The organism is Burkholderia sp. 22313 (assembly GCF_052045245.1).
Lineage (GTDB): Bacteria > Pseudomonadota > Gammaproteobacteria > Burkholderiales > Burkholderiaceae > Burkholderia.
In genome coordinates this window covers 1-56,507 of the sequence record NZ_JBQEON010000020.1, presented here as the reverse complement: position 1 = coordinate 56,507, position 56,507 = coordinate 1, and the positions used below count along the sequence as shown (strand labels likewise).

At 67.3% G+C, this 56,507-nt stretch carries 52 protein-coding genes and 1 tRNA gene; 35 read left to right on the top strand and 18 right to left on the bottom strand.

Translation table 11 applies throughout. The annotated features are described in order from the left end of the window. Positions 1–168: 168 nt before the first annotated feature. The 6 genes from ACTJKF_RS17915 to mnmC form a co-directional block, all read right to left on the bottom strand. Positions 169–1,281 carry an NADH:flavin oxidoreductase/NADH oxidase gene (locus ACTJKF_RS17915; protein WP_440624826.1) on the bottom strand — a complete coding sequence of 371 codons (1,113 nt, stop codon included), beginning with the start codon at positions 1,279–1,281 and terminating at the stop codon, positions 169–171. 202 nt (positions 1,282–1,483) lie between these two features. Beyond that, a complete protein-coding gene (locus tag ACTJKF_RS17910; RefSeq protein ID WP_440624825.1) occupies positions 1,484–2,194 on the bottom strand; it encodes a glutamine amidotransferase in 711 nt (236 codons plus the stop codon). Between the two features lie 28 nt (positions 2,195–2,222). Further along, positions 2,223–2,861: a MarR family winged helix-turn-helix transcriptional regulator gene (locus ACTJKF_RS17905; protein WP_440624824.1), complete on the bottom strand. Its 639-nt coding sequence runs from the start codon at positions 2,859–2,861 to the stop codon at positions 2,223–2,225. 504 nt (positions 2,862–3,365) lie between these two features. Next, the gene (locus tag ACTJKF_RS17900; RefSeq protein ID WP_440624823.1) at positions 3,366–4,481 is read right to left on the bottom strand and encodes a YbdK family carboxylate-amine ligase; all 1,116 of its coding nucleotides are present in this window, start codon (positions 4,479–4,481) and stop codon (positions 3,366–3,368) included. A 14-nt stretch (positions 4,482–4,495) separates the two neighbouring features. Then, positions 4,496–5,710: a cation:proton antiporter gene (locus ACTJKF_RS17895; RefSeq protein WP_440624822.1), complete on the bottom strand. Its 1,215-nt coding sequence runs from the start codon at positions 5,708–5,710 to the stop codon at positions 4,496–4,498. A gap of 675 nt (positions 5,711–6,385) precedes the next feature. Continuing rightward, on the bottom strand, positions 6,386–8,344 hold the full coding sequence (gene mnmC, locus ACTJKF_RS17890; RefSeq protein ID WP_440624821.1) for a bifunctional tRNA (5-methylaminomethyl-2-thiouridine)(34)-methyltransferase MnmD/FAD-dependent 5-carboxymethylaminomethyl-2-thiouridine(34) oxidoreductase MnmC: 1,959 nt from the start codon (positions 8,342–8,344) through the stop codon (positions 6,386–6,388). Between the two features lie 390 nt (positions 8,345–8,734). Between mnmC and ACTJKF_RS17885 the strand changes: the two genes are divergently transcribed. Further along, positions 8,735–9,013, top strand: a complete 279-nt coding sequence (locus ACTJKF_RS17885) for an HU family DNA-binding protein (RefSeq protein WP_006401505.1) — start codon at positions 8,735–8,737, stop codon at positions 9,011–9,013. 130 nt (positions 9,014–9,143) lie between these two features. Here ACTJKF_RS17885 and ACTJKF_RS17880 read toward each other — a convergent pair whose 3' ends face one another. Further along, positions 9,144–10,457: a GTP-binding protein gene (locus ACTJKF_RS17880; RefSeq protein ID WP_440624820.1), complete on the bottom strand. Its 1,314-nt coding sequence runs from the start codon at positions 10,455–10,457 to the stop codon at positions 9,144–9,146. Positions 10,458–10,630: 173 nt separating this feature from the next. After that, positions 10,631–11,080, bottom strand: coding sequence for a lytic transglycosylase domain-containing protein (locus ACTJKF_RS17875; RefSeq protein WP_440624819.1), 450 nt, complete (start codon positions 11,078–11,080; stop codon positions 10,631–10,633). A 396-nt stretch (positions 11,081–11,476) separates the two neighbouring features. On the opposite strand from ACTJKF_RS17875, the gene gspD reads away from it, so the two are divergent. Genes gspD through gspF form a run of 3 tightly spaced genes read left to right on the top strand, consistent with a single transcriptional unit; the run spans position 11,477 to position 16,489 of the window. After that, positions 11,477–13,771, top strand: a complete 2,295-nt coding sequence (gspD, locus tag ACTJKF_RS17870) for a type II secretion system secretin GspD (RefSeq protein WP_440624902.1) — start codon at positions 11,477–11,479, stop codon at positions 13,769–13,771. Next, positions 13,768–15,267 (top strand): type II secretion system ATPase GspE, encoded by a 1,500-nt coding sequence (gene gspE / locus ACTJKF_RS17865; RefSeq protein WP_440624818.1) that lies wholly within the window; start codon positions 13,768–13,770, stop codon positions 15,265–15,267. Before gspD ends, gspE begins: the two co-directional genes overlap by 4 nt. 4 nt (positions 15,268–15,271) lie before the next feature. Beyond that, positions 15,272–16,489: a type II secretion system inner membrane protein GspF gene (gspF, locus tag ACTJKF_RS17860; protein WP_440624817.1), complete on the top strand. Its 1,218-nt coding sequence runs from the start codon at positions 15,272–15,274 to the stop codon at positions 16,487–16,489. 30 nt (positions 16,490–16,519) lie between these two features. On the opposite strand, the gene ACTJKF_RS17855 is transcribed toward gspF, so the two are convergent. Next, positions 16,520–16,930: a hypothetical protein gene (locus tag ACTJKF_RS17855; RefSeq protein WP_440624816.1), complete on the bottom strand. Its 411-nt coding sequence runs from the start codon at positions 16,928–16,930 to the stop codon at positions 16,520–16,522. Positions 16,931–17,108: 178 nt separating this feature from the next. Here ACTJKF_RS17855 and gspG point away from each other — a divergent pair, with 178 nt between their 5' ends. Genes gspG through ACTJKF_RS17815 form a run of 8 tightly spaced genes read left to right on the top strand, consistent with a single transcriptional unit; the run spans position 17,109 to position 23,074 of the window. Continuing rightward, positions 17,109–17,561 carry a type II secretion system major pseudopilin GspG gene (gene gspG, locus ACTJKF_RS17850; protein WP_440624815.1) on the top strand — a complete coding sequence of 151 codons (453 nt, stop codon included), beginning with the start codon at positions 17,109–17,111 and terminating at the stop codon, positions 17,559–17,561. Positions 17,562–17,603: 42 nt separating this feature from the next. After that, a complete protein-coding gene (locus ACTJKF_RS17845) occupies positions 17,604–18,152 on the top strand; it encodes a GspH/FimT family pseudopilin (RefSeq protein ID WP_440624814.1) in 549 nt (182 codons plus the stop codon). After that, positions 18,149–18,556, top strand: a complete 408-nt coding sequence (gene gspI, locus ACTJKF_RS17840; RefSeq protein WP_440624813.1) for a type II secretion system minor pseudopilin GspI — start codon at positions 18,149–18,151, stop codon at positions 18,554–18,556. Before ACTJKF_RS17845 ends, gspI begins: the two co-directional genes overlap by 4 nt. Beyond that, a complete protein-coding gene (locus tag ACTJKF_RS17835; protein WP_440624812.1) occupies positions 18,534–19,238 on the top strand; it encodes a PulJ/GspJ family protein in 705 nt (234 codons plus the stop codon). The genes gspI and ACTJKF_RS17835 overlap by 23 nt, the downstream gene beginning before the upstream one ends. 2 nt (positions 19,239–19,240) lie before the next feature. Further along, entirely contained in the window at positions 19,241–20,353 is a 1,113-nt protein-coding gene (gspK, locus tag ACTJKF_RS17830; protein ID WP_440624811.1) for a type II secretion system minor pseudopilin GspK, read from the top strand. Positions 20,354–20,377: 24 nt separating this feature from the next. After that, positions 20,378–21,751 carry a type II secretion system protein GspL gene (gspL, locus tag ACTJKF_RS17825; RefSeq protein ID WP_440624810.1) on the top strand — a complete coding sequence of 458 codons (1,374 nt, stop codon included), beginning with the start codon at positions 20,378–20,380 and terminating at the stop codon, positions 21,749–21,751. Continuing rightward, positions 21,748–22,254 carry a type II secretion system protein GspM gene (gene gspM, locus ACTJKF_RS17820; RefSeq protein ID WP_440624809.1) on the top strand — a complete coding sequence of 169 codons (507 nt, stop codon included), beginning with the start codon at positions 21,748–21,750 and terminating at the stop codon, positions 22,252–22,254. Before gspL ends, gspM begins: the two co-directional genes overlap by 4 nt. A gap of 31 nt (positions 22,255–22,285) precedes the next feature. Continuing rightward, positions 22,286–23,074 (top strand): type II secretion system protein N, encoded by a 789-nt coding sequence (locus tag ACTJKF_RS17815; RefSeq protein WP_440624808.1) that lies wholly within the window; start codon positions 22,286–22,288, stop codon positions 23,072–23,074. 27 nt (positions 23,075–23,101) lie between these two features. Here the strand turns inward: ACTJKF_RS17815 and ACTJKF_RS17810 are convergent, their stop codons facing one another. After that, positions 23,102–24,643: an efflux transporter outer membrane subunit gene (locus ACTJKF_RS17810; protein WP_440624807.1), complete on the bottom strand. Its 1,542-nt coding sequence runs from the start codon at positions 24,641–24,643 to the stop codon at positions 23,102–23,104. Between the two features lie 283 nt (positions 24,644–24,926). Then, positions 24,927–25,211, bottom strand: coding sequence for a multidrug ABC transporter ATPase (locus tag ACTJKF_RS17805; protein ID WP_440624900.1), 285 nt, complete (start codon positions 25,209–25,211; stop codon positions 24,927–24,929). Between the two features lie 175 nt (positions 25,212–25,386). Here ACTJKF_RS17805 and ACTJKF_RS17800 point away from each other — a divergent pair, with 175 nt between their 5' ends. Then, the gene (locus tag ACTJKF_RS17800; protein WP_440624806.1) at positions 25,387–25,875 is read left to right on the top strand and encodes a MarR family winged helix-turn-helix transcriptional regulator; all 489 of its coding nucleotides are present in this window, start codon (positions 25,387–25,389) and stop codon (positions 25,873–25,875) included. A gap of 175 nt (positions 25,876–26,050) precedes the next feature. After that, positions 26,051–27,613, top strand: coding sequence for a DHA2 family efflux MFS transporter permease subunit (locus ACTJKF_RS17795; RefSeq protein ID WP_440624805.1), 1,563 nt, complete (start codon positions 26,051–26,053; stop codon positions 27,611–27,613). An 82-nt stretch (positions 27,614–27,695) separates the two neighbouring features. Here the strand turns inward: ACTJKF_RS17795 and ACTJKF_RS17790 are convergent, their stop codons facing one another. Next, positions 27,696–28,622, bottom strand: coding sequence for a LysR substrate-binding domain-containing protein (locus ACTJKF_RS17790; protein ID WP_440624804.1), 927 nt, complete (start codon positions 28,620–28,622; stop codon positions 27,696–27,698). Positions 28,623–28,762: 140 nt separating this feature from the next. Between ACTJKF_RS17790 and ACTJKF_RS17785 the strand changes: the two genes are divergently transcribed. The 17 genes from ACTJKF_RS17785 (at position 28,763) to ACTJKF_RS17705 (ending at position 46,667) form a co-directional block, all read left to right on the top strand. Further along, entirely contained in the window at positions 28,763–29,239 is a 477-nt protein-coding gene (locus ACTJKF_RS17785; protein WP_440624803.1) for a CidA/LrgA family protein, read from the top strand. A 13-nt stretch (positions 29,240–29,252) separates the two neighbouring features. Then, entirely contained in the window at positions 29,253–29,975 is a 723-nt protein-coding gene (locus ACTJKF_RS17780; RefSeq protein ID WP_440624802.1) for an LrgB family protein, read from the top strand. Positions 29,976–30,237: 262 nt separating this feature from the next. Further along, a complete protein-coding gene (gene fliL, locus ACTJKF_RS17775; RefSeq protein ID WP_440624801.1) occupies positions 30,238–30,774 on the top strand; it encodes a flagellar basal body-associated protein FliL in 537 nt (178 codons plus the stop codon). Between the two features lie 22 nt (positions 30,775–30,796). Continuing rightward, entirely contained in the window at positions 30,797–31,795 is a 999-nt protein-coding gene (fliM, locus tag ACTJKF_RS17770) for a flagellar motor switch protein FliM (RefSeq protein ID WP_440624800.1), read from the top strand. Then, positions 31,788–32,279, top strand: coding sequence for a flagellar motor switch protein FliN (fliN, locus tag ACTJKF_RS17765; protein ID WP_440624799.1), 492 nt, complete (start codon positions 31,788–31,790; stop codon positions 32,277–32,279). The genes fliM and fliN overlap by 8 nt, the downstream gene beginning before the upstream one ends. Further along, positions 32,276–32,845, top strand: coding sequence for a flagellar biosynthetic protein FliO (gene fliO, locus ACTJKF_RS17760; RefSeq protein WP_440624798.1), 570 nt, complete (start codon positions 32,276–32,278; stop codon positions 32,843–32,845). The genes fliN and fliO overlap by 4 nt, the downstream gene beginning before the upstream one ends. Before the next feature lie 36 nt (positions 32,846–32,881). Continuing rightward, positions 32,882–33,643 (top strand): flagellar type III secretion system pore protein FliP, encoded by a 762-nt coding sequence (gene fliP, locus ACTJKF_RS17755; RefSeq protein ID WP_440624797.1) that lies wholly within the window; start codon positions 32,882–32,884, stop codon positions 33,641–33,643. A 16-nt stretch (positions 33,644–33,659) separates the two neighbouring features. After that, positions 33,660–33,932, top strand: coding sequence for a flagellar biosynthesis protein FliQ (gene fliQ / locus ACTJKF_RS17750; RefSeq protein WP_006750427.1), 273 nt, complete (start codon positions 33,660–33,662; stop codon positions 33,930–33,932). A gap of 28 nt (positions 33,933–33,960) precedes the next feature. Further along, positions 33,961–34,752, top strand: a complete 792-nt coding sequence (fliR, locus tag ACTJKF_RS17745) for a flagellar biosynthetic protein FliR (protein WP_440624796.1) — start codon at positions 33,961–33,963, stop codon at positions 34,750–34,752. Between the two features lie 133 nt (positions 34,753–34,885). Further along, positions 34,886–35,890 (top strand): ABC transporter substrate-binding protein, encoded by a 1,005-nt coding sequence (locus ACTJKF_RS17740; RefSeq protein ID WP_440624795.1) that lies wholly within the window; start codon positions 34,886–34,888, stop codon positions 35,888–35,890. 121 nt (positions 35,891–36,011) lie between these two features. Beyond that, positions 36,012–36,809, top strand: coding sequence for an ABC transporter ATP-binding protein (locus ACTJKF_RS17735; RefSeq protein ID WP_098550200.1), 798 nt, complete (start codon positions 36,012–36,014; stop codon positions 36,807–36,809). Positions 36,810–36,867: 58 nt separating this feature from the next. Then, on the top strand, positions 36,868–37,716 hold the full coding sequence (locus tag ACTJKF_RS17730) for an ABC transporter permease (RefSeq protein ID WP_440624794.1): 849 nt from the start codon (positions 36,868–36,870) through the stop codon (positions 37,714–37,716). A gap of 76 nt (positions 37,717–37,792) precedes the next feature. Further along, a complete protein-coding gene (locus ACTJKF_RS17725; protein ID WP_440624793.1) occupies positions 37,793–39,160 on the top strand; it encodes a sensor histidine kinase in 1,368 nt (455 codons plus the stop codon). Between the two features lie 15 nt (positions 39,161–39,175). Beyond that, positions 39,176–39,853, top strand: a complete 678-nt coding sequence (locus tag ACTJKF_RS17720; protein WP_440624792.1) for a response regulator — start codon at positions 39,176–39,178, stop codon at positions 39,851–39,853. Between the two features lie 282 nt (positions 39,854–40,135). After that, positions 40,136–41,266: a porin gene (locus tag ACTJKF_RS17715; RefSeq protein ID WP_440624791.1), complete on the top strand. Its 1,131-nt coding sequence runs from the start codon at positions 40,136–40,138 to the stop codon at positions 41,264–41,266. A gap of 359 nt (positions 41,267–41,625) precedes the next feature. Continuing rightward, a complete protein-coding gene (locus tag ACTJKF_RS17710) occupies positions 41,626–43,632 on the top strand; it encodes a site-specific DNA-methyltransferase (RefSeq protein ID WP_440624790.1) in 2,007 nt (668 codons plus the stop codon). Further along, complete coding sequence (locus ACTJKF_RS17705; RefSeq protein WP_440624789.1) at positions 43,632–46,667, top strand: type III restriction-modification system endonuclease; 3,036 nt, start codon at positions 43,632–43,634, stop codon at positions 46,665–46,667. Before ACTJKF_RS17710 ends, ACTJKF_RS17705 begins: the two co-directional genes overlap by 1 nt. A 236-nt stretch (positions 46,668–46,903) precedes the next feature. On the opposite strand, the gene ACTJKF_RS17700 is transcribed toward ACTJKF_RS17705, so the two are convergent. The 5 genes from ACTJKF_RS17700 to egtB all read right to left on the bottom strand — a co-directional run bounded on the left by ACTJKF_RS17700 (position 46,904) and on the right by egtB (position 50,615). Then, the gene (locus tag ACTJKF_RS17700; RefSeq protein WP_440624788.1) at positions 46,904–47,281 is read right to left on the bottom strand and encodes a hypothetical protein; all 378 of its coding nucleotides are present in this window, start codon (positions 47,279–47,281) and stop codon (positions 46,904–46,906) included. A gap of 224 nt (positions 47,282–47,505) precedes the next feature. Further along, positions 47,506–47,760: a hypothetical protein gene (locus ACTJKF_RS17695; protein ID WP_440624787.1), complete on the bottom strand. Its 255-nt coding sequence runs from the start codon at positions 47,758–47,760 to the stop codon at positions 47,506–47,508. Positions 47,761–47,816: 56 nt separating this feature from the next. Further along, a complete protein-coding gene (locus ACTJKF_RS17690; protein WP_440624786.1) occupies positions 47,817–48,116 on the bottom strand; it encodes a hypothetical protein in 300 nt (99 codons plus the stop codon). Between the two features lie 272 nt (positions 48,117–48,388). Beyond that, positions 48,389–49,402 (bottom strand): L-histidine N(alpha)-methyltransferase, encoded by a 1,014-nt coding sequence (gene egtD / locus ACTJKF_RS17685; RefSeq protein WP_440624785.1) that lies wholly within the window; start codon positions 49,400–49,402, stop codon positions 48,389–48,391. Beyond that, complete coding sequence (gene egtB / locus ACTJKF_RS17680; protein ID WP_440624784.1) at positions 49,386–50,615, bottom strand: ergothioneine biosynthesis protein EgtB; 1,230 nt, start codon at positions 50,613–50,615, stop codon at positions 49,386–49,388. Before egtB ends, egtD begins: the two co-directional genes overlap by 17 nt. A gap of 559 nt (positions 50,616–51,174) precedes the next feature. Here egtB and ACTJKF_RS17675 point away from each other — a divergent pair. Together ACTJKF_RS17675 and ACTJKF_RS17670 are read left to right on the top strand one after the other, a co-directional pair. Beyond that, entirely contained in the window at positions 51,175–51,651 is a 477-nt protein-coding gene (locus tag ACTJKF_RS17675) for a carboxymuconolactone decarboxylase family protein (RefSeq protein ID WP_440624783.1), read from the top strand. Next, a complete protein-coding gene (locus ACTJKF_RS17670) occupies positions 51,651–52,532 on the top strand; it encodes a sigma-70 family RNA polymerase sigma factor (RefSeq protein WP_440624782.1) in 882 nt (293 codons plus the stop codon). The genes ACTJKF_RS17675 and ACTJKF_RS17670 overlap by 1 nt, the downstream gene beginning before the upstream one ends. Positions 52,533–52,765: 233 nt before the next feature. Here the strand turns inward: ACTJKF_RS17670 and ACTJKF_RS17665 are convergent. Beyond that, a tRNA-Val gene (locus ACTJKF_RS17665) sits at positions 52,766–52,842 on the bottom strand. A gap of 698 nt (positions 52,843–53,540) precedes the next feature. Between ACTJKF_RS17665 and ACTJKF_RS17660 the strand changes: the two genes are divergently transcribed. Next, complete coding sequence (locus tag ACTJKF_RS17660; protein WP_440624781.1) at positions 53,541–53,822, top strand: hypothetical protein; 282 nt, start codon at positions 53,541–53,543, stop codon at positions 53,820–53,822. Positions 53,823–54,243: 421 nt separating this feature from the next. Then, a partial coding sequence (locus ACTJKF_RS17655) for a type VI secretion system Vgr family protein (protein ID WP_440624780.1) occupies positions 54,244–56,507 on the top strand: 2,264 nt, incomplete at its 3' end.

Below are 56,507 nucleotides of genomic sequence, written 5' to 3'. Positions count from 1 at the left end.
TGTGAAGACGGCTTGAATGGAAGACGGCCGCGGTGCGCGACCCTCTCGTCGCGCACAACGAACCTACGGCACCGGTCGGTGCCGCGTCGGGGCATGCGGCGAATCACCCGCATCCTACACGTTCGAGATTGCTTCATTCAACATCGCGCGCACCGGCGCGCATGACGCTCAGCGCTGGCCGAATGCGATGTCGCCGAACAACGCCTTGTGCTCGCGCGGCTGCGAACGCCAGTACTGCGGCGGCGCCGACACCTGCGCGCCGAGCTCGGCGGCCGCGTGCCACGGCCAGCGCGGGTCGTACAGCATCGCGCGCGCCATCGCGACGAAATCGGCGTCGCCCGCCTCGATCAGCCGGTTCGCATGGGCGGGTTCGTCGATCAGGCCGACCGCGATCGTCGGCATCCCGACCGCGCGCTTCACGGCCTGCGCGAACGGCACCTGGTAACCGGGCGACAGCGGAATCTTCTGCAGCGGCGACACGCCGCCGGACGATACGTCGATCCAGTCGCAGCCACGCTGCTTCAGTTCGTGCGCGAACGCGATCGTGTCGTCGAGCTCCCAGCCGCCCTCGACCCAGTCGGTCGCCGACACACGCACGCCGACCGGCCGGTCCTCCGGAAACGCCGCGCGCACGATCTCGAAGATCTCGAGCGGAAAGCGCATCCGGTTCTCGCGCGAGCCGCCGTATTCGTCGGTGCGCTGGTTCGCGAGCGGCGACAGAAACTGGTGCAGCAGGTAGCCGTGCGCCGCATGCACTTCGAGCGCATCGATGCCGAGGCGCGCGGCGCGCCTCGCGCAAGCCGCGAACGCTTCGCGGATCCGGTTCAGGCCGGCCGCGTCGAGTGCGAGCGGCGGCGCCTCGCCATCCTTGTGCGGCAGCGCCGACGGGGCCGCCGGCAACCAGCCGCCATCGGCGACGGACACAAGCTGGCCGCCCTTCCACGGCACCTCGCTCGACGCCTTGCGCCCCGCATGCGACAGCTGCATCGCGACGCGGACCGGCGAGTGCTTGCGAATCGACGCGAGCACGGGCTTGAGCGCCGCTTCGGTCACGTCGTCCCACAGGCCGAGGTCGCCGGCCGTGATGCGGCCGTCCGGTTCGACGGCGGTCGCTTCGATGCAGAGCAGGCCCGCGCCGGACAGCGCGAGATGGCCGAGGTGAATCATGTGCCAGTCGGTCGCCTCGCCGCGCTCGGCCGAGTACTGGCACATCGGGGAAATCACGATCCGGTTCGGAAGGGTCACGCCGCGCAGCGTGAACGGGGTAAACAGCGCAGTCATGGATGCCGCTCGCCAGGAAAGGGAAAGAGCGGACGAGCGTAGCATGCAGGCCTGAAGCCTGCTGAAGGCGGGTTCGGCAGTAAGCGGATGGTCAGCCAGGGCCGGCGTGAAGCCGATCGCGACGGCGCGCCTGTGACATGCAGCGAAGCTGCCAGCCGGCATTGCCCGCCAGCCGGTCATGCGCGGTGCCGCACGCCCGGGATCAAAGCCCGATGCTGTCGAGCCACTCCGCGAACATGCGGCGCGCGGCCGATTCCAGCGCGGGACCGTGCTGCACGGTATCCGCGCGCAGCTGGCACGCGTCAATGCCGGACGTCGATGCGATTTCGCCGGCGTTGCCGATCAGCCAGGGTTCGAAGCGGTCGGTGCGGATTTCAGGATGGCACTGCAGCGCCAGCACATGCCGCCCCCACGTGAACGCCTGGTGGCGGCAGGCCGGCGTCGACGCGAGATGGATCGCGCCGCCCGGCAGGTCGAACGTATCGCCGTGCCAGTGGAGCATCGACGTCGCCGCGCCGTCGAGATGGCGCAGCGGCGACGCGCGGCCCGCGTCGGTGAGCGTCAGTGGCGCCCAGCCGAGCTCCTTCTGTGCAGCCGGATAGACGCGCGCACCGAGCGCGCGGGCGATGAACTGCGCGCCCAGGCAAATGCCGAGGATCGGCAGCCCGGCGTCGATGCGCTGGCGCACGAGCGCCGCAAGCGGCGCGATCGACGGATACTGCGCGTCGTCATACACGCTGAGCGGGCCGCCGAGCATCACGAGCAGCGACGGCTGGCGCGCATCGAGCACCTCGACGCGCGACGATCCGACGTCCACGTAGCGCACCCGCCGCCCGCGCTCCCCGAGCACCTGCTCGAAGCTGCCGAGGTCCTCGAAATGCACGTGGCGGATCGCCACCACTTCCGCGTTCATCATCGGCCTCCCGGTCGATCGACGGACGTCAGCCGGCGAACACCTTCCAGGTCTTCTTCTGCGTCGCCGCGTCGGCTTCTTCGTGCACCGAACAATCGAGACGCAGATCGCTGTCGGCCATCGCCATGTCGAGCGCCGCGCAGTGATGCACGGTCTTCTTCGACTGCTTGCCCGGCTGGAAATGCGCGCACGTGAGGCACATGCGCTGCGGCGGCGTCGCACCGGCCACCTGCAGTTCGCGCAGCGTCTTCAGCAGCGCGCGGTACAGCGCGCCCTGCTCGTCCGCGCCAAGCTTGCCGACCGCTTTCGTCAGGAATTCCGGCCATTGCAGCGCCTTCTTCGCCGCGGTACGGCCGCGGGCCGACAGGCGCACGGCAAGCGCACGGCCGTCGTCCAGCGCGCGACGCTTCTCGACGAGCCCCTTCGTCTCGAGCGTGCTGACCGCATCGCTGGTGGTCGCAGCGGTGAGCTGCGTCTCGCGCGCGATCTCGCCGAGCCGCATCGGGCCCTTGCGTTGCAGCAGCAGCACGAGGATCTCGCCCTGCGTCGGCGTCAGGCCTGCGCCTTCCGCCCAATCCCATGCCTGGCTTCGCATGGCCGTACTCAACCGCAGCAAGCTGTGGGTCACACGCCCCGAAGCCTGATTCCCGTAAACGCCTTCGCTCATAGTCTTTTCGCTTTGCCGCCGCCCGGATTGCCGAGCAGCCGTAGTGTGGAGATCGAATGTCTATCTCAAAACAGACGCTCGTTGAAGAGCGTCGACACGGCCGTCGCGAGGCACACGCGGCGGTCGCGTTCGCGGCGACCGGTGAGACACACGTCGTTCCGGTGTCCGCAAAGCCGACATTCTAAGCGAGAGCGGAAAATCGCACAGCTAAGTTATCCCCCACGTTCTGTGGAAAATCGTTGGATAACCTGATTTTTTCGTTGTGCCGGCAATCGGTGCCGGCCGCGCGGCGCAATGCGCAAGCATTTTCCGGTTCGGATCGGCCACCGTGCGGACCGCACGAGTCCACCGGTTATCCATCCCGCAGAGCATTGACTTTGCAGCGGAATATCGGGTTATCCACAGATTTTCAGGACGACTGGCGACGCAATCGGCCCGAATCGGCGCCGGCCGCCGTTCAGCGAATCGCCGCGCGGTCGAGCCTGTAATCTGCAAAACATTTTTTCATTCACGCCAGCGCAGGCACTGCTGCCGAACCGTCTCGTTCAGCGATTTTTCCTGCTTGAAAACGGTTCTCAACCACGATGCGTCATTCACGCGCGCCTTCGCGAGCGCGCCGATCTCGTCGAGTGCCGCGCGCGAGCCGAGCGCGGCCGCATGCGGCGCGATCCGGTCGAGCGTGTCGAGGATGTCTTCCGCGATCGTGCGGCGCTCACCTGTCTGAGGATTGACGCAGGTGCCCTCGAGCCCGAAGCGGCACGCTTCGAAACGGTTGAATGTGTAGACGAGATAGTCGTCCTCCGACAGCTTCAGCGGCCGGTCGGTCAGCAGGTAGCGTGCAAGCGTCTGGATGTAGCACGCGATCGCGGCCGCGCGGTCGACCGACAGCGGCGTATCCATCACGCGCACCTCGATCGTCCCGTAGCCGGGCTTCGGCCGGATGTCCCAGTAAAAGTCCTTCATCGAGTTGACGACACCCGTGTTGACCATCTTCGTGAAGTACTCCTCGAAGCTGTCCCAGGTCAGCACGAACGGCGCGCGCCCCGACAGCGGGAACGCGAACACCGAATTCAGGCGCGCCGAATGGAAGCCGGTGTCGACGTTCTGCACGAACGGCGACGACGCGGACAGCGCGATGAAATGCGGAATGAAACGCGACATCGAGTGCAGCAGGAACAGCGCGCTGTCCGGATCGGGACAGCCGATGTGCACGTGCTGGCCGAACACGGTGAACTGCTTCGCCAGATAGCCGTATAGCTCCGAGATGTACTGGAAGCGCGGTGCGTCGTAGATCTGCCGGTCGCTCCATTGCTGGAACGCATGCGTGCCGCCGCCGCCCAGCCCGACGTTGAGCTGGTCGGCCGCCTTCACGAGCACGTCGCGGATCGCGCGCAGTTCGGAGACGGCCTGCTCGTGCGAATGGCAGATGCCGGTCGACAGCTCGATCATGCTCTCGGTGATTTCCGGCGTGATGTTGCCGGGGAAGGTCTCGCCCTGGATCAGGCGCATCAGGTCGGATGCCGCTTTCGTCAGATCGTAGTTGTGCGTGTTGACGACCTGGATCTCCAGTTCGACGCCGAACGTGAATGGTTCGGAATTGACGAAGGTTTCGAGTGCCATGGCAGGTTCCGGAATCAGTTTCTGTCGCTGCGTTCGCTGACCGCCGACAGGCAGCGGTAGACGACGAACGGGCTGACGAGCTGCAGGATCACGATCGTGCACATCACGATCGCGCGCAGGTGCGGGTCGAAATTCGGATAGAGCTGGTAGGTGTCGTCGACGAGCAGGTACGACAGCGCGGACATCGGCGTGAGCGCGATGCCGAGCGCGACGCCCTGCTTCATCCCGAGCCCGCTCGGCTTCGCGAACACGACGACACCGGCCAGCTTCGCGACGAGCCGCGTGACGATCAGCGCGATCGCGAGCAGGCCGCCGAGCGCGATGTCGCCCCACGTGAACGACGTGAGCGTCAGCACGAACAGGGTCACCGTCAGCAGCCAGCCGGCTGTGCCGAAATGCTCGGGCCACAGCTGCGGACGCGCTTCGAGATTCTTCACGATGATGCCGGCGAGCAGCAGCGTGAGCAGCGTCGACAGCTTCAGCGCCTGCGCGACCGCGATCGCGAGCATCACGAGCCCGAACAAGGCGACGAACGAATGCTCGTCGCGCATCGTCGCGGTCATGTGGCGGAACAGGTAATTGCACGCACGCGCGACCAGATACGCGACGATGAACGAACCGACGATCAGGTAGACCGGCTGCAGGATCGTCGCGAAAACGTTCCCGTACGCTTCCTGGTGGAGCCAGCTCGTGACGAGCTTGGTCAGCACGATCGCGTACACGGCGTTCAGCGCGGTCAGCGTGATGAGCCGCTGCGACACCTGCCCTTCCGCGCGCAGTTCGGTCTTGAGCTGGATCACCATCGACGGCGACGTCGCAATCGCGATCGCCGACAACACGAGCGCGACCATGCCCGACACGCCGAGCGCGAGCATCACGAACAGCACGAGCACGAACGTCAGCGTCGCTTCCGCGAGGCTCGACGCGATGAGCCACGGATTGCGGCGAATCCACTTCAGGTCGAGACGGCTGCCGAGCTCGAACAGCAGCAGGCCGAGCGCGACGTCGATCAGGAGCCGCGAGGTTTCGTCGGTGCTCGCGTCGATCACGCCGAATCCGAACGAACCGGCGACGAGACCGATGACCGCATAGCCGGTGATGCGCGGCAACCGCCATGCGCGATAGCACAGCTCGCCACACAGACCGGCCGCGAACAACGCGAGGCCGGCCCAGAACACGGCATCCGGCGCAAGCGGCCAGTTGGGCAGGAATGAGAACGCCGACTTCATCGTGGTGACTTCTCCTTTGGAAGCAACCGCCAGCGACACGGGGTCAAGCGTCAGAAATGAGATGCGCGCGCCGGCTGGGTATCGCCCCGAATGTGATTGTTGTGGTCGACGACGGCGGACATGGGATCCGCCTCTTCCGCCGTCCGGCGGAACTGTCGTTCAGGCTGCCGATCTGGATTGTCGGCCTGGTGTGTGAACGGACGGCGCTGTCTCGAAGATTCAGATTCGAAATCGTGCCGACCGTTCCATTGATGCATGTCCGGCGCTTGGCCGAACGAACGCGAAGGAAACCGATTGTGCCACAGCTTTTTCGCTCCGGAACCGATTGAATCGACTCGCAGCCCTGTGAGCCGCTGCAGGTCGTTGGTTTCAAAGGTTTACTTGTATATATACGTAGTAGAAGTTAACAAGGCGCGCACAGTTCTGTGGATAACTTCGGTTTACGTAGCAAGATCAATGCGTTGGCGTTGCCATAACCGGTTGCACAGGCTGTTTGCTCACAGAGGTTTGAGTTGAGCAACTTTCGGGCCGCCTCACAGCTGTGCCGAGTTACCCAGTTTACGTCCACTGTGATTGCACACGCAGTGCGCACGGATTCCGCGCGGTTATCCACAGCGTGGCGTGGATAACCTTGCGCGAAGCAATCGAAGGACTGTGAGGCGCCGCCAGTCGGGGTCAGCCGATCTGGCGGCCGCGCAGCGCGCGGATCAGGAATCGGGCCGGGTCGACGGCATCGGCGAGTTCGCGCTCGAGCGGCAACGGCTCGCCTTCGAGTTGCGACGCGATCAGCTCGGCGCCCAGCGCCGCCCACACGAGACCGCGCGAGCCGTAGCCGAATGCGCCGTAGAGGCCGGCCGTGCGCGGGAGATCGCGCGCCTTCGCGCCGCTCAGCGCGCGTGCATTCGCGACGGCCTGCGCTTCGTCGGCAAGCGGGCCGATCACCGGCACGCGATCGGCGACGACCCAGCGAAACGCGACGCGCCCGCGCAGCGTGTCGACGTCGGACAGCTCGCCGATCAGGCCGGGCAGCAGATGCCGCACGCGCTCGACGTTTTCGAGATGCCCTGCGGTGCGCATCGCCGGATCCACGTCGTCCGGTTCGAACGTCGCGCCGATCAGCAGCGTGCCGTCGTCGAGCGGCACCGCATAGCCGTCGCCGATCGCCGGGCACGGCAGCGCCGCCGTGCTGCCCGGCGGCAGCAGCGTGAGCTGGCCGCGCACCGGTTGCAGCGCGACATGCCGCAGGCCGGCGAGACGCACTGCGTCGCCCGCATTCGCGAGCACGACGACCGGCGCCGCGGCGAGCGTCGCGCCTGCCGCATCGACGGCGCGCCACGTGTCGCCATCACGCTCGAGTCGCGCGACTTCGGTGCCGGCCAGCAGTTTCACGCGTTCGCCGGCCGCCGCGACTTGCGCGGCGCACAGCCCGGCCGGCCAGACGGCACCGCCATGCGGAAACAGCAGGCCGCCATGGGCGACCGGCAAGTTCAGATGCGTGCGAGCGGCGTCCGTATCGAGCAGCGACGCATAGTCGGACGGTGCGCCGAGTGCGTCGAACGCATCGCGCATTCGTGCGAAATCGTCGGCCGATTCCGCGAGATGGATCATCCCGCGCGTGCTGCGCACGAACGCATGGCCGGCACGTTCGAGCGCGCGCCAGCGTGCGAGCGCATGCAGGAAACCCCCGCGCGTGAGGCGGCTCGCGATGTTGTCGTCGCGCGTCATCAGCGGATGAAACACGCCGGCCGGATTGCCCGATGCGTCGCTCGCGATCCGTTCGTGCCGCTCGATCAGCGTGACGTTCCAGCCGCGTGCGGCGAGCCGCTCGACGACCGCGCAGCCGGCAAGCCCCGCGCCGATCACGATCGCGTCGCGCGCGGCAACCGGCAATGCGCGCGGCGGTTCGTGCCGGCGCATCCGCCAGCGCGGCGCATATTCGCCGACGCGCAATGCGGGCTCGCCCGTGCCGTCGTCGACGTCGCGACTCGTGAAACCTGTTTGCTCCAGCGCATGTTTCACGGCGTCGTCGCGCGCATGCGTCGCATACGTCGCCCCTTCTCCAGCGACGTGCGCGAGTGTGCGAATCACGTCGGTCGGCAGCAAATCGCCGTGCCCGGCCGATGCGGCCTGGCCGAGATAGAACGCATCGGCGCGCGCGACGAGCCGCTGCAGCATGTCGCGCGCATCGCCGAATGCGAGCGTGAGCACCACGCGTCCTTCGTCGAATTCGAGCCGATGCAGGCCGGGCACGAGCATCGGCCACGCGTCGACCAGCGCTTCGGCATGTTTCGAAATGGTTGTGTTTGCAACCATATGGGAAACGGCTCGGCGCAAATCGTCGCGCGAGAACGGATGCGGTTCGATCGCGACGAAATGCAGCCGCTCGCCGCGCGCGGGATCGTCGCGCCACGCGGCCCATGTCGCGAGAAATTGGCCGCCGGCGCCGAACCCCGTCGCGACGATCGTGAACGTGCGGCGCCCCTGCCAGCGGGCCGGCAGGCCGTTGCCGGCGAGCATCCGGCTGGCGTGCGAGCCTGCGCGCGACGCGTCGCGACGGAGTTCGCCGTACTCGGGCGAGACGAGAGTGCCGTCGTCGCGGACGGCGAGCGTGGCGGGAACGAGTCGGTCGGGCATGCGAAACAAAAAACGTGTCAGCCAAGCCTGGCAAGGGATTGCGCGGAGGGGTCCGACGGGCCGTTGGCAAAATCCAACGGCGTTGCGCATGGGCGGACCCGGCTGCGTATCCTGCCCGGTTGGCGCAGGTCAAAAAACGGGCAATCGACGATTCATTCGGCGAAATACCGATGAAAATCTTTGAAACCCTTGTCGTTATTGGGTTTGCGCTGCGCTATCATAGCAACGCCGTACCGCGGGGTGGCCGCCGGCCAAGCCGGACGGCACGTCGCGCGGGCCAGGATTCGGCGCTGTGCCGTCGAAGTCTGACTCTCGACGGCACGGTTCGCGCACGTATAATCGGCGCGTTCGCGCTGTTCGTGTCAAACCTAACCTGAAAAAGGAACCTTAATGAACAAACAGGAACTGATCGACGCCGTCGCCGCCCAAACGGGCGCCAGCAAGGCTCAAACCGGCGAAACGCTGGACACGCTGCTCGAAGTCATCAAGAAGGCCGTGTCGAAGGGTGATGCGGTTCAGCTGATCGGCTTCGGCAGCTTCGGTTCGGGCAAGCGCGCAGCACGTACGGGCCGCAACCCGAAGACGGGCGAAACCATCAAGATCCCGGCAGCCAAGACGGTCAAGTTCACGGCTGGCAAGGCGTTCAAGGACGCCGTCAACAAGCGTTAAACCAGCGCCTGTTCAAGAGAAAACCCGCCGTTCGGCGGGTTTTTTGTTGGGTGCGCGCGGCGTTTTCGCCACAGTCCGCACCACTCTTGCAAGATTTAACGGTTGCTTCGCAGGCCGTTTTTACCGTGCGTTACGCGTGGACGATCTGCGCGTCGCCGGGATCGTCGTCGTCGTGCGCGTCGACATCCCACACCGGGAACGGATCGTCGAACGCCGTCCATTGCGCCGCACCGAGCGCGAATTCCGCGTCGGTGAGCAGGCACGCGTCGAGTTTCTCGCGCCATGCGTCGGCATCGAGCCCGATACCGATCAGCACGAGTTCCTGACGGCGATCGCCGACCGAGCGGTCGTCGAGCTCACCTTGCCATTCCGTGCGAATCTCGGCGAGCAGCTCGTCGTCGTCCGGCCATTCCGCGCGATCCTGCGCGGCCCACCAGAGCCCTGCCGGGCCATGACGGCAGACGCCGCCCGCTTGCGACAGCGAACCTGCGATGTCGTTGCGCGTCGCGAGCCAGAAGAAGCCCTTGCTGCGCAGCACGCCCGGCCACTCCTGATGCAGCAACGCCCAGAGCCGAGCCGGATGAAACGGCCGGCGCGCGCGGTAAACGAAATTGCCGATGCCGAATTCGTCGGCTTCGCCGTGCACGTGCGCATGATGCGGATCGTGGCACTCGGGATCGTCGCAATGCGTGTGCGCGTGATCGAGCGACGCGAGCCAGCCCGGCGCGTTCGCGGCTTCGTCGAAATCGAAGCGGCCGGTGTTCAGCACTTCGTCGAGCGGCACGTTGCCGAACGTCGACACGACCTGGTGCGCGCGCGGATTGAGCCGCGCGAGGATGTGCCGCAGGCGCGCGAGCTCATCGGCGGCGACGAGGTCGGCCTTGTTGATCACCAGCACGTCGCAGAATTCGATCTGCTCGATCAGCAGTTCGACGAGCGTGCGATCGTCTTCGTCCGAGGCGGCGATGCCGCGCGTCGCGAGCGCGTCGTCGGAACCGTAGTCGCGCAGGAAATTGTAGGCGTCCACCACGGTGACGAGCGTGTCGAGGCGCGCGACTTTCGACAGCGATGCGCCGTCGTCGTCGACGAACGTGAAGGTTTCGGCGACCGGCATCGGCTCCGCGATGCCGGTCGATTCGATCACGATCGCATCGAAGCGCCCCTCTGCCGCGAGATTGCGGATCTCGACGAGCAGGTCGTCGCGCAGCGTGCAGCAGATGCAGCCGTTCGACATCTCGACGAGGCGCTCCTCGACGTGCGACAGCGCCTGCGCATCGCGCACGAGCGACGCGTCGACGTTGACCGCCGCGAGATCGTTGACGATCACCGCGACCTTCAGGCCCGCGCGGTTCGCGAGGATGTGATTGAGCAGCGTGGTCTTGCCGGCGCCGAGGAAACCGGACAGCACGGTGACGGGCAACGGCTGGTTCATTGCCGGATTCATAACGATTTGCACCAACGGAAAAGATGAAAAAGCGGCCGCGGCGCCTTTGCGGGGCACGATCGGCCCGGAGCCGGTCGCCCGCAGCCGGGCGAAACCGCAGCGTGAGAACCGCATTGTGCATCAAACGCGCGCGGGCCGAGCGGCGCGGCGTCAGCGCGCGATGCGACGCGGCATCACTGGACGGGCGGCAGCAGCTTCCATTGCGCGAGGATCCCGGCGATCTGCCGCGCGTACTTGTCGCGCAGCGACGGCGTTTCGGAATGATAGGCGCCGACGGCCTGCCAGGTGTTGCCGTAGCGGTTCATCTTCTGGCGCAGATGCCACGCGGCGATGTAGACGTTCTTGCACGGCTCCATCAGCGTGTCGCGGCCGATGCCGTAGCGCGACAGCGCGGACAGGTGGATCGAGTTGATCTGCATCAGGCCGTAGTCGACCGAGCCGTTCGTATTCTTGTTCAGCGCGTCGGGCCGGTTGCGCGATTCCTGCCACGCGATCGCGCGCAGGATCAGCGGATTGACCTTCTGGTACCGGGCCGCCTCGTCGAAACAATCCGCGCGAGCGTTTCCGCAGGCGAACCACACGCCGGCGGCGACCAACGCGATCGAAGCGAACCGTCTGTTCATGGTGCGGAAACGTGAAACGCAAAGGGAATGACGCAAGGGTCGGGAAAACCCGCGCCGGTTATTCGTGCGACCAGAAACAAGCCGCCCGTATCATACCGGCAGTCCGTTACGTTGCGACATGCGGGAAGACGGCAACCCGTTTATAGCGTATTTCCGTGTCGAATCATCGCAATATGACAGCGATGGCCGACAAGCCGATGCGAGGCAAAGCCTTACATATCGCATACATCGCGTCGAATACATGTCGTATGTGAGACAGTCCTCGGATCAATGTGATATTTCGGACATGAAAAACTGCTAATGTCGCCCCTTTAGGACCTTGGATCCCAGCACTACCGCCGGAAGCGGCCTGAGCCGGCATCGACCCATTCATCCATGACAAGAAATCGCTTCGTTATGCGGCGCGTCGCGACGACCCTGATCGTCGCCGGCATCATCGTCTCGCAGGCCGCCTACGCTCAGGTCACGCTCAATTTCGTGAATGCGGATATCGACCAGGTCGCCAAGGCGATCGGCGCCGCAACCGGCAAGACCATCATCGTCGACCCTCGCGTGAAGGGGCAGCTCAATCTCGTGGCCGAACGGCCGGTGCCGGAAGACCAGGCACTGAAGACGCTGCAGTCCGCGCTGCGCATGCAGGGCTTCGCGCTCGTGCAGGATCACGGGGTGCTGAAGGTCGTGCCCGAGGCCGACGCGAAGCTGCAGGGCGTGCCGACCTACATCGGCAATACGCCGCAAGCGCGCGGCGACCAGGTCATCACGCAGGTGTTCGAGCTGCACAACGAATCGGCGAACAACCTGCTGCCGGTGCTGCGGCCGTTGATCTCGCCGAACAACACGGTCACCGCCTACCCGGCGAACAACACGATCGTCGTCACCGATTACGCGGATAACGTGCGCCGCATCGCGCAGATCATCGCGGGCGTCGACAGCGCCGCGGGCGCGCAGGTGCAGGTCGTGCCGCTGCGCAACGCGAACGCGATCGATCTCGCCGCGCAACTGCAGAAGATGCTCGACCCGGGTGCGATCGGCAACAGCGATGCGACGCTGAAGGTGTCGGTCACGGCCGACCCGCGCACCAATTCGCTGATGCTGCGTGCCTCGACCGCGTCGCGCCTCGCGGCGGCGAAGCGTCTCGTGCAGCAGCTCGATGCGCCGAGCGGGGTGCCCGGCAACATGCACGTCGTGGCGCTGCGCAACGCCGACGCGGTGAAGCTCGCGAAGACGCTGCGCGGGATGCTCGGCAAGGGCGGCAACGACACCGGCTCGTCCGCGTCGTCCAACGACGCGAACAGCTTCAACCAGAGCGGCGGCTCGTCGTCGAGCGGCAACTTCTCGACCGGCACGTCCGGCACCCCGCCGCTGCCGTCCGGCGGCCTGGGCGGCTCGTCCTCGTCGGCGTATGGCGGCGGCGCATCGGGCAGCGGCAGCCTCGGCAATGCCGGCCTGCTCGGCGGCGACAAGGAAAAGGGCGACGACAACCAGCCGGGCGGGATGATCCAGGCCGACGCGGCGACCAACTCGCTGATCATCACGGCATCCGAGCCGGTCTACCGGAACCTGCGCTCGGTGATCGACCAGCTCGACCGGCGCCGCGCGCAGGTCTACATCGAGGCGCTGATCGTCGAACTGAACTCGACGACGGCCGGCCAGCTCGGCATCCAGTGGCAGGTCGCGAGCGGCGCGCTGCTCGCCGGCACGAACCTCGCGGCCACCGCCGGCACCGTGGCCGGCAACAGCATCATCAACCTGACGACGGGCACCGCGGGCAGCACCGCGGTCGGGCTGCCGGGCAATCTCGCGAACCTGAACCAGGGCCTCAACATCGGCTGGCTGCACAACATGTTCGGCGTGCAGGGGCTCGGCGCGCTGCTGCAGTACTTCGCGGGCGTGAGCGACGCGAACGTGCTGTCGACGCCGAACCTGATCACGCTCGACAACGAAGAGGCGAAGATCGTCGTCGGCGAGAACGTGCCGATCCCGACCGGTTCGTATTCGAACCTGACGAGCGGCACGACGAGCAACGCGTTCAACACCTACGATCGCCGCGACGTCGGCCTGACGCTGCACGTGAAACCGCAGATCACCGACGGCGGGATCCTGAAGCTGCAGTTGTATACCGAAGATTCGGCGGTCGACACCGCGACGTCGAATGCGCAGACGGGCCCGTCGTTCACGAAGCGCTCGATCCAGTCGACGATCCTGGCCGACAACGGCGAAGTCATCGTGCTCGGCGGCCTGATGCAGGACGCGTACAACGTGTCCAACAGCAAGGTGCCGCTGCTTGGCGACATCCCGTGGATCGGCCAGCTGTTCCGCTCCGAAAGCAAGCAGCGCAAGAAGACCAACCTGATGGTGTTCCTGCGCCCGGTGATCATCGCCGACCGCGGCACCGCGCAGGAAGTCACGGCCAACCGCTACGACTACATCCAGGGCGTGACGGGCGCGTACCGGTCGGACAACAACGTGATCCGCGACAAGGACGATCCGGTCGTTCCGCCGATGCCGCTGGGCCCGAGCCAGGGCGGCACGGCGGCCGGCAACCTGTTCGACCTCGACAAGATGCGCCGCCAGCAGATGCAGCGTCAGGTGGCGCCGCCGGTCGAACCGGCGCCGGTGCAGCCGCAGAGCGTGCCGCAGCAGCCGGTGCCGCAACAACCGCTGACCGCCGCGCCGGGAGCCTTGCAGTGAGCAACGTGCTCGCGTCCTCGCCCCAGGACGGCGCGCCGGACGAACGGCAGCCGCCGTCGCCGCTTGCCGCGCGCCTGTTGCCGTACGGCTTTGCGAAGAGCGGCCAGGTGCTGATCGCGCACCAGCTCGACGACACGCTCGAGGTGTGGATCAGCGAACGCACGAGCGATGCGGCGCTGGCCGAGATCGCGCGCAATTTCGGCTCGATCTCCGTGCATCGCGTGCCGGCCGACGCGCTCGCGCAGGCGATCAACCAGGCGTATGCGCGCCAGGACGGCAGCGCGGCGCAGATCGTCGGCGAGGTCGAGGGCGAAGTCGACCTGTCGCGGCTGATGCAGGACATCCCCGAGGTCGAGGATCTGCTCGAGTCGGAAGACGACGCGCCGATCATCCGCATGATCAACGCGCTGCTCACGCAAGCCGCGCGCGAACAGGCGTCGGACATTCACATCGAGCCGTTCGAGAATGCGTCGGTCGTGCGCTTTCGCGTCGACGGCACGCTGCGCGACGTCGTGCGCCCGAAGAAGGCGCTGCACGGCGCACTGATTTCGCGGATCAAGATCATGGCGCAGCTCGACATCGCCGAGAAACGCCTGCCGCAGGACGGCCGCATCACGCTGCGCGTCGGCGGCCGGCCGGTCGACGTGCGCGTGTCGACGCTGCCGACCGGGCACGGCGAGCGCGCGGTGCTGCGCCTGCTGGAAAAGGACGCGCAGCGCCTGAATCTCGAAGCGCTCGGGATGGGCCGCGACACGCTCGGCCAGTTCGACAAGCTGATCGGCCGCCCGCACGGGATCGTGCTGGTGACGGGCCCGACCGGTTCGGGCAAGACGACCACGCTGTATGCGTCGATGTCGCGGCTCGAAACGGCGACGACCAACATCATGACGGTCGAGGATCCGATCGAATACGACCTGTCCGGCATCGGCCAGACGCAGGTGAACGAGCGGATCGGCATGACCTTCGCGCGGGCGCTGCGCTCGATCCTGCGCCAGGACCCGGACGTGATCATGATCGGCGAAATCCGCGACCTCGAAACCGCGCAGATCGCGGTGCAGGCATCGCTGACGGGCCACCTCGTGCTCGCGACGCTCCACACGAACGACGCCGCGTCCGCCGTCACGCGCCTGACCGACATGGGCGTCGAGCCGTACCTGCTCGCGTCGTCGCTGCTCGGCGTGCTCGCGCAGCGTCTGGTGCGCCAGCTCTGCCCCGTGTGCAAGGAAGAACGGCATGAAGACGGCCGTACCGTGTGGCATCCGGTCGGCTGCGCCAAGTGCGGGCATTCGGGCTATGCGGGCCGGCGCGGCGTGTACGAACTGCTGGTGATCGACGACTCGATCCGCTCGCTGATCCACCGCAATGCGGCCGATGCGGAGATTCTCGCCGCGGGCCGCGCGGAAGGAATGCGCACGTTGCGCGACGACGCGGAGCGCTGGCTCGCGGCCGGCGCGACGTCGCTCGAGGAAGTGCTGCGCGTGACGGGAGGCGCATAGCGCGATGCCGGCATTCCGTTTCGAAGCAATCGATCCGGCGGGACGCGCGCAGAAAGGCGTGATCGATGCCGACAGCGCGCGCGCCGCGCGCGGCCAGCTGCGCACGCAGGGGCTCACGCCGCTCGTCGTCGAGCCGGCCGCGAGTGCGAGCCGCGGCGCGCGTTCGCAGCGCCTCGCGTTCGGCCGCAAGCTGTCGCAGCGCGAGCAGGCGATCCTCACGCGCCAGCTCGCGAGCCTGCTGATCGCGGGGCTGCCGCTCGACGAGGCGCTCGGCGTGCTCACCGAGCAGTCCGAACGCGACTACATCCGCGAACTGATGGCCGCGATCCGTGCGGAAGTGCTCGGCGGCCATTCGCTCGCGAATGCGCTGGGCGAGCATCCGCGCGACTTCCCGGAGATCTACCGCGCGCTCGTCGCGGCGGGCGAGCACACCGGCAAGCTCGGCATCGTGCTGTCGCGGCTGGCCGACTACATCGAACAGAGCAACGCGCTGAAGCAGAAGATCCTGCTCGCGTTCACGTATCCGGGCATCGTCACGCTGATTGCATTCGGCATCGTCACGTTCCTGCTGAGCTATGTCGTGCCGCAGGTCGTCAACGTGTTCGCGAGCACCAAGCAGCAGCTGCCGCTGCTGACGATCGTGATGATGGCGCTGTCCGATTTCGTGCGGCACTGGTGGTGGGCGATCCTGATCGCGGTCGCGCTCGTCGTGTGGTTCGTGAAGGCGACGCTGTCGCGCGACGGGCCCAGGCTCGCATTCGACCGCTGGGTGCTGACCGCGCCGCTCGCGGGCAAGCTCGTGCGCGGCTACAACACGGTGCGCTTCGCGAGCACGCTCGGCATCCTGACCGCGGCCGGCGTGCCGATCCTGCGCGCGTTGCAGGCGGCCGGCGAGACGCTGTCGAACCGAGCGATGCGCGCGAACATCGACGATGCGATCGTGCGCGTGCGCGAAGGCTCCGCGCTGTCGCGCGCGCTGAACAACGTGAAGACGTTTCCGCCGGTGCTGGTGCATCTGATCCGTTCCGGCGAAGCGACGGGCGACGTGACGACGATGCTCGACCGCGCGGCGGAAGGCGAGGCGCGCGAACTCGAGCGGCGCACGATGTTCCTGACGAGCCTGCTCGAGCCGCTGCTGATCCTGGCGATGGGCGGGATCGTGCTCGTGATCGTGCTGGCGGTGATGCTGCCGATCATCGAGCTGAACAACATGGTGCAGTAACGGCCTGACGGCCGGTCAGGCCACCACCGTTCAACGCATGTAGATCGCGGGGGACGGCGTGTTCGCGGGGAGCTGGACTTCGGCGCGGGCGCCGTTGCGGTCGACGATGATCGAACGGCTGCGGACTTCGGCGAGCTTCGCGCCGGGCGCGAGCTCCGCGCCGAGCGACACGGCGCGCGGCGGTTCGCCGCCGATGCCGACGATCGCGGCGGCGCCATGATCGAGCGCGAGAATGCCGAACAGGTGGATGTCCTGCACGGGATTCTTGTCGAGCTGTCCGCCGAATAGCGCGGCGGCGTCCTCGGTGCGGATCGGCAACCGCGCGGCGGCGGCGGGCAGCGGCGTTTCGCGGGCCGACAGCGTGACGACCCAGTAGGTGGCCGTCGCGCACAAACCCGCGAAGAGGGCGAGGGAGAGGATCCGGATCGAGAGCGCGTTCATGCGCGCTATTGTACGGATGTATGTGAAATTTGCGTTGGGTGAAAGCCCTCGGCGATGCGCGCCTTACAATGCGTGCTCCGCGCCCCCGGGAAACGGAAGCTTGCCGTCAGGCAAACGTCCGGAATGCGCCGGGCGCATCACTCAATCGACGACATTTTTTGGAAAGAGGTAGTCAGTCATGCAAACGTGGATCACTCGCCGTAATGCGGCCGTGCGCCGTCAGCGCGGTTTCACGCTGATCGAGATCATGGTGGTGGTCGCGATCATCGGGATCCTGGCGGCACTGATCGTGCCGAAGATCATGAGCCGCCCCGACGAGGCGCGCCGTATCGCCGCGAAGCAGGACATCGGCACGATCATGCAGGGGCTCAAGCTGTACCGGCTCGACAACGGCCGCTATCCGACCCAGGAGCAGGGCCTGAACGCGCTGATCCAGAAGCCGACCACCGATCCGATCCCCAACAACTGGAAGGACGGCGGCTATCTCGAACGCCTGCCGAACGATCCGTGGGGCAACGGCTACAAGTACCTGAACCCGGGCGTGCACGGTGAGATCGACGTGTTCAGCTACGGCGCCGACGGCAAGGAAGGCGGCGAAGGCAACGACACCGACATCGGTTCGTGGCAGTAAGCGTGCGCTGACCGGTCGACGCTCTTCACCGTTCTTCCATTCATGCCCGCCCTTCGCACGCCCTTGCGCTCCGCACGCGATTGCCGCGATGCCCGCGACAACCGCGTGCGGAGCGGCGCGATCATGACCGCGCCGCAGGCGCGCGCGCGCGGCTTCACGCTGCTCGAGATGCTGGTCGTGCTCGTGATCGCGGGCCTGCTGGTGTCGCTCGCGTCGCTGTCGCTCACGCGTAATCCGCGCACCGACCTGCGCGAGGAAGCGCAGCGCGTCGCGCTGCTGTTCGAGACGGCGGGCGACGAAGCGCAGGTGCGCGCGCGACCGATCGCGTGGCAGCCGACCGCGCACGGTTTTCGTTTCGACGTGAGCTCGCCCGACGGCTGGCGCACGCTGCGCGACGACCTGCTGCGTCCGCGCGACTGGGACGGCGGCGTCACGGGCGCCGATATCGATTATCCGGGGTCGGACACGCGCGCGAGCCGCGTCGTGTTCGGCACCGAAAGCATCGACACGCCGGTGCGCGTGACGCTGCATTCGGCGGTCGGCAGCGCGACGATCGTCGGCACCGGCAACGGCCGCTACGAGGTGCAATGACGATGCGTCGTCGCCTGCCCTTCCCGGCTTCTTCTTCCCGCGGCTTCACGATGATCGAGGTGCTGGTCGCGCTCGCGATCATCGCGGTCGCGCTTGGCGCGTCGATCCGCGCGGTCGGCACGATGGCGACCAACGCGTCCGATCTCCATCGCCGGCTGCTCGCCGGCTGGAGTGCCGACAACGCGCTCGCGCAGCTGCGCCTCACGCATGCTTGGCCGGAGGTCGGCGAGCAGAGCTTCGATTGCTCGCAAGGCAACGTGCAGCTCGTCTGCACGCAGCGCGTGAGCACGACGCCGAACCCGGTATTCCGGCGCGTGCAGGTTTCGGTGAGCATGCCCGGGCGCGCCGGCGTGCTCGCGCAAATGGTGACGGTGGTCGCGAATGAAACCAGCCGTCCGCTCTGACGCGCCGATGCGGCGCCGGCCCGCGCGTTCCGCCGGCGCGCGCCGCGTGCGCGGTTTCACGCTGATCGAACTGATGATCGCGGTCGCGATCCTCGCGGTCGTCGCGATTCTCGCGTGGCGCGGGCTCGACCAGATCATGCGCGGCCGCGACAAGGTCGCGTCCGAGATGGAAGACGAGCGCGTGTTCGCGCAGATGTTCGACCAGATGCGTATCGATGCGCGGCTCGCCGCGACCGACGACGAAGCCGGCCAGCCGGCGATCGGCGTCGCCGGCAATACGCTGCAGATCGTCCGTGAGCTCGACGTGCCGGGCGCCGCGCCGCGGCTGCAGGTGGTCCGCTACCGGATCGCCGGCGGGCGCGTGGTGCGCTATGCGTCGCCGCCGCTCGACGACGCGAACCGGTTGCGCGACGCGCTGAAGGACAGCAGCGTCGACGGCTGGAGCTGGGTTGCGCTGATGGGCGGCGTCGGCGCGATCGACGCGAAGCTGTACGTGCCGCGCGTCGGCTGGACCACCAATCTGCAGACGGCCAACGACGCGCTGGCGCAGAACAACGATGCGCTGAAGGTGCCGCAGATCGGCAACGCGCCGCCCGCGCGCGCGGTGACGGGGCTGCAGGTCAGCATCGGCGCGACGTCGCTGCGCGTGCCCGTCACCCGCATCTTCCTCGTCGGGGAATGACGATGCGCGCACGCCCTCACCGGTCCCGGTTCGCCGCGCATGCTCAGGCACGCGCACGCCGCGAACGCGGCGCGGCGATCATCACCGCGCTGCTCGTCGTCGCGCTGTCGGCGATCCTCGTGTCGGGGATGCTGTGGCGCCAGCAGGTGCAGATTCGCCGCATCGAGAACCAGCGCGTGATCGCGCAGGCGCAGTGGGTCGCCCGCGGCGCGCTCGACTGGACGCGCATGATCCTGCGCTCCGAAGGCGACACCGCGCCCGGCATCACCTATCTCGGCGGAATCTGGGCCGTGCCGATCGCGAAGACCAAGCTGTCGGACTTCCTCGGCCGGATCGGCGCGCCGAACGACAACGGCGGCGAAGACACCTATATCTCCGGATCGATCGAGGACGCGCAGGCGAAGTACAACCTGCGCAACCTGGTGTCGTCGCCGGCGCCCGGCGTGCTGCAGCTCAACGTGATGCAGCTCCAGGCGTTCCAGCGGCTCCTGGCGACGCTCGGCTACGACGGCGCGTTCGCGAAGCGGATCGCGTTGCAGATGCGCGCGGGCCTGATGCATTCGGCAACGCGGTTCCAGACGCCGACGCTACCTGGCGCCGGCACGGCCGCGACTGCGCCGGTGCCCGGCGGCGACATGGCCGGTAACGTCACCGACGATCCCGGCATGTCCGACGGCGACCGCGGGCCCGCGCCGCTCGTGATGACCGGCGTCGACAGCCTGCTCGACGTCGACGGCGTGACGCCGGAGATGGTCGTGCGGCTGCGCCCGTTCGTCACCGTGCTGCCGACCACGACGCCGGTGAACATGAACACCGCGCCGGCCGAGGTGATCGCCGCGCTGGTGCCGGGGATGAGCGTGTCGTCCGCGCAGGCGCTCGTGTCGCGCCGCGAGACCGTGTTTTTCCGCAACATCGGCGACGTGCAACTCGCGCTGCGCGGCGCCGGCGCGCCGAACGTGACGATCGACGCGAGCCTCGTCGACGTCAATTCGAGTTATTTCATCGTGCATGGCCGGATCCAGCACGATCGCGCGGAGGTCGATCGCACCTCGCTCGTGTATCGTGATCCGACCACGCACTCGACGCGGGTCGTGCGCATCCGCGACCAGCTATAACGACGCCATCCGGGAGAGGAGCTCTTGAGCACGCTGATTGTTTCTTTGCCGCCGCGCGAGCCGGCCGTGCCGTTGCAGGAATGGCAGTGGCCCGAGCTGCCGTTCACGCTCGTGGACAAGGCCGGCCAGGTACAGCGCGCGGGCCGCGCCGCGCTCGCACTGCTGCCGCGCGCGACTGCGACGCTGCTGATCGTCGCCGCGCGCGACGTGCTGCTGCTGGCCGCGACCGTGCCGCCGCTCAAGGGGCCGAAGCTGCGCCAGGCGCTGCCCAATATCGTCGAGGATCAGCTGATCCAGGATCCGCTCGGCTGCCATATCGCGCTCGATCCGGTCGCGCTGCCCGACGGCCGCCGTGTGCTGGCCGTCGTCGATCGCGCGTGGTTCCGCACGATCTGCGACGCGTTCACCGCAGCCGGCCACCGGCACCTGAGCGCGGTGCCCGCGACACGCTGCCTGCCCGCGCCGCGCACGCCGGCGGCGGCGGCTGCGCAGGATGCGCCCGCCGCCGATGACGCGCCGCAAGCCGTCGCCGTCACGGATGCAGCCGAACCGCTCGCGCGCCCGACTGCGGTGGCCGCGGTGCTCGGCCTCGCGACCGCCGTCGAACCGGCGCTCGTCGAGGCCGGCGCGCAGCCGGCCGCGGCCGGTGCGCCGCGTCTCGAACTTGCGATCGCGCGCGGCGCGCTCGGCGAAGGTTTCGCGGCGCCTGCTTCGCGTGCCGGCGGTACGCTCGCCGCGCTGTCGGGTGGCGGCGACGTCGAACTGTACGAACTCGGCGAGCCGGGCGCGGAGCCGCGCCTCGCGTCGCTCGGCCGCGCCGACGGCCCGCTGCTGCCGGGCGCGCAACCGCTGTCGTTCGACGCGTTCGCGCGGCGTGCGCTCGCCGAACGCTTCGATCTGTGCCAGTTCGAATTCGAATCGCAGCCGTGGCGCTTCGACCGCGCGACGGTGAAGCGCCTGCGCGTGCCGATCGCACTCGTCGCGGCCACGCTCGGCGTCGCGGTGATCGGGATGAACCTGCACTGGTGGAAGCTGTCGCGCGAGCGCGATGCGCTGTCCGCGCAGATCACCGAGACGTTGCTGTCGGCGTTCCCGAAGACGACGACGGTGCTCGATCCGCCCGCGCAGATGCAGCGTCAGCTCGACCAGCTGCGCGTCGCGGCGGGCGAGCTGTCGCCAAACGATTTCCTCGCGCTGTCGAGCGGGCTGTCGCGTTCGATGGGCGCGCTGCCGCTGAACGGAATCGCATCGCTCGATTATCACGACCGGCGGCTCGACGTCGGCTTCAAGCCGGAGGTCAAGGTCGACCCCGATTTCCCGCAGCGCCTCGCGCGCAACGGGCTGGCCGGCGAAGTCGACAGCAGCACCGGCAAATGGACGATCCGGAGCCGCTCATGAAGACGGAACAACTGAACCAGGCGGTCGCGCAGTTCTGGGGCGAACGCACGCCGCGCGAGCGGACGCTGCTCGGCTGGGGCGGCGCCGTGCTGGCCGTCGCGATCGCCTACTCGGTGCTGTGGTCGCCCGCGCAGGAAGGTCGTGCGCGGATCCGGCACGAGCTGCCGACGATGCGCCGCGAGCTTGCGCAGATGACCGCGCAGGCCAACGAAGCGAAGTCGCTGACGGCCGCCGCGCAAGGCGTCGCGCCGACCGGCCTCGCGCTGAAGGACGCGCTCGCCGCGTCGCTGTCCGATCACGGGCTGCAGGGGGCGCAGTTGCAGGTCGTCGGCAACGGCGTGCAGATCCAGATGAAGAACGTGCCGTTCCCGGCGTGGACCCAGTGGCTCGACGACGCGCGCCGCCAGTTCAAGGTGCAGGTCGGCGAAGCGCACGTGACCGGGCTGAAGGAAGATGGCCAGGTCGACCTGACGGCCGTGATGCAACCCTCGACGCAGAAATGACGCAGTGACTGAAACCAGCGACGATCGGCCGATGCGGCCAGGGATCGGGCGGCTCGTCGCCGCCTTGCCGTGGGTGGCGGCAGGTGGGCTCGCGACGGCGCTGACGCTCGTGGCACTCGCGCCGGCCGCGTGGATCGCGCCGCAGTTCGCGCGCGCGACGGGCGGCCACGTGAACCTCGTCGATCCGGACGGCTCGCTGTGGCACGGTTCGGGCACGCTGATGCTCGCGCCGGGCGCGGACCAGAGCGCCGCGACGCTGCTGCCGGGCCGGGTCGAGTGGACCACGCGCTTCTGGCCGCTGCTGACCGGGCGCGTGCAGATGCGCATGCGGCAGACCGAGGCGATGCCCGATGCCGTCACGCTCGATGCGACGTGGCGCGGCGCGGTGCTGTCGGCGGGCTCGATGGCGGTGCCCGCGTCGCTGCTCGCCGGGCTCGGCACGCCGTTCAACACGCTCGATCTGCAGGGCAACGTGCGGCTCGGCTGGACCGACTGGCGGATGATCGGCAACAACGCGTTCGGCCAGTTGACGGTGACGATCGATTCGATGAGTTCGCGCGTGTCGCGCGTGAAGCCGCTCGGTTCGTACCGTGCGGTGCTGCAGGCGAAGGGGACGGACGCCGATCTCGACCTGTCGACGACGCAGGGCCCGCTGTTCCTCGACGGGCACGGCAGTTTCGGCCCCGGCCAGGCATCGTTTCGCGGCACCGCGCATGCGGCGCCCGAGCAGCAGGCGAACCTCGCGGGGCTGCTGAACCTGCTCGGCCATCCGATCGGCAACAACGCGGTATCGCTGATCTTCGGCGACGCGACGCGCTGAACGCGCGTCGCCCGCTCCTGTTTCCCGTTATTTCTGCGCGAGCGGCGCGGCCGGCGCCGCCGTGGCGGACGCCGGCACCGGTGCCGGCGCAGCCACATCGCCCGTTTCGCGCGTCATGTCCGACGCATCCCAGCCGCCGCCGAGCGCCTTCACGAGCCCGACCGACGACACCATCCGCTGCCCGGCGATCGTCGCGAGCTTCTGGTGCGCGGTGAACGCGGTGGTCTGCGCGGTCAGCACGTTCAGGTAGGCGACGGTGCCGGCCTTGTACTGGTTCGTGACGATCGCGAGCGCGTGCTCGGCGCTGTCGACGGCCTGCCGCTGCACGTCGATTTCCTGCGCGAGGATGCGTTGCGACGCGAGGTTGTCCTCGACGTCCTGGAACGCGGTGAGCACCGCGAGACGGTACGCGGCGACGTCCTGGTCGTAGGTCGCGCGTGCGGCATCGGTCTGCGCGGCGCGCAGGCCGGCGTCGAACAGCGTCGCCGCGAGCTGCGGGCCGACCGTCCAGAAGCGCGCGGGCAACGTGAACAGTTGCGACCACACCGAGCTCTGGAAGCCGCCGGTGGCCGACAGCGTGAGCGTCGGGAAGAACGCGGCGATCGCCACGCCGATCTGCTCGTTCGCGGCCGCCGCGCGGCGTTCGGCCGCGGCGATGTCGGGCCGGCGTTCGAGCAGCGCGGACGGCACGTCGACCGGCGTGATCGGCGGTTCGGCCGTGAGCGGGTTCGGCGGCAGCGAGAACGTCGACGCCGGTTCGCCGATCAGCGTCGCGATCGCATGCTCGTACTGCGCGCGCGCGACGCCGTTGTCGATCGACGCGGCCTGCGCGCTCTGCAGCTGGGTTTGTGCCTGGATCACGTCCGCGCGCGCGGCGACGCCCTGCGCGTACTGGTTCTGCGTGAGCTTCAGCGATTCGCCGTACGACTTCACGGTATCGTCGAGCAGCCGTTGCAACGCATCGGACGTGCGCAGCTGGAAGTAGGTCTGCGCGAGCAGCGCCTGCTGCGACAGTCGCGCGTTCGCGAGCTCGGCCGCGGCAGCCGCTTCGCCGGCGCGCTGCGCGCTGACGGTGCGGCTCACCTTGCCCCACAGGTCGGGCTCCCAGCTCGCATCGAGGCCGACGCTGTAGCTGTTGCTGATCGACGAACTGCTGCCGAAGCTCGACGAACCCGACGACGAGGACGCGCGCCCGGAGCGCGCGCGCGACCCGGATGCGGTCAGCCCGACGGTCGGGAAATACGCGGCGCGCGCCTCGGTGACGAGCGCGCGGGCCTGCCGGTACGCGGCGGCCGATTGCGCGATGGTCTGGTTCGATGCGTTGAGCTTGCCGATCAGCGCGTCGAGCTGCGGATCGTTGTAGACGCTCCACCACGGGCCGCGGTCGGCCCGGTCGGCCGGCTGCGCGACCTTCCAGCCGGCCGGCGCTTCCTTGAAGGCGGCGGGGATCGACGTGTCGGGCCGGTGATAGTCGGGCCCGACGGCGCAGCCGGCGAGCAGCACGGCCGTCGCAACGGCGACGGCGGCGCTCAGCGGGCGAAGGGCGCGCGGGAGGGAAGCGTACGGCATCGTGGTTTCCTGTCTGGGCGCGACGCTCGGCGGGCGGCGTCGCGCGAATGCGGTCGTGCAGTGCGGTCGATGTGCCGCTGGCGGACAAATGGTAACTGACGGCGGGAAAGCTGCGCAGCCCTAAGGGTACGGTGCGCGGCAGCACGAATGTGTTACCGGCGCGGCCGGCCGGTTTACCGGCCATTACGACCGGCTTGCGGACGAGACAGGCAACGGATGCGATGACACCGGGCCGCGGGGGATGCGGCCGGCGTTCAGTCGGGATGGCGGGCGCGGTGCGGCTTCAGTGGCAGCGCGCGGGCACCGGAATGGGCTGGGCGGCGGCCCGCCATGTCGACGGCTCCGTGGCCGCCGGCTGGCCGGTGCGACGGGCGGCGCCCTTCGCGTTGCGCTGCCGGCGATGATCGAACCAGGCGAACCCGAGCGCCGCGAGCGATCCGCCCGGTACCACCAGCATCGTCACGTACAGTGCGATCTTCCAGCCGCGGTGCGGCCCGGAGAACACATGATGAGCGGTATCGGTCAGGTTGCGGCGCAGCGCGCCGGCGGCATTTTTCAGGAACAGCATCGCGAACATCCTCGGGGGGCCCGGCAGTGCGGGCTAGGCGGTCAGAACATCGTCTCCGGCAGTGCAACATGCACGTCGTAACTGGTTGACTGAAATAATATTGACTAAGCAATCATTTTTCAAGATACTGGGCGCGTTTTGACCTGAAACGCACTGTTGCTGTGTGCGCAATCGCATGAACGGCGGCCTCTACGATCCCGACACCATCGCCCTGGAAACGAGCCTCGGTTATTACCTGACCAAGGCCCGGCAGGCGCTCGTCGAGCGAATGGACCGCGCGCTCGAGCCGTACGACCTCACCGCGCAGCAAATCGGCGTGATCCTGCTGCTGTCACGCGGCTATGCGCGCACGCCGTTCGAGCTGTCGCGCAAGATGTCGTACGACAGCGGTTCGATGACCCGGATGCTCGACCGTCTCGAGCGCAAGGGCCTGGTCGCGCGCTCGCGCAGCGAACAGGACCGCCGGATGATCGAGCTGACGCTGACCGAACGCGGCACCGACGCGGCCCGCGCGCTGCCGTCGCTGATCGCGGCCGCGCTGAACGCGCAACTGGCCGGCTTCTCGGCCGACGAACTCGCGACGCTCACCGGCCTGCTGCAGCGGTTCATCGCCAATGGGCCCGGCGACGCCGGCTGCCCGAAACCGGATGAACCGGATTGCTGAGCGCGGGAGGCCCGATGTCCAGGTTAAGCATTCGCTTATTTATCTGTCTGGGCAGAAGATGACGAGACACATGCTCCGTCTGCCCCCTTCCCTGTTCCACCCGGCCGGGCCGCGCGGTATCGTGCGCCCGTGCGTTGCGGCGGCGCGTTGCGCGCGCCGCGTCTAGGAGATTCCGATGTCCGCCACCCCGGTATCCGCCGCGCCGGCTGCCCCCGCGCCCGCGCCGCTCACCGGCGGCGCGCTCGCGCTGCTCACCGTCGGGCTCGCGCTCGGCACCTTCATGGAAGTGCTCGACACGTCGATCGCGAACGTCGCGGTGCCGACCATCTCGGGCAGCCTCGGCGTCGCGACGAGCCAGGGCACCTGGGTGATCTCGTCGTATTCGGTCGCGTCCGCGATCGCGGTGCCGCTGACCGGCTGGCTCGCGCGGCGGGTCGGCGAAGTGCGCCTGTTCACGCTGTCGGTGCTCGCGTTCACGATCGCGTCGGCGCTGTGCGGCCTCGCGAGCAACTTCGAGACGCTGATCGCGTTCCGGTTGCTGCAGGGCCTCGTGTCGGGCCCGATGGTGCCGTTGTCGCAGACGATCCTGATGCGCAGCTACCCGCCCGCGAAGCGCGGGCTCGCGCTCGGGCTATGGGCGATGACGGTGATCGTCGCGCCGATCTTCGGCCCGTTGCTGGGCGGCTGGATCAGCGACAACTACACGTGGCCGTGGATCTTCTATATCAATTTGCCGATCGGCATCTTTTCCGCGACCTGCGCGTATTTCCTGCTGCGCGGCCGCGAGACCAACACGAGCAAGCAGCGGATCGACGCGATCGGCCTCGCGCTGCTCGTGATCGGCGTGTCGTGCCTGCAGATGATGCTCGACCTCGGCAAGGACCGCGACTGGTTCAACTCGAGCTTCATCGTCGCGCTCGCGCTGATCGCGGTCGTGTCGCTCGCGTTCATGCTCGTCTGGGAGGCGACCGAGAAGGACCCGGTGGTCGACCTGTCGCTGTTCAAGGACCGCAACTTCGCGCTCGGTGCGCTGATCATCTCGTTCGGCTTCATGGCGTTCTTCGGCTCGGTCGTGATCTTCCCGCTGTGGCTGCAGACGGTGATGGGCTACACGGCCGGCAAGGCCGGCCTCGCGACCGCGCCGGTCGGGCTGCTCGCGCTGGTGCTGTCGCCGCTGATCGGGCGCAACATGCACCGGCTCGACCTGCGGATGGTCGCGAGCCTCGCATTCATCGTGTTCGCGGGCGTGTCGATCTGGAATTCGACGTTCACGCTCGACGTGCCGTTCAACCACGTGATCCTGCCGCGGCTCGTGCAGGGGATCGGCGTCGCGTGCTTCTTCGTGCCGATGACGACGATCACGCTGTCGAGCATCTCCGACGACCGGCTCGCGAGCGCATCGGGACTGTCGAACTTCCTGCGCACGCTGTCCGGCGCGATCGGCACCGCGGCCAGTTCGACGTTCTGGGAGAACGATGCGATCTACCACCACGCGCGGCTGGCGGAATCGGTGAGCGTCTACGCGCAGAACACGACCGACTATCAGGGCGCGCTCGCCCAGATCGGGATCGTCGGGCAGACGGCCAACGCCCAGCTCAACCAGATCGTCACGCAGCAGGGCTTCATGATGGCGACCAACGACTTCTTCTACCTGTCCGCGGGCATGTTCGTCGCGCTCGCGGCGCTCGTGTGGATCACGAAGCCGAGGAAGGGGGCCGGGCCGGCGATGGGGCATTGAAATGGGCAAGACTGGCGACGGGAGCGTCCGGCCTGCGCGTTCGCGTTGCGTGGATTGCCGGATTGAACCAAGCCGGCGAAGGTCACTCCCTGGCCCGTAATCCCCCGAACGCCAGATCGTCGCCCGACGCGATCGGCAGCGTCGCCCGCGCAACCTCGAGCCACGCACGCGCCGCGTGCGACAGGTAACCCTTCTTCAGCCAGCCGAGCGCGATCGCCCAGGTGATCTCCGGCTCGACGATCGGCCGGCACGTGAACTGCCGCGCATCGAGCCGCCGGCAGTACGGCTCCGGCAACAGCGCGATGCCGACGCCCGCGTGCACCAGCGCGGCCATGAAATCCCAGTGGCCGCTGCGGCTCACGATCGACGGCGTGAAGCCGACCTGCCGGCACGCGTCCAGCACCGCATCGTGCAGCGCGAGGCTTTCCGCATAGAACACGAACGACTCGCGCGCGAGATCGGCGAGCGGCACGGCCGCGTGATCCTCCCAGCGCGATTCGCGCGGCGCGACGAGCCACAGCGGCGCGCGCACCATCGGCAGCCGCTCGAACGTGCCGGGGTCGACCGGCTCCAGCAGCCCGCCGAGCTCCAGTTCGCCCGACATCAGCGCGGCCTCGATCATCCGCGCGCCCTGCTCGAACAGCTTCAGCTCGATGTTCGGATAGCGCTGCTTGTACGCGGCGATGATCGGCGTGAACAGCGACCCGCCGAGCGGCGGAATGCCGATCGTCAGCTCGCCGCGCCCGAGCGTGCCGAGATCGTTCAGCTCCGACTGCAGCTGCGCCTGCGCGGCGAGCACGTCCTGCCCGCGCTGGAACACGATCCGCCCCGCGTCGGTCAGCACCATCTGCCGGCCGTCGCGCAGCAGCAGCGGCGAGCCGATCTCGTCCTCGAGCGCCTTCACCATCTTGCTGATGGTCGGCTGCGTGACGAACAGCCGGTCGGCGGCCGCGGTGAAGCTCTGCTGACGGACCACCTCGACGAAGTACCGCAACGCGCGCAATTCCATCGATCACTCCCCAGATTGGTGCGGCACACGCACCTGAATTCCGAATTGGAATGACAAGGATAGAGACAAGTCATTTTATTTATGGTTAGGGGAAACCCTATACTTGGGCCATCGACAGAAACATCCGTATGGAGCCCGCCATGAACAAGCCGACCGCCACGATCGCCGCCCGTCCCGCCGCTTCCGGCAACGTCGCGCACACCGGCCGGATCGCGCTGCAGGCCGCCGCGCTCGGCGTGCTGTGGATGGCGGTCGACTGGGCCGTGCGCAAGATCGGGCTGCCGGTGCCGTCCGGCGTGATCGGCCTCGCGGTGTTGCTCGTCCTGCTGTTCTCGGGCCGCGTCACGCCCGCATGGGTGAAGGACGGCGCGAACTGGCTGCTGTCCGACATGCTGCTGTTCTTCGTGCCGGCCGCCGTTGCGGCGGTCCAGTACGGCGGGCTGTTCCGCGAGGACGGCTGGCGCATCGCGCTGGTCATGCTCGCCGGCACCGCGTTCGTGATGGTCGCCGTGGCCGTCGCGGTCGACCTCGCCGCGAAGCTCGAACGCCGGCTCGCCGCGCAGCGCGTGTTCGCCGAACGCCGCCGCGCGCGCCTCGCCACCGTGTCCGCCCACTGAGCCGGAGCCCACGATGCCTGCGCTGCCGTCGAACCTGTCCGCCGACCACATGAATACCGCGATCTCCGTCGGCTGCTTCGTGCTGACGGTCGTCCTGTATTTCGCGTCGAAGCGGCTCTACGCGTACAGGAAGACGCTGCTGTTCTCGCCGCTCGTGTTCGTGCCGGGCGTGCTGGTGCTGCTCGTCTTGCTGACCGGCATCCCGTATTCGGTCTACTTCCGCGACACGCGCTGGCTGATGTGGCTGCTCGGCCCGGCGACGATCGCGTTCGCGGTGCCGATCTACGAGTATCGCGACCTGATCCGCCGCCACTGGCTATCGCTGTCGGTCGGCGTCGCGGTCGGGATCGGCGCGGGCGTGTGCGGGTCGCTGCTGCTCGCGAAGCTGCTGCACCTGTCGCCCGAGCTGCAGCGCTCGCTGATGACGCGCTCGGTCTCGACCCCGTTCGCGCTCGCCGTGTCCGACAAGATCCACGCGCCGAAGGACCTCACCGCGCTGTTCGTGATCGCGACCGGCATCTGCGGGATGCTGCTCGGCGAGATCGTGCTCGCGCTGGTGCCGATGCGCACGCGGCTCGCGCGCGGCGCGCTGTTCGGTGCCGCCGCGCACGGTGTCGGCACCGCGAAGGCGCGCGAGATCGGCAGCGAGGAAGGCGTCGTGTCGAGCCTCACGATGATGATCGCGGGCGTCGCGATGGTGCTGATCGCGCCGCTGCTGTCGCTGTTGCCGATCTGACCGCGCGAGCGACGCCCGCCAAGCGCAGGCCTGATCGTGCCTGCCGCCATCGTCGCGGCAGGCCCCGTGCGGCAAGAACGGCGCCTCCTCCCGGCCACGCCCGCTCCGTCTGCCGGCCTGGCGGCCTTTTCCGCGCCCGGCATGGCCGTCTTGTTCCGCCCACCCTGCCCTGCGTCCGGCCGACACCCGGCCGACAATCGGCTGAGATAGCCGCAATTCCCCCCTCTTTTCCGCCCATCGGGCTCGGCCCGGATGCCGAACAATGCATGCTACGAGACATCACGCACGCATTCACATGGCCTCCACGACTGCAAACCCGCCTGCCGACAAGCCGGCTTCGTCCGGCAAGTTCAAGCGCATCGCGCTCATCGCCGTCATCGCGCTGGGCGCGGCGGCTGCCGCCGCGGGCGGCATGTACGTGTTCCTGAGCAAGGCAGGCGTCGGCCATGCGAGCGCGCCCGCCGAACCGCCGCCGCTCGCCGCGCCGGTGTTCTTCCCGCTCGACCCGCTGACCGTGAACCTGCAGTCGGACGACGGCGTGCAGCACTACCTGCGCGTCGGCCTGTCGCTGAAGCTCACCGACCCGAAGGCGCAGGAGCAACTGACCGCGCGGATGCCGGAGATCCGCAGCCGGATCCTGCTCGCGCTGTCGAACAAGCATCCCGAGGATCTCGCGACGCCGGACGGCAAGCGTTCGCTCGCGACGGAACTGCGGGACCTGATCGAGCAGCCGACGCAGCCGGGCAACCAGCGCGCGAAGGTCGACGACGTGTTGTTCACCGAATTCGTCGTCCAGTAACGCGGCCGGCAAAGGAGCGCGCATGGGCCACCAGGAGTTCATGTCCCAGGAGGAGGTCGACGCCCTCCTCAAGGGCGTCACGGGCGAAACCGACGCAGTCGACGAGTTGCGCGACACGTCGGGCGTCCGCCCCTACAACATCGCGACGCAGGAGCGGATCGTCCGCGGCCGGATGCCCGGCCTCGAGATCATCAACGACCGCTTCGCGCGCCTCTTGCGGATCGGCATCTTCAACTTCATGCGGCGCACGGCGGAAATCTCCGTGAGCCAGGTGAAGGTGCAGAAGTACAGCGAGTTCACCCGCAACCTGCCGATCCCGACGAACCTGAACCTGGTGCACGTGAAGCCGCTGCGCGGCACGTCGCTGTTCGTGTTCGACCCGAATCTCGTGTTCTTCGTGGTCGACAACCTGTTCGGCGGCGACGGGCGCTTCCACACCCGCGTCGAGGGCCGCGACTTCACGGCCACCGAGCAGCGGATCATCGGCAAGCTGCTGAACCTCGTGTTCGAGCACTACACGACCGCGTGGAAAAGCGTGCGGCCGCTGCAGTTCGAATTCGTGCGCTCGGAGATGCACACGCAGTTCGCGAACGTCGCGACGCCGAACGAGATCGTGATCGTCACGCAGTTTTCGATCGAATTCGGGCCGACGGGCGGCACGCTGCACATCTGCATGCCGTATTCGATGGTCGAGCCGATCCGCGACGTGCTCTCGTCGCCGATCCAGGGCGAGGCGCTCGAAGTCGACCGTCGCTGGGTGCGCGTGCTGTCGCAGCAGGTGCAGTCCGCCGAGGTCGAGCTGACTGCGGATCTCGCGGAGATTCCGTCCACCTTCGAGAAGATCCTGAACCTGCGCACGGGCGACGTGCTGCCGCTGGAGATCGAGGACACGATCACCGCGAAGGTCGACGGCGTGCCGGTAATGGAATGCGGCTACGGCATTTTCAATGGTCAATATGCGTTGCGCGTGCAGAAGATGATCAGCGCGGGCGATGCGATGAAGGAAGGTGGATATGAGTGAGCTGAACCAGACGCCCGACGATGACATCCAGGCGATGGCCGACGCGGCCCTCGCGGCTTCGGCCGCCGACGCCCAGGCGGCACCGGCCGCAGTGGAAGAGGATCCGGGCATGGACGACTGGGCCGCCGCGCTCGCCGAGCAGAATCATCAGCCGGTGCAGGCGGGCGCGACCGGCGCCGGCGTGTTCCAGCCGCTGTCGAAGGCCGCGGCCAGCTCGACGCACAACGACATCGAGATGATTCTCGACATCCCGGTCAAGATGACCGTGGAACTCGGCCGCACGAAGATCGCGATCCGCAACCTGCTGCAGCTCGCGCAGGGCTCGGTCGTCGAGCTCGACGGCCTCGCCGGCGAGCCGATGGACGTGCTCGTGAACGGCTGCCTGATCGCGCAGGGCGAGGTGGTGGTCGTCAACGACAAGTTCGGCATCCGGCTGACCGACATCATCACGCCGGCCGAACGCATCCGGAAGCTGAACCGGTGAAGGTCGTGACGTCCGGCCGCCGCATGCGCAGTGCGACCGCAGCGGCTGCGCTGGCCGTTGCCGCGTCGCTGGCCTGTGCGCCGGCCGGCGCCGCCGACATGAACGCGGTGAACAACGCCGGCGCCATCGCATCGAGCGTGACGGTCGGTTCGGCCGTGCCGTCGCTCGGCGTCGGCGCGGTGCTGCAGACGCTCGTCGGGCTCGCGGTCGTGATCGGTCTCGTATTCGGCTGCGCGTGGCTCGCGCGCCGTTTCGGCTTCCAGCCCGCGCGGCGCGGCGGCCCGCTGAAGGTCGTGTCGAGCGTCGCGGTCGGTGCAAAGGAAAGCGCGACGATCGTCGAGATCGGCGACACCTGGCTCGTGCTCGGCGTCGCGCCGGGCAACGTGCGGCTGCTGCATACGCTGCCGGCCGGCTCGGCGGCCGTCACGACGCCGGCATCGGCGTCGGCCGACACCGCCGCCGGCACCGCTTCCGCCGAAGGCCAGCCCGGCACGTTCGGCGCGCGGTTTCGCGACGCGCTCGCGGGCGAAGCCGCGAAGCGCTTCGGGCGCGGCAAGGACCGCTGACATGGCGTCGCGCCCTCTTTCCGTACTCGCATTTCGATGAAACACGACTTCCTGCGTCACGCGGCGCGCCTCGCGCCCGTGCTGATCCTCGGCCTCGCCCCCGCGCTCGCGTGCGCGCAGGCGGCCGGCCTGCCCGCGTTCAACACGAGCCCGGGCCCGCACGGCGGCACCACCTATTCGCTGAGCGTGCAGACGATGCTGCTGCTCACGATGCTGTCGTTCCTGCCGGCGATGTTGCTGATGATGACGAGCTTCACGCGCATCATCATCGTGCTGTCGCTGCTGCGCCAGGCGCTCGGCACCGCGACGACGCCGCCGAACCAGGTGCTGGTCGGCCTCGCGATGTTCCTCACCTTTTTCGTGATGTCGCCGGTGCTCGACAAGGCTTACACCGACGGCTACAAGCCGTTCTCCGACGGCTCGATGCCGATGGAGCAGGCCGTGCAGCGCGGCGTCGCGCCGTTCAAGACCTTCATGCTGAAGCAGACCCGCGAGACCGATCTCGCGCTGTTCGCGAAGATCTCGAAGGCCGCGCCGATGCAGGGCCCGGAAGACGTGCCGCTGTCGCTCCTGGTGCCCGCGTTCGTCACGAGCGAGCTGAAGACCGGCTTCCAGATCGGCTTCACGATCTTCATTCCGTTCCTGATCATCGACATGGTCGTCGCGAGCGTGCTGATGTCGATGGGGATGATGATGGTGTCGCCGTCCACCGTGTCGCTGCCGTTCAAGCTGATGCTGTTCGTGCTGGTCGACGGCTGGCAGCTCCTGATCGGCTCGCTCGCGCAGAGCTTCACGTAAGCGGAGGACGTACGCGATGACGCCCGAACAAGTCATGACGCTGGCGCACCAGGCGATGATGGTCGGCCTGCTGCTGGCCGCCCCGCTGCTGCTGGTCGCGCTCGCGGTCGGCCTCGTCGTGAGCCTGTTCCAGGCCGCGACGCAGATCAACGAATCGACGCTGTCGTTCATCCCGAAGCTGCTCGCGGTGGCCGCGACGCTCGTGATCGCCGGCCCGTGGATGCTGACGACGATGCTCGACTACCTGCGGCAGACGCTGCTGCACGTCGCGACGCTCGGCGCCGGCTGACCGGCACGCCCGGCAGCGTTGCCCCGCGATGTTCTCGGTTACCTACGCGCAGCTCAACGGCTGGCTGACCGCCTTCCTGTGGCCGTTCGTGCGGATGCTCGCGCTCGTCGCGACGGCACCCGTGGTCGGCCACGCGGCGGTGCCGGTGCGCGTGAAGATCGGCATTGCCGCGTTCATGGCGCTGGTCGTCGCGCCGACGCTCGGCGCGATGCCGGCCGTCACCGTGTTCTCCGCGCAGGGTATCTGGATCGTCGTCACGCAGTTCCTGATCGGCGCCGCGCTGGGCTTCACGATGCAGATCGTGTTCGCGGCCGTCGAGGCGGCCGGCGACTTCATCGGCCTGTCGATGGGGCTCGGCTTCGCGACCTTCTTCGACCCGCATTCGAACGGCGCGACGCCCGTGATGGGCCGCTTCCTGAACGCGATCGCGATGCTCGCGTTCCTCGCGGTGGACGGCCACCTGCAGGTGTTCGCGGCGCTGGCCGCGTCGTTCCAGTCGCTGCCGGTGTCGGCCGACCTGCTGCACGCGCCCGGCTGGCGCACGCTCGCCGCGTTCGGTGCGACCGTGTTCGAAATGGGGTTGCTGCTCGCGCTGCCGGTGGTCGCGGCGCTGCTGATCGCGAACCTCGCGCTCGGGATCCTGAACCGCGCGGCGCCGCAGATCGGCATCTTCCAGATCGGCTTTCCGGTCACGATGCTGGTCGGGCTGTTGCTCGTGCAACTGATGATCCCGAACCTCGTGCCGTTCGTGTCGCACCTGTTCGACATGGGGCTCGACGCGATGGGGCGCGTGCTGCTCGGGTGGCGCCAGGCCACCTGAGTCGCCGCTTGCTGGAAAACCCCTAAAGGAATCGCCCGCCCGCGAAAGGTGCCGGAAGGTTTCGTCTCCCTATACTCGTTATGACGATGCAGCAAGCATCGCGCCATGCGAATACAACGAAGGAGACAACCCGATGCGACCCATCCTGCGCACCCTCGCCATTGCAGCCAGCCTGAGCTGCGCGCTCGCTGCCCACCCCGCTTTCGCCGACGACGGCGGCAAGATCACGATCATGGTCGGCGGGATCGCGAAGCTGATCTACCTGCCCGCGCGGCTCACGCAGGAGCTCGGCAACTTCAAGGCCGAAGGGCTCGACGTCGAGCTGCTGTCGCAGCCGGCCGGCGTGGACGCCGAGAACGAGCTGCTGGCGGGCGCCGTGCAGGGTGTCGTCGGCTTCTACGACCATACGATCGACCTGCAGAGCAAGGGCAAGGACGTGAAGGCGATCGCCGTGTTCGGCCAGGTGCCGGGCGAAGTCGAGATGGTGTCGACCAAGGCGGCGCCCACGTTCAAGTCGATGGCCGACGCGAAGGGCAAGACGCTCGGCGTGACGGGCCTCGGCTCGTCGACGAGCTTCCTCACCCAATACCTCGCGCTGCAGCACGGCGTGCAGTCGACGCAGTACACGATGCTGCCGGTCGGCGCGGATGCGAGCTTCATCGCCGCGATCAAGCAGGGTCGCATCGACGCCGGGATGACGACCGAGCCGACCGTATCCGCACTCGAGAAGATGGGCGACGCGAAGGTGATGGTCGACATGCGCACCGTCGACGGCACGCGCGCCGCGCTTGGCGGCACCTACCCGGCCGCGAGCCTGTACGTGCAGTCGGCGTGGGCCGATTCGCACAAGGCGGAAGCGACCAAGCTCGCGCACGCATTCGCGAGGACGATGCAGTTCATCCACACGCACAGTGCCGAGGAAATCGCCGCGAAGATGCCGTCCGACTACCAGAAGGACAAGGGCCTGTACGTGGCCGCGCTGAAGGCGTCGCTGCCGATGTACACGGCCGACGCGAAGATGCCGGCCGACGGCCCGGCGACCGTGCTGAAGGTGCTGTCGGCGTTCAACCCGTCGGTGAAGGGCAAGCATATCGATCTGGCACGCACCTACACCAACGATTTCGTGAACGCGAAGTAATCGATCTCGGCTGAGGCGCCGGCGGCGGCGATCCCGCCGCCGTGCGTTCCCCGTTCCGGCCCGGTTGACCGGCCCGGCGTCGCCACGATGCGGCGCCCTCTTCACCCGCAGGACGAATGCGATGAATCAGGCAGTCTCCCCGAGCACACCGGCGATCGAGTTTCGCAATGTGTCGTGCCGCTTCATTTCGCCGGAAGGCAAGGCCACCGTCGCGCTGCGCGACTTCAGCATGAGCGTCGCGCGCGGCGAGTTCATCGCGATCGTCGGGCCGACCGGCTGCGGCAAGTCGACCACGCTGAACATGATCACCGGGCTGCTCAAGCCGGTGTCCGGCGAGGTCCGCGTGATGGGCCGCCCGGTCGACGGGATCGATCCGCGCATCGGCTTCGTGTTCCAGGCCGACGCCGTGTTCCCCTGGCGCAACGTGATCGACAACGTCGCGGCAGGCCCGCTGTTCCGCGGCCGCTCGAAGGACGTCGCGTACGCGCAGGCCGAGGAATGGATCCGCAAGGTCGGCCTCGACAAGTTCACGAAACACTACCCGCACCAGCTTTCGGGCGGGATGCGCAAGCGCGTCGCGCTCGCGCAGACCTTCATCAACCAGCCGGAAATCCTGCTGATGGACGAGCCGTTCTCCGCGCTCGACATGCAGACCCGCACGCTGATGCAGGACGAACTGCTGCAGCTGTGGTCTGCCAACAAGGGCTCGGTCGTGTTCGTCACGCACGATCTCGAGGAGGCGATCGCGCTCGCCGACCGCGTGTTCGTGCTGACCGCGCGGCCAGCGACGCTCAAGCGCGTGTACGAGATCGACCTGCCGCGTCCGCGCGTCATGTCGGAAGTGCGCTACGACGCGCGCTTCATCGAGATTTCCAAGGACATCTGGCACGACCTGCGCGAAGAAGTGCAGATCGGTTGACGCATATGCCGCACGGCAAGCAATGGCAAGACACAGCAAGGACAGGAGCATGACCGACATGACGCTTCCCACTACCGCCCTTCCGGCGACGACGCTCGAGGACGACGAGCGCATCGCGCAACGCCGGCTGCGCCGCCGGCGCAACCTGATCGTCACGTTGCGGATCGCCGTGCTCGTCGTCGTGCTCGGCGGGTGGGAACTCGCCGCACGGCTGAAGTGGATCGATCCGTTCTTCTTCTCGATGCCGTCGCTGATCTTCGACCAGATCCAGGACTGGTTCGTGAACGGCACGTCGCAGGGCCCGCTGCTCACGCAGGTGTGGGTCACGCTCGAGGAAACCGCGATCGGCTTCCTGATCGGCTCGGTCGCCGGCGTGATCTGCGGGATCGTGCTCGGCCGCAACAAGCTGATGGCCGACGTGTTCGGCCTGTACATCCAGATCGCGAACTCGATTCCGCGTGTCGTGCTGGGCTCGGTGTTCGTGATCGCGCTCGGCCTCGGGATGGCGTCGAAGATCGCGCTGGCCGTCGTGATGGTGTTCTTCGTCGTGTTCGGCAACGCGTTCCAGGGCGTGCGCGAAGCCGACCGCTACCTGATCGCGAACGCGCAGATCCTCGGCGCATCGCGCCGGCAGATCACCACGTCCGTCGTGATTCCGTCCGCGCTGAGCTGGATTCTCGCGAGCCTGCACGTGAGCTTCGGTTTCGCGCTGGTCGGTGCGGTGGTCGGCGAATTCCTGGGTTCCAAGCAGGGCATCGGCCTGCTAATCTCCACCGCCCAGGGCGCGTTCAACGCGAGCGGCGTGTTCGCGGCGATGATCGTGCTGGCCGTGGTCGCGCTGGCCGCCGACTACCTGCTGACCTGGCTCGAGAAGCGCTTGCTGAAGTGGCGCCCCGCCGCTTTCTGAGCAGCGCACGCATCATCGGATGACACACCCCGACCGCGCCGGCCGCCCCGGCGCGGTTCGGCATTGAGGAGAAGGAATGGCGCACAGCCTGCGCGGGCGACTCCTGTGGTGGCTGCTGCTGCCGCTCGCGGCCTTCGTGCTGATCGCGGGCGCGATGTCGTACGACACCGCGCGGACCACGGCCGGGCTCGTGCAGGACAGCGCGCTCGTCGCGTCCGCGCGCACGATCGGCGAGGACGTCGAATGGCGCAACGGGCGGCCGGTCGCCGACGTGCCGCCGGCCGCGCTGGAGATCTTCGAATCGCCGTCTGGCGATTCGGTGTTCTACAAGGTGATCGACGGTCACGGCCAGCTGCTCGCCGGCACCCCGGCGCTCGACGTGCCGGCGCGGCATGGCATCGAGCCCACGCTGTACGACACGTCGCTCGACGCGGTGCGGCTGCGCGCGGTGGCCTACGATCGCCAGCTATACGACGAGGGGCAGATCGAGACGGTGACGGTGGTCGTCGCGAAGACGACGCGCTCGCACGACACGATGGTCGCGACGATCTGGCGGCCGCAGCTCGTGCGCCTGTCGTTGATGCTGGTGCTCGCCGTGGTGCTCGTCTATCTCGGCCTCACGCTCGAGCTGCGCCCGCTGATGAAGCTGAAGGACGACGTCGCCGACCGCGGGCCGATGGAGCTGGAGCCGATCCGGCCGGAGCGGCTCCAGCACGAATTGCGGCCGATCGTCGACGCGATCAACCAGTGCATCGCACGGCTGAACACGCACACGGCGACGCAACGCCGCTTCATCGCCGACGCCGCGCACCAGCTGCGCACGCCGATCGCGGTGCTCGACACGCAGATCCAGTACGCGCAGCAGCGCGGCAACGACGATCGTGATCTTGCGTCGGTGCTCGACAGCATGCAGCGCAGCAGCCGCAAGATGGCCGACGTGACCGACAAGCTGCTGCTGCTCGCGCATGCGGAAGCGACGCCGTCGACGCTGCTCACGCACCGCGTCGATCTCGCCGCCGTCGTATCGAGCGTGCTCGAGGAAACGATCGTGCTCGCGCAGCGGCGCGACATCGACCTCGGCGCCGATCTCGGTGAGCGGCTCGACGTCGCCGGCAACGACAGCCTGTTGGCCGCGCTGGTGATGAATCTCGTCGACAACGCGGTACGCTATACGCAGCCGGGCGGTTGCGTGACGGTCGCCGCGCGGCGCGACGGCGACGCGGTCGTGCTCGACGTGATCGACAACGGCCCCGGCATTCCGGCCGAAGCGCGGCCGCACGTGTTCAAGCGGTTCTACCGCGTGTCGTCCGACACCGAAGGCTCGGGCCTCGGGCTGGCGATCGTCCGCGAGATCGCGCAGGCGCACGGCGGGAACGCGTCGCTCGCGCCGGGGCCCGGCAATCGCGGTATCGTCGTGTCTGTGCGGCTGCCCGCCTACGATTGAAGAGATACTGCCGTCATGAAACTCCTGCTCGTTGAAGACAACGCCGAACTCGCGCACTGGATCGTGAACCTGCTGCGCGGCGAGGATTTCGCGGTCGATTGCGTCGGCGACGGCGAGCGCGCCGATACGGTGCTGAAGACCGAGCGTTACGACGCGGTGCTGCTCGACATGCGGCTGCCCGGCATCAGCGGCAAGGAAGTGCTCGCGCGGCTGCGGCGCCGCAACGACAACGTGCCGGTGCTGATGCTGACCGCGCACGGCTCGGTCGACGACAAGGTCGACTGCTTCGGCGCGGGCGCCGACGACTACGTGGTGAAACCGTTCGAATCGCGCGAACTGGTCGCGCGGATTCGCGCGCTGATCCGCCGGCAGGCCGGTGTCGGCACGACCCAGCTCGTGTGCGGTGATCTCGTCTACGCGTTCGGCACGCGCGAATTCCGTTGCGGCGACGCGATCCTTGCGATGCGCCGCCGCGAGCACGCGATTCTCGAGACGCTGATGCTGCAGCAGAACAAGACGGTATCGAAGGCGCGGCTGATGGACAGCGTGTTCGCGCTCGACGACGAACCGAGCGCCGATGCGATCGACATCTACATCCATCGGCTGCGCAAGCATCTGGCCGGCAGCACGGCCGAGATCATCACGCTGCGCGGGCTCGGCTACATCTTGCGCGCCAAGAGCGCACAGGAATAGCGGGCGTTGTTGCACCCATCCAACATCGATTCGTAGCACGAAACGTCGTTCAAATCTTCCAGAAGCCCGCCGGGCGGGCTTCCGCCGGCCTGCCTGATCCGCGATCATTGCGCGTTCGGTGTTTTCACCGATCCGATTCGTTCCTCCGGGAAAGCGGCGTGAAGGATTGCTCCCTCTATGATGTTATGCGTCGACCCTCTCGCTGTGGTCGGCAATATCCGGCATACATTTACGTACTGCCAACGAACAGATTTCAAATGCGGCAGCTCGGAGGAGACGATCTTGAAACGAAAAACCCTTGCCCTTTCCATCGCGGCGGCTGGCCTGTGCGCCGGCACCCAGGCGCATGCGCAGTCGAGCGTGCAGCTCTACGGCTTGATGGACCTGAGCTTTCCGACCTACCGGACCCACGCCGACGCGAACGGCAATCACGTGATCGGGATGGGCAACGAAGGCGAGCCGTGGTTCAGCGGCAGCCGCTGGGGCCTGAAAGGCGCTGAAGACATCGGCGGCGGCACGAAGATCATCTTCCGCCTCGAAAGCGAATACGTGGTCGCGAACGGCCAGATGGAAGACAACGGCCAGATCTTCGACCGCGACGCGTGGGTCGGCGTGCAGGACGACCGCTTCGGCAAGCTGACGGCCGGTTTCCAGAACACGATCGCGCGCGACGCGGCGGCGATCTACGGTGACCCGTACGGCTCCTCGAAGCTGAGGACCGAGGAAGGCGGCTGGACCAACTCGAACAACTTCAAGCAGATGATCTTCTACGCGGCCGGCCCGACCGGCACGCGCTACAACAACGGCATCGCGTGGAAGAAGCTGTTCAGCAACGGCATCTTCGCGAGCGCCGGCTACCAGTTCAGCAACTCGACGCAGTTCGCGACCGGTTCCGCGTACCAGGTCGCGCTCGGCTACAACGGCGGGCCGTTCGCCGTGTCGGGCTTCTACAACCACGTGAACCACGACGGCTTCACCAACCAGACGTTCTCGATCGGCGGCAACTACTCGTTCAGCATCGTCCGCCTGAATGCCGGCTACTTCCGCTACAACGGCGACCAGGGCTCGCTCGGCCAGCGTCACGACGATTCGTGGACGGTGTCGATGAAGATCGCACCGAAGGGCGCGCTCGACTACGAGCTCGGCTACCAGCAGATGCGCGTCAAGAATGCCGCGAACAACGCGGACGGCTTCACGCCGAATGCCAACCTCGGCGCGTTCAGCCTGACCAACGGCGTCGCCAACGGCTTCAAGGAGACGCTCTACGGGTCGGTGTTCTATCACCTGAGCAAGCGCACCGAGCTGTACCTGGCCGGCGACTACATGAAGCTGCACGGCGGTTACACGGTGTCGTCGACGTTCGGCGCGAAAAACCAGCTCGAACTGACCACGGGCATCCGTACGCGCTTCTGACCTCGGGACGGTCATCCGGGCGGGGCTGGTCGGCCCCGCCACATCCTCCATTCGGGATTCTCCATGCGGGCACGCCGGCGCACTGCGCCGACCGTGCCCTTTTTTTCGTCGTTTTCAGCCCTCGCGGGATGCCCCGGAAACGCCGGCCGGCGGATCCCGTGACAACCGGTCCGAAGCCGCTTGCGGCCCGTGGGGCGGGCGTTTCGCGGCCGTTGCGCGCACGATCGCCTCACATCGGTGCTTGACCTGCGCCGACCGACTCGCTAGCGTTTCGGGTTTGCCCGGGTGGCCATTGCCGCCGGAGCCGCGAGTGCGCCCGACGTCCTGGCGCACGCGGCCGGGTTCCGATGGAAAAAACGATGCAGAAACTCGATGCGGCGAGCCCGCAGGCGATGTCGACGGATTTCACCGCCGACAACGTCGCGCGCCTGAAGGCGCTGTTCCCCGAACTCGTGACCGAAGGCCCGGACGGCGCGTCGGTCGACGTCGACGTGCTGAAGGCGCTGGTCGGCGAACGCACCGTCGGCGACGCCGACGAGCGCTACGGCTTCCACTGGCACGGCAAGCGCAGCGCGCGCCAGGCCGCGCTCACGCCGTCGACGGGCACGCTGCGCCCGTGCCCCGGCGACAGCGTCGCATGGGACGACACGCGCCATCTCGTGATCGAGGGCGACAACCTCGACGTGATGAAGCTGCTGCACAAGAGTTACGCGGGCAAGGTGAAGCTCGTCTACATCGACCCGCCGTACAACACCGGCAGCGATTTCGTCTATCCGGACGACTTCAGCGACAGCATCCGCCACTACCTGTCGATGACGGGCCAGACCGACGGCGGCGTGAAGCGCAGCACCAACACCGAGGCGAACGGCCGGTTCCACACCGACTGGCTGAACATGATGTATCCGCGCCTGAAGCTCGCGCACGCGCTGCTGTCCGACGAAGGGCTGATCGCCGTGCACATCGACGAGCACGAAGTGCATGCGCTCGTGCTGATGCTGCGCGAGATCTTCGGCGAGGAGAACGAGCTCGGCGTCGCCGTGTGGGACAAGCGCAACCCGAAGGGCGATGCGCGCGGCGTCGCGTACCAGCACGAATCGCTGGTGCTGTTCGCGCGCAATGCCGAAACGCTGCTCGAACGGGCGCCGCTGAAGCGCCCGAAGCGCAACGCGCAGCGCATGCTCGACGCCGCGCACGACGCGGTGTACCGCAGCGGCAACCCGAAGGATGCGCAGAAGGCGTACCGCGCGTGGATGAAGGCGCAGACCAACCTGTCCGGCGGCGAGGTGATGTACGACCGGCTGTCGGCCGACGGGCGCGTGTACCGCCTCGTGTCGATGGCGTGGCCGAACAAGAAGAAGGCGCCGGACGAATATTTCACGCCGCTGATCCACCCGGTCACCGGCAAGCCGTGTGCGATGCCGGCGCGCGGCTGGCGCAACCCGCCCGCGACGATGCAGGCGCTGATCGAGCGCGGCCAGATCGAATTCGGCGCGGATGAAACCACGCAGCCGCAGCGGATCTACTACCTCGACGAGAACATGTACGAGAACGTGCCGTCGGTATTGCCGTTCGCCGGCTCCGACGACGCGCTGTTGAAGACGCTCGGCATCCCGTTCGACCTGCCGAAGCCGGTCGATTTCGCGGCGGCCGTGATCGGCTGGTGCACGCGCGGCGACGACATCGTGCTCGACTGCTTCGCGGGTTCCGGATCGACCGGCCATGCGGTGATGCAAGTGAACGCGACCGACGGCGGCGCGCGCCGCTACATCCTCGTGCAGCTGCCCGAGGCGCTCGACCGCCGCGACAAGACGCAGCTGGCGGCCGCCGATTTCTGCGCGAAGCTGAAGAAGCCGCTGACGCTCGCGGAAATCACCAAGGAGCGCCTGCGCCGCACCGCGCAGCAGGTCGCGCGCGACTATCCGGAAAGCTATGGCGACCTCGGTTTCCGCGTATACCGTCTCGACACGACCAATGTGATCGAGTGGGATCCGCGCCGCGACGACTTCGATCACGCGCTGTTCGCCTCCGTCGAACACGTGAAGACCGGCCGCAGCGAGGACGACCTGCTCGCCGAGCTGACGCTGAAGCTCGGCCTCGACCTGTGCACGCCGGTCGAGCATCACCCGGTGGCGGGCAAGACCGTGCACCTGATCGGCCGCTCGATCGTCGCGTGCTTCGATGCGCGTATCTCGCGCGACGACGCGGGCCCGCTCGCCGACGGCATCGTCGCGCTGCTCGATGCGACCGGCGCGACGCGCGACGTCACGTGCCTGTTCCGCGACAGCGGCTTCGTCGACGACGTCGCGAAGCTCAATCTCGCCGCGCTGCTCGAACAGCACGGCGTGAAGCGCGTGCGGAGCCTGTGATGCGGCTGCATTTCGAAGCGGATCTCGACTACCAGCGCGAGGCGATCGACGCCGTCTGCGACCTGTTTCGCGGCCAGGAATCGTATCGCGGCGATTTCAGCGTGCTCGCGAACGCGGCGCCCGGCACGACCGCCGCCGCGCAGGGCTCGCTCGGCTTCGCGGTGTCGGAGCAAGGTGTCGGCAACCGGCTGTCGCTGACCGACGACGCGCTCGCGCGCAACCTCGCCGACGTGCAGCTGCGCGGCGGGCTGCCGCCGTCCGGCCTGCCCGGCTCGCGCGACTTCACCGTCGAGATGGAGACCGGCACCGGCAAGACCTATGTGTACCTGCGCACGATCTTCGAGCTGAACCGCCGCTACGGCTTCACGAAGTTCGTGATCGTCGTGCCGTCGATCGCGATCAAGGAAGGCGTGCACAAGACGCTGTCGATCACCGAGGACCATTTCCGCGCGCTGTACGCGGGCGTGCCGTACGACTACTTCCTGTACGACTCCGCGAAGCTCGGCCAGGTGCGCCACTTCGCGGCGAGCGCGACGATCCAGATCATGGTGATGACGGTTGCCGCGATCAACAAGAAAGAGATCAACAACCTCTATAAAGACAGCGAGAAGACCGGTGGCGAGAAGCCGATCGACCTGATCCGCGCGACGCGGCCGATCGTGATCGTCGACGAGCCGCAGAGCGTCGACGGCGGGCTCGAGGGGCGCGGGCGCGAGGCGCTCGCCGCGATGGCGCCGCTCTGCACGCTGCGCTACTCGGCCACGCACGTCGACCGTCACCACATGGTGTACCGGCTCGACGCGGTCGACGCGTACGAGCGCAAGCTCGTCAAGCAGATCGAGATCGCGTCGGCGATCGTCGAGGATGCGCACAACAAGCCTTACGTGCGGCTCGTCGGCGTGTCGAACCGGCGCGGCGCGATCAGCGCGCGCGTCGAGCTCGACGTCGCGACCGCGGCGGGCGTGAAGCGCCAGCTCGTGACGGCGACCGACGGCGACGACCTCGAACGCCTGACCAGGCGCGCGCTGTATGCGGGGCTGCGGGTCGGCGAAGTCCATGCGCTGAAGGGCGCCGAGTACGTCGAGCTGCGCCATCCGGAAGGCGAGGCGTTCCTGTCGCTCGGCGAGGCGTTCGGCGACATCGACACGCTTGCCGTGCAGCGCGAGATGATCCGCCGCACGATCCGCGAGCATCTCGACAAGGAATTGCGCCTGGCCGAGCGCGGCGTGAAGGTGTTGTCGCTGTTCTTCGTCGATTCGGTCGAACGCTATCGCCGCTACGACGAGAACGGGATGCCGGTGAAGGGCGACTACGCGCTGATCTTCGAAGAAGAATATGCGCGTGCGGCGCGCGTGCCGGCCTACCGTGCGCTGTTCGACGGCGTGGACATCGCGCTCGAGGTCGAGCGCGCGCACAACGGCTACTTCTCGATCGACCGCAAGGGCGGCTGGACCGACACGAGCGAGAGCAGCGCCGCCGCCCGCGAGAACGCGGAGCGCGCGTACGGCCTCATCATGCGCGAGAAGGAAGCGCTGCTGTCGTTCGACACGCCGCTGAAGTTCATCTTCTCGCATTCGGCGCTGAAGGAAGGCTGGGACAACCCGAACGTATTCCAGATCTGCACGCTGCGCGACATCCAGACCGAACGCGAGCGCCGCCAGACGCTCGGCCGCGGGCTGCGCCTCGCCGTCGACCAGGACGGCGAGCGCGTGCGCGATCCGGGCGTGAACACGCTCACCGTGATCGCGACCGAGCGCTACGAGTCGTTCGCCGAGAACCTGCAGAAGGAAATCGAGGCCGACACGGGCATCCGCTTCGGGATCGTCGAGGAACACCAGTTCGCGGCGCTGCCGGTGCAGGAAGGCGACGGGCCCGCGCATGCGCTCGGCATCGAGCTGTCGCGTGTGCTGTGGACGCACCTGCACGAGCAGGGCTACGTCGACGCGCAAGGCAAGGTGCTCGACCGGCTGAAGGACGCACTGCGCCAGAGCGCGCTCGTGCTGCCCGCCGCGTTCGAGCCGCTCCGCGCGCCGATCGTCGCGACGCTGCGCAAGCTGTCGGGCCGCTTCGCGGTGCGCAATGCGGACGAGCGGCGCGCGATCGCGTTGCGGCGCGACGCATCAGGCAAGGCCGTCGTGTTCGGCGACGACTTCCGCGCGCTGTGGGACCGGATCCGCCATCGCACCGTGTACAGCGTCGAGTTCGACAACGCGAAGCTCGTGCGCGACTGCACGGCCGCGCTGCGCGACGCGCCGGACATCGCGCGTGCGCGGCTGCAGTGGCGCAAGGCCGAGATCGACATCGGCAAGGCCGGCATCGAGGCGGTCGAGGTCGCCGGCGCCGGCACGGTGCTGATCGACGAAGGCGAGCTGCCGCTGCCCGACCTGCTCACCGAACTGCAGGACCGCACGCAGCTCACGCGCCGCTCGCTCGCGACGATCCTGGCCGACAGCGGCCGGCTCGACGATTTCCGCGTGAATCCGCAGCAGTTCATCGCGCTGGCCGCCGATGCGATCAACCGCTGCAAGCGGCTCGCGCTGGTCGCGGGCATCGCGTACCGGAAGCTCGGCGAACGCCACGTGCATGCACTCGAATCGTTCGAGAGCGAGGCGCTGACCGGTTACCTGCGCAACCTGCGGCCCGATGCGCGCAAGTCGATCCACGAGGCCGTGGTGTGCGAGACCGACGCGGAGCGCGCGTTCGCCGACGCGCTGGAAGCGCATGACGGCGTGAAGCTGTACGCGAAGCTGCCCGCGTGGTTCCGCGTGCCGACGCCGCTCGGCAGCTATCACCCGGACTGGGCCGTGCTCGCGGAGCAGGATGGCGGCGAGCGGCTGTACTTCGTGGTCGATACGCCGAATGCCGATGGCGATGTGGCGAGCGAACACGAGCGCGCGAAGCTCGCGTGCGGCGAGGCCCATTTCCGTGCGCTGGTGGACGGTGGCGACGCGGCGCGGTTCGTGCGCGTCAGGCAGGCCGATGCGTTGTTCGAGCCGGTTGCATCCGTCGCGCCGCGGGCAGGCGCGGGACACTGAGGCGAAGGGCGGCGACGAGCCGCCCTTTTTTCATGAAGCGGTTGCGGCGTTCGCCTCGACGCAACGAATCCGTCTGTCATCCGCCTGAAAGCGATTCGTATCCTCCGCCGTCGCGCGCGTGGTTACGGGTGGTTGCAAATCAGGGTCGAGGCGATGCCGGCGCGCAACGCTGCCTTCGTCAGGCGGCATGAAAAAAGGGCGCCGAAGCGCCCTTCTTCCGCGTGCGTGGCCCGCGCTTACAGCGTGCGGCCGAACGCGTGGCGATGCGCGTGATGCGTGGACGTCGACGCATGCGCGGTATGGCCATGCGAGCGCCCGTGACCGCGGCCCGGCTGCGCGCCGGCACGGTCCGCGATCGTATCGGAGCGATCGGCCGCGCGCGCGAGGCCCTTGTCGCGGTCGCCCGCGTGCATGCTGTTGGAGTTACTCATCGCTTCGCCGCTCATGTGGCCGCCGGACATGCCGCCCGCGTTGCCGCCCATGCCACCCATGCCACCTGCACCATGGCCGCCGCCACCACCACCACCGTTGCCGCCGGCCGCTGCATTCGCGGAAACGGCACCGAGTGCGAGCAGCGCAGCTGCCAGCACGGACAGATATCGTTGAGTTTTCATTGTTTGCTCCCTGGAGCGCGTTCGAGTGACTGCATTCTAGGAACACGCGGCTTTCGTGCGATCCGGCGTTGTAAATGATCGTAACGGTGCGCGCGGCGCGCATTCGTCAGATCATTGAGCCCCGGGCCTCGGCTGCCGGCGCGAACTGCGCGGCCGGCCGTCATCAAACAAGGAAGATGAAAGGTGGAGACGGCGCCATTGCGCCGCTCCGCCCGCAGGTGCGCTTACTGCGCCGGCTGCATGCCTTGCGCGGCGGCCTTGCGTTGCGCGGCCAGCTCCTGCTCGTGCTTCTTCGCCATGTGGTGGCCGACGATACAGCCGCCGACCGCGCCGACCACGGCGTGATGTCCCGCGTAGTGGCCGGCGACGCCGCCCACCACCGCGCCCTTCATGCAGCCTGCCGCGTGTGCGCTGCCGATCGTCGCGAGCGCAACGACGGCTGCGGTCGCGCACAGTCTGATGTGCCGAATGGACTTCATGTGATCACTCTCCTCTTGTCGTCGTGATCAGTGTACGCGTGAAGCGCTCGCCGAACTCAGTCCCAGCGGCCGCGCCAGCCACCGTCGCGGTCGCCGCGCTCGCGCCATTCGTGCTCGCGCCATTCACGGCGGCGCCACTCGTGTTCGCGCCATTGACGCGCACGCCAGTCGTCATCGCGATAGCCGACCGGCGCGTACATCACCGGCGGAGGCGGCGCAACGTAGACGGGCTCCGGCGCCGCGTAGACACCCGGTACACCGATCCCGACCGACAGGTCGACGTGGGCCGACGCGACGCCCGAAGCTGCCAGCGCCGCTACACCGAGAACTGCACCGAGAATAAGTTTCTTGCTCATCTCGCGACTCCCTGCACGTGTCGTGCGTCATGTGAATACGGTTCGGAGTCTAGACACCGTACGCAGACACAGGTGAAACCGGTCTGCGAGACCGGTAACGGACGTTTACGGGTGAGCGCAAAACCTTGCGGGGCAAGGGTGACGAGCGATTCGACGCGACGTTGCAACGGCGCATCGAACCGATAAGGGCGGGAATTCTTGCCGGGAACCGGACCGGCGACGCGTGCAGGACGCGAGCCGCCCGCACCTCGCGCGAGCGGCTCGCAACGGCATTACGCGCGGATATCGTCGACGCTGCGCAGCCAGTGCACGCTGAACAGGCTGTCCGCATCGGTCCACACGGTGTCGGGCTCGAAGCCCGCTCGCCGCGCGATCGCATGGAAGCCGTCGATCGTGAACTTGTGCGAGTTCTCCGTGTGGATGCGCTCGCCGGCGTCGAAGCGGAACGCATGGCCGCGCACGTGCACCGTCTGCGCGATATCGCTGACGAGATGCATCTCGATGCGCTGCCGCTCCGGATCGTAGAACGCGCAATGCGAGAACGCGTCGAGATCGAAGTCCGCGCCGAGCTCCGCGTTCGCGCGGGCCAGCAGGTTCAGGTTGAACTGCGCGGTCACGCCCTGTGCGTCGTTGTACGCGCGATGCAGCGTGCGCTCGTCCTTCACCAGATCCGCGCCGACCAGCAGGCCGCCGCCGCGCAACAGCCGTGCGGCATCGCGCAGGAACGCATCGGCTTCCGCCGGCGAGAAGTTGCCGATCGTCGAGCCGGGAAAGAAGCCGATGCGCCGGCGCGGCGTCTCGGTCAGCCCGGCCAGTTGCTCCGCCTTCGTGTAGTCGGCCGCGATCGGCGCGACGTCGAGCCACGGATACGCGGCACGCAGCCGCGCGGCCGCACCGTGCAGGTAGTCGGCCGAGATGTCGATCGGCACATAGCGCGCCGGCGCGTTCGCGTAGTTGTCCGCGCATGCGTCGAGCAGCACGCGGATCTTCTCGAGCGAGCCCGCGCCGAACTCGACGATGTCCGCATGCGGGCCGACACGCCGCACGATCTCGGCCGCGCGATCGCGCAGGATGCCGAGCTCGGTGCGCGTCGGGTAGTACTCGGGCAGTTCGCAGATGCGGTCGAACAGCGCGGAGCCGGCCGCATCGTAGAAGTATTTCGGCGAGATGCTGCGCGGCGTGCGCGACAGTCCGTCGATCAGGTCGCGCTCGAACGCGCTCGGCCGCGAATCGCGGGCGGGTTGCAGGCCACCGCTCGTGGCCGTCAGGTCAGACGTCTCGCGCAAGTCGCACTCCCGTGAATTGCCAGCGCGCGGCCGGCGGAAAGAAATTGCGGTAAGTCGGCCGTTCGTGCCCCGGCGGCGTCGCGATGCTGCTGCCGCGCAAGACCTGCTGGCCGACCATGAACTTGCCGTTGTATTCGGCAGCGACCCCGGCGAGCGGCCGAAAACCCGGATACGGCTCGTAGGACGAACGCGTCCACTGCCACACGTGCCCGAGCATCTGCGTGATGCCAGCCGCGCCGAACGCGGCTTCCCATTCGAATTCGGTCGGCAGCCGCGCGCCGGCCCATTCCGCATACGCGGCCGCTTCGTAGAAGCTCACGTGGCACACCGGCGCATCGGGCGCGAGCGGTTCCACGCCGTGCAGCCCGAACGTGCGCCATTCGCGTACGGCTCGTGCATCGCCATCGTCGCCGGGAACCCAGTACGCGGGGCCCAGCCACCCTTCCCGCTGCACCGTCGCCCAGCCGTCGGACAACCAGTATTCCGGGCGCTGGTAGCCGCCGTCCGCGACGAACGCCGCGAATTCCGCATTCGTCACCAGACGGTTCGCGATCTCGCATGGACGCACAAGCGCCGTATGGCGCGGCCGTTCGTTGTCGAACGAGAACGCGTCGCCGCCGTGACCGATCTCGACGAGCCCGCCCGGTTGACGCAACCACCGCAACGGGCCGGCATCGCCCGCGGCCAGTGCGGTGCGCGTGTCGGCATCGGTGCGCGGCCGGAACGCCGGCTTCAGCGGATTGCACGAGAACGCATGCAGCATGTCCGTGACGATCAATTCCTGATGCTGCTGCTCGTGATGCAGGCCGAGCTCGATCTCGGGCGCGAGCGCGGCGAGCAACGCCGGATCGGCAACCGCGAGCGCGCGCTGCATCGCTTCGTCGACGTACGACCGGTACGCATGCACCTCATCGAGCGACGGACGCGTGAGCAGCCCGCGTTGCGGCCGCGGATGGCGCGGGCCGAGCGCTTCGTAATAGGAATTGAAGAGGAACTGGAATGCGTCGTCGAACGGCGCGTAGCCGGGCACGCGGCGCATCAGCACGACGGTTTCGAAGAACCAGGTCGTATGCGCGAGATGCCATTTCACCGGACTCGCGTCGGGCATCGACTGCACGGCCTGGTCTTCGGCGGACAGCGTCGCGGTCAATGCGACGCTATGGGCGCGCACGTCCTGGTAACGGCGCTGAAGCTGGGATGCAAGGAGGCTCATCGGTTTACCGTCCACGTCGCGATTCGCTGCGTTGCGTTGCCGGAAAAAGGAAAGTCTTGCGCTCGGATGCGCGCGGCTGACGTGCGACCTTCGTTGCTGCGTCGTCGGGCAGCCGGCGCGCGCGCCGGGCCGCTGATGCGGCGTCACTTCATCTGCCCGTGCAGAACAGTATGGGCCAGAAATGTGAACGTCGCGAATCGGATTTCGGGCGAAACGAAAACGAAATGAAAATGAAAGCATCCGCCGGGCGAGCGTCGGCGGCGCGACGAACCGTCGATGCCTGTCATGGCGGGGCCCGGCGGACGGGTGCAATGCGTGTGCCTGGGCGCCCGCACTGCTGACGCCCGATGACAGCCGCACCGCGTCGATGAAAGGTCGATGGCGCGGGCTCGGCGGAAGAACAGCGTCAAGCGCCGATATCGGCGCCACTCCGCGCGCGGGTCTCGCGGGGCATGGGCACCACGCTTCGCCTTCTTTGAAAAATTTTTCGCGTCGATGTCACACGCGCGGGGTGCTCGCTCGTCATGTCAGCGGAACCCACACGAAAGGAGAAGGAACCATGACTGCGAAACTCAATCCGTTTGCCGCCGCCCCCGCGCTGATGAAGAACTGGATGGCCGTCTCGGTCGCCGCTGCCGGGAGCCTCGAGCCGACGCTGATCGAGCTGGTCAAGATCCGCGCATCGCAGATCAACGCGTGCGCGAACTGCCTTAACATGCACACCGTCGAGGCACGCGAGCAAGGCGAGACCGAGCAGCGTATCAACCTGCTGGCCGCCTGGCGCGAAGCGCCCTGCTACACCGATCGCGAACGCGCGGCGCTCGGCTGGACCGACGCGCTCACGCGACTGTCGGAGGGCCACGGCGCGCACGCAGCCGCGTATGCGGCGCTGAACGACCACTTCAGCCAGGAGGAACAGGTGAAACTCACGGTGATGATCAACGTGATCAACGGCTGGAACCGGCTTGCCGTCGGCTTCGGGCTGTGGATCGATCCGGCCGACGCGAAGGCCGCCGCCGCGAAGATGGTGGCCTGATGCCGAACCTCGACCCGGCCAACGGCAGCGCCGAAGAACGGGCCGATGCGGCCGCGAGCTTCGACCCGCTGCGCCGCACGCTGATCCGCGTCGCGTACCGGATGCTCGGTTCCGTCGCGGACGCCGAGGACATGGTGCAGGAGGCGTTCATCCGCTGGATGGACGTCGATCGCACCGAGGTGCGCGTGCCCGAGGCGTTCCTGCGCCGCATGGTGATGCGCATGTGCCTCGATCAGCTGAAGTCCGCGCGGCACCAGCGCGAGACCTATATCGGCCCGTGGCTACCCGAGCCGGTCGTCGAGGAAGATGAGCAGGAAGACGTCACGCTGCCGCTGCTGCTCGCGCTCGAACGGCTGTCGCCGCTGGAGCGCGCCGCGTTCCTGCTGCACGACGTGTTCGGCCTCGAGTTCGACGAGATCGCGACGACGATCCAGCGCGACCCGGCCGCCTGCCGGCAGCTCGCCGCGCGGGCGCGCACGCATGTGCGCGAGGCACGGCCGCGGTTTCATGTCGAGAAGCAGCGCGGGATCGAGCTGGCCGAGGCGTTCTTCGCGGCGTCACGCAGCGGCGACATGCGCGCGCTCGGCGCGATGCTCGCCGAGGACGTGAGCCTGCACGCGGACGGCGGCGGCAAGCGCACGGCCGCGGGCAAGCCGGTGTTCGGCTTCGAGCGCGTGATGAAGGTGCACGAGCACCTGGCCGAGCTGTTTGCCACGCATGCGTCGAAGCTCGTGCGTGCGGGGTTCATCAACGGGTTGCCGGGGTTCGTCACGCAGGAAGCCGATGGCGAGCTGCAGACCACGGCGCTCGAGATCGAGGACGGGAAGGTCGTCGCGATCTATGTCGTGCGGAATCCTGACAAGTTGAAGCATCTACATTAACGGTGGCCGGTGGGCGCCTTGCGCCCGCTTACCCTGCTCTGCGCCCTGCCTTGCCGATGGCCGGCTGCTTGCCGCTTGCTGCGCGTGGGCCGCACGATGCATCGGCACGGGCACACGCGGTTTCGGCCGCAAAAAGAAAAACGCCACGCGATGTTGCCGCGTGGCGTTTGTATGTTTGGCGAGCCGGATTGCCTGTAGGCAATGCGTGCTGCCAGACCCCTTCTTTTGTTCGTTGGTAGGCTCGATTGGATTCGAACCAACGACCCCCACCATGTCAAGGTGGTGCTCTAACCAACTGAGCTACGAGCCTAAGAAGCCGCGAATTATAGAGAGGGTTTTTGAGGAGCACAAGCCCCTTCGTGAAAATTTTTTGAATCGGGGGCGTGGACGCTGACGATCGATGTTGCCTGGCGATGCCGGAGGCGCTGGCTTCACCCCGTCGCATCACAGCAAAACGTGTCGTTGCGCTGTGAGGTTATCCACATTGCCCTCTGGATAACCGTCCTGCAAGCCTCTGGATTCACAGTGGAACGATTGAGGATATGTCGGCGCGGCCGTGAATCGGCGAAAAGTTGTTCTGTGCTGCACAGAGTTTTGCGTGTGCATCGCGCGTGGTTGTGCATTCCGTTTTACTCTGAAAAATCATGGCGTTATGGAGGTTATCCACTGTGAAGCGGCGTGCTTGTTAACTATCACTACGTATATATACAAACTCTGTAAACACCTTGGGATAAGCACAGTCCGCCGACTGTGATCCCGGCGGGATATGCACTGCGTGCGGCGATCAGAGTGAGCGAAGCGGCAGCCTGTGATGTCAGGGGTCGATCGGTGAACGGTCTGGTCTGTAGAATCGCGGCATTCACGATTCGTGAGTGGCCGACACGACATTGGCGACGCAAGCATCACAGGATCAAAGCTCGGTCGGGCGATCGAGAAGTCGTCGGTAGCTGATCATGGTGAGCGGCGTGACCAACGATGACGTGCCTGCTTGAACCGGAGGAAGCGATCATGGCCTTCATGCAACCCGCACCGTTGTGTGCCGACCTCCACGCCATCGTTCACCGGGAACTGAAGCTCGGCAATGCGCTGCCGGAGCAACCGGTCCGCGCCGACTGGCCGACGAAAGGCGGTGTATTCGCGGCGCTGCGTGACGATCTTCATCTGCACGGACTCACCTTGCCGACGTATATTCGGCACTCGGTCTGCACCGATCCGCATTACGGATGGCACGACGAGTGTTTTTGCGAGCGGCACGGGCATTTGCTGGTGGCAGGGCGGACGAAGCGCTGACGCGCACGCAGGAACGACAGATCATGCGGGCGTTGCAACGGATGTGGACGATCGGCGCAAACCCGATCGAAAACGCTGTGGTGCACTCGCGGCCCGTGTACGGAACGCGTTTTACGATACGTGCCGACCCGACACATTCAGTTATTGGAGTTGCACGTCATGTTGCCCGGTGATCAAGCCCGGTGAGAACGTGCCTCGCGACGGCATCCGGGAATCCGTTCCCGTCGAGCGATCGATCTCGAGGCAACCCCGATACCTCGGGCGTTCGATAGAGTATGAGCGCCGCCACGGCACCAATTTCAAGATTCTCAACGTTCCAGCCAACGATGATTAACAGTCGAGCCCTGATAACCCGGTAAAATCCCGCGCGATAGCGTGACAGACACCATCCGAGGGTGCTGAAATAAAAAAGGGCCTAATCATGAACATGCCGGACATCGGCGCCGCGATTCGCGGTGGCTTGCTTCAGCAGGACCGTTTGCTCAAGTTGGATACGCCGCTTGGCGCCAACGCACTCACCGTACAGCGCGCCGTGGGCCGATCGCGGATCGGCCGGGACTATTCCTTCACGCTCGATGTGATTTCGAGCGACGACGGCCTCGAGCTCAAGAAACTGATCGCGCAGCCCGCGACGATCTGGATTCAGCAGGCGGACAATGCCTACCGGCCGATCAGTGGCTACGTGTACACCGCACGTCGACTTGGTGCGAATGGCAGCCTGACGACCTACCAGCTGGAACTGCACGCGTGGATGCACGTGCTCCGGTTTCGCCGGGACGAGAAGATCTGGATCGACCAGAACGCGGAGGACATCATCGCTGACGTGCTGGGCACGCATCCGGAGGCACGCGGGAGGTTTCGCTTTGCCTTGTCGCAGCCTTTGCCGAACCGATCGTTCACGCGACAGAGCGAAACGGACTGGAACTTCGTGCACCGGTTGATGGAAGACGAGGGGCTCTACTGCGCGTGGCAGCAGGCCGATGATGGCAAGTCGCATACCCTCCTGATCACTGACAACCTGCAGGCGTTCGCGCCGCTGTCTCCCGAAACCGTGCGCTTCTACCGCGGCGGTGCGTCGGGTGAAGCCGATGCGTTCACGCAATGGTCAGGCACGCGCACACTGCAGAGTGTGACCCTGACGACACGTACGTTCGATTACAAGAATCCGGCGCAGTCGGCTAACCCGAAGGGTACGTCGCTGCCGACAATGGGTGGCCAGGGGGCATTGCCGGACCAACTCGAGGTGTACGAGTACACCGGGGGCTACACGTACCTCGACCAGTCGCGTGGCGACCACCTGTCGAAGATCCGGATGGAGGGATGGGAGTCTCAGGCGAAGCGTTTCTTCGGGTCGGGCGGTGTGCGCGGCATCGATGCGGGCCGGCGTTTTACGCTTGCCGATCATCCCGAGCACGATCGCGATTCCGCCGAGCAGCGCGAGTTTGCCGCGATCGAAGTCGCATGGTGGATCGAGAACAACCTGCCGGTGCCCAGCGCCGATTCCGACTTCCCGCATAGCCTGGCGCGCGTGCTGGACCGGACACGCGCTCGATACGAAAACACGCCTGGACTGCAGGTACCGCATGACGACGGCTCGAGCGGCTTCTATCTTGTCGAAGTCGAGGCGCAGCGCGCCAGCGTGCCGTATCGCAGCCCGTTCGAACACGAGAAGCCAGCGATGCACCTCGAGACGGCGCTCGTCGTCGGGCCGCAGGGCGAGGAAGTCTATACGGATGAGTTGAACCGGATCCGCGTGCAGTTCGTGTGGGACCGCCTGAACCCGGGCAACGAGAATGCGTCGTGCTGGGTGCGCGTCGTGCAGTCGGATACCGGTGGCGGCTACGGTGGCGTGCATGTGCCGCGGATCGGCGAGGAAGTGCTGATCGATTATGTCGGCGGCGATTGCGACCGGCCGTTGGCGGTCGGGCGCGTGTACAACGGCGCGAACCAGCCGCAGTGGCATAGCGACGGGATTCTGTCCGGGTATCGATCGAAGGAGTATTCGGGCAGCGGCTACAACCATCTCGTGATGGACGACGCGACCGGGCAGAACCGGGTGCAGCTGATGAGCAGCAGCGGGAACAGCCTGCTGCATCTCGGTTACCTCATCGACCAGAACGGCAATTCGCGTGGGTCGTATCTGGGCAGTGGTTTCGATCTGCGCTCGGATGCGTATGGCGCGGTGCGGGCGAGTCAGGGCCTGTACGTCACGACTCATCCGAAAGCGCCGAACAGCCAGCCGCTCGACGTGAAGGAAGCGCAGCAGCAGCTCGTGACGGGCGAGAGCCTGGTTGAGGCGATGTCGGGTGCCAGCGAGCAGCATCAGGCGGAAAGCCTCAAGGACGCACACGACACGATGCGCGCGTTCACCGACGCGACGCAGGACAGTGCGTCGGGCAGCGCGTCCGGCGGGCGCACGGCAGGCGGCGGCACGGGCAGCGCGAATGCGTTCAAGGAACCGGTGATGCTGTTCGGCAGCCCGTCGGGGATCGGGATGTCGACGCAGCAGTCGCTGCACATGGTCGCGAACGATCACGTGAATATTGCGAGCGGGCAGAGCGTGCATGTCGCGGCGGGCAAGTCGCTGATCGGCAGCATCGGGCAGAAGCTGAGCCTGTTCGTGCAGAACGCGGGGATGAAGCTGTTCGCGGGCAAGGGCAAGGTCGAGATCCAGGCGCAGTCGGA

Bases quoted from the DNA above. Each gene is read 5' to 3' on its own strand.
- ACTJKF_RS17915 (WP_440624826.1), bottom strand. From the start codon at position 1,281: ATGACTGCGCTGTTTACCCCGTTCACGCTGCGCGGCGTGACCCTTCCG.
- ACTJKF_RS17910 (WP_440624825.1), bottom strand. From the start codon at position 2,194: ATGAACGCGGAAGTGGTGGCGATCCGCCACGTGCATTTCGAGGACCTC.
- ACTJKF_RS17905 (WP_440624824.1), bottom strand. From the start codon at position 2,861: ATGAGCGAAGGCGTTTACGGGAATCAGGCTTCGGGGCGTGTGACCCAC.
- ACTJKF_RS17900 (WP_440624823.1), bottom strand. From the start codon at position 4,481: ATGGCACTCGAAACCTTCGTCAATTCCGAACCATTCACGTTCGGCGTC.
- ACTJKF_RS17895 (WP_440624822.1), bottom strand. From the start codon at position 5,710: ATGAAGTCGGCGTTCTCATTCCTGCCCAACTGGCCGCTTGCGCCGGAT.
- mnmC (WP_440624821.1), bottom strand. From the start codon at position 8,344: ATGCCCGACCGACTCGTTCCCGCCACGCTCGCCGTCCGCGACGACGGC.
- ACTJKF_RS17885 (WP_006401505.1), top strand. From the start codon at position 8,735: ATGAACAAACAGGAACTGATCGACGCCGTCGCCGCCCAAACGGGCGCC.
- ACTJKF_RS17880 (WP_440624820.1), bottom strand. From the start codon at position 10,457: ATGAATCCGGCAATGAACCAGCCGTTGCCCGTCACCGTGCTGTCCGGT.
- ACTJKF_RS17875 (WP_440624819.1), bottom strand. From the start codon at position 11,080: ATGAACAGACGGTTCGCTTCGATCGCGTTGGTCGCCGCCGGCGTGTGG.
- gspD (WP_440624902.1), top strand. From the start codon at position 11,477: ATGCGGCGCGTCGCGACGACCCTGATCGTCGCCGGCATCATCGTCTCG.
- gspF (WP_440624817.1), top strand. From the start codon at position 15,272: ATGCCGGCATTCCGTTTCGAAGCAATCGATCCGGCGGGACGCGCGCAG.
- ACTJKF_RS17855 (WP_440624816.1), bottom strand. From the start codon at position 16,930: ATGAACGCGCTCTCGATCCGGATCCTCTCCCTCGCCCTCTTCGCGGGT.
- gspG (WP_440624815.1), top strand. From the start codon at position 17,109: ATGCAAACGTGGATCACTCGCCGTAATGCGGCCGTGCGCCGTCAGCGC.
- ACTJKF_RS17845 (WP_440624814.1), top strand. From the start codon at position 17,604: ATGCCCGCCCTTCGCACGCCCTTGCGCTCCGCACGCGATTGCCGCGAT.
- gspI (WP_440624813.1), top strand. From the start codon at position 18,149: ATGACGATGCGTCGTCGCCTGCCCTTCCCGGCTTCTTCTTCCCGCGGC.
- ACTJKF_RS17835 (WP_440624812.1), top strand. From the start codon at position 18,534: ATGAAACCAGCCGTCCGCTCTGACGCGCCGATGCGGCGCCGGCCCGCG.
- gspK (WP_440624811.1), top strand. From the start codon at position 19,241: ATGCGCGCACGCCCTCACCGGTCCCGGTTCGCCGCGCATGCTCAGGCA.
- gspM (WP_440624809.1), top strand. From the start codon at position 21,748: ATGAAGACGGAACAACTGAACCAGGCGGTCGCGCAGTTCTGGGGCGAA.
- ACTJKF_RS17815 (WP_440624808.1), top strand. From the start codon at position 22,286: ATGCGGCCAGGGATCGGGCGGCTCGTCGCCGCCTTGCCGTGGGTGGCG.
- ACTJKF_RS17810 (WP_440624807.1), bottom strand. From the start codon at position 24,643: ATGCCGTACGCTTCCCTCCCGCGCGCCCTTCGCCCGCTGAGCGCCGCC.
- ACTJKF_RS17805 (WP_440624900.1), bottom strand. From the start codon at position 25,211: ATGCTGTTCCTGAAAAATGCCGCCGGCGCGCTGCGCCGCAACCTGACC.
- ACTJKF_RS17800 (WP_440624806.1), top strand. From the start codon at position 25,387: ATGAACGGCGGCCTCTACGATCCCGACACCATCGCCCTGGAAACGAGC.
- ACTJKF_RS17795 (WP_440624805.1), top strand. From the start codon at position 26,051: ATGTCCGCCACCCCGGTATCCGCCGCGCCGGCTGCCCCCGCGCCCGCG.
- ACTJKF_RS17790 (WP_440624804.1), bottom strand. From the start codon at position 28,622: ATGGAATTGCGCGCGTTGCGGTACTTCGTCGAGGTGGTCCGTCAGCAG.
- ACTJKF_RS17785 (WP_440624803.1), top strand. From the start codon at position 28,763: ATGAACAAGCCGACCGCCACGATCGCCGCCCGTCCCGCCGCTTCCGGC.
- ACTJKF_RS17780 (WP_440624802.1), top strand. From the start codon at position 29,253: ATGCCTGCGCTGCCGTCGAACCTGTCCGCCGACCACATGAATACCGCG.
- fliL (WP_440624801.1), top strand. From the start codon at position 30,238: ATGCATGCTACGAGACATCACGCACGCATTCACATGGCCTCCACGACT.
- fliM (WP_440624800.1), top strand. From the start codon at position 30,797: ATGGGCCACCAGGAGTTCATGTCCCAGGAGGAGGTCGACGCCCTCCTC.
- fliN (WP_440624799.1), top strand. From the start codon at position 31,788: ATGAGTGAGCTGAACCAGACGCCCGACGATGACATCCAGGCGATGGCC.
- fliP (WP_440624797.1), top strand. From the start codon at position 32,882: ATGAAACACGACTTCCTGCGTCACGCGGCGCGCCTCGCGCCCGTGCTG.
- fliQ (WP_006750427.1), top strand. From the start codon at position 33,660: ATGACGCCCGAACAAGTCATGACGCTGGCGCACCAGGCGATGATGGTC.
- fliR (WP_440624796.1), top strand. From the start codon at position 33,961: ATGTTCTCGGTTACCTACGCGCAGCTCAACGGCTGGCTGACCGCCTTC.
- ACTJKF_RS17740 (WP_440624795.1), top strand. From the start codon at position 34,886: ATGCGACCCATCCTGCGCACCCTCGCCATTGCAGCCAGCCTGAGCTGC.
- ACTJKF_RS17735 (WP_098550200.1), top strand. From the start codon at position 36,012: ATGAATCAGGCAGTCTCCCCGAGCACACCGGCGATCGAGTTTCGCAAT.
- ACTJKF_RS17730 (WP_440624794.1), top strand. From the start codon at position 36,868: ATGACGCTTCCCACTACCGCCCTTCCGGCGACGACGCTCGAGGACGAC.
- ACTJKF_RS17725 (WP_440624793.1), top strand. From the start codon at position 37,793: ATGGCGCACAGCCTGCGCGGGCGACTCCTGTGGTGGCTGCTGCTGCCG.
- ACTJKF_RS17720 (WP_440624792.1), top strand. From the start codon at position 39,176: ATGAAACTCCTGCTCGTTGAAGACAACGCCGAACTCGCGCACTGGATC.
- ACTJKF_RS17710 (WP_440624790.1), top strand. From the start codon at position 41,626: ATGCAGAAACTCGATGCGGCGAGCCCGCAGGCGATGTCGACGGATTTC.
- ACTJKF_RS17705 (WP_440624789.1), top strand. From the start codon at position 43,632: ATGCGGCTGCATTTCGAAGCGGATCTCGACTACCAGCGCGAGGCGATC.
- ACTJKF_RS17700 (WP_440624788.1), bottom strand. From the start codon at position 47,281: ATGAAAACTCAACGATATCTGTCCGTGCTGGCAGCTGCGCTGCTCGCA.
- ACTJKF_RS17695 (WP_440624787.1), bottom strand. From the start codon at position 47,760: ATGAAGTCCATTCGGCACATCAGACTGTGCGCGACCGCAGCCGTCGTT.
- ACTJKF_RS17690 (WP_440624786.1), bottom strand. From the start codon at position 48,116: ATGAGCAAGAAACTTATTCTCGGTGCAGTTCTCGGTGTAGCGGCGCTG.
- egtB (WP_440624784.1), bottom strand. From the start codon at position 50,615: ATGAGCCTCCTTGCATCCCAGCTTCAGCGCCGTTACCAGGACGTGCGC.
- ACTJKF_RS17675 (WP_440624783.1), top strand. From the start codon at position 51,175: ATGACTGCGAAACTCAATCCGTTTGCCGCCGCCCCCGCGCTGATGAAG.
- ACTJKF_RS17670 (WP_440624782.1), top strand. From the start codon at position 51,651: ATGCCGAACCTCGACCCGGCCAACGGCAGCGCCGAAGAACGGGCCGAT.
- ACTJKF_RS17660 (WP_440624781.1), top strand. From the start codon at position 53,541: ATGGCCTTCATGCAACCCGCACCGTTGTGTGCCGACCTCCACGCCATC.